Here is a 57,671-nt window from a genome sequence, read left to right on the forward strand (position 1 = left end):
TGTCCGAAGAAATGTGTATTTTTCATCTGCTGTATTTATTGGTTGTGGTAAACTGAAAATACAGAAAAGGGGAAGCTTCTCAAACGAAGCTTCCCCTAAATTTTAAACCGTTTCTCGGACAGTAGTGATTAAAAAGATGAAATCTAGAAAATATATAGAGTTTTTAATAGGCTCAGTTCAGTAGAGCATCCCGATATTAATCGGGAGGGTCCTGGGTTCGAGCCCCAGAGGGATCACAAGAAAGCAGTCCAATTGGGCTGCTTTTCTTATTTTAAGGCAATCTGTTTTTTTAAGCATGGCCACACATTCTCTTTTCCGACAAGCTAAATAAATCAGTCAGTTGTTTTGTATACACTATACTAACTCTTCGCTCTCTCTGGTTTTTCCTATTAGGATCGTTAGTTTTTCCGGCATAAACCTGCTCCACTTATAATAGGCAGACCCCTGATTTCTGCTTCCAGCTTGCCCATCTAGTTCCCTCTCACTAAGGTTTAATTCATCTTAAAGATCTGTTTTTAAATTATTCCGTTTTACTATCTTGCTCCCCAGCTACTCATTACAAGTCATTTAGAAGTTTATATTGACAAAACAAATTATTCAAATCATTATGAAAAATAACCCTGGGCAATTGATGGCTTTTCTGCAATCCAAAGGGGGTTGTGTATGGGAGGCTGATGTAGATATGCAGCAATTAAACTTCATCAGTGATCAAGGGATGCATATTTTGGGTTTTTCGAAGGAAAAGTGGATTGAGATCCCAGGTTTTTGGGAGAGTCGAATACATCCCGATGATATTGGGGTGGTGTCGCAATACCGTGATTTGTATAGCAGTCATGGAAGAATTTATTCTTTTGAATATCGGATGGTTAGTGTGGATGGTGATATTAAATGGATTAAGGATTCAGTCGCGCTGATTCATGAAAGTGGTTTTCAGCCTATTCTTTGTGGTGTTATGACTGAGACTACAGATTTCAGAAGGCTAATAGAGATGGAGAAGCTGGAAAAAAATGTTTTTCGGCTTGATATAAACAATTCTCTTAATGAGCTTCTTCTAAGTTATCTAACAGGATTGGAAGAATTGTTTCCCCGGATGCAATGTTCCATTATGAAAGTCAAAAATGGACATTTGTATGATGGTATTGCTCCATCTCTTCCCGCTGCCTATATGGCGGCTATTGAGAATCAGCAGATTGGTGAGAATGCGGGGTCATGTGGCACTGCGGCAGTTTTAAAACAACAGATCATTGTAACTGATATTTCCACTGATCCTAAGTGGGTAGATTACCGAGAGTTCACCCTTATTCATGGCTTAAGAGCTTGTTGGTCAAATCCTGTAATCAGTACCGAAGGAGAGGTGATGGCTACACTGGCAATGTATTATAGGGAGCCTAAAGCACCAACTGAAGATGAACTTCAGGTTATGGAACGGGTAACAGCATTGTTACAGATTGTCCTAGAAAACAGGCAAAAAACAGAGATTATCAGTGATACGAATTTGCTCATGGTTCAGAGCCAGGATCTGGCACATTTTGGTAATTGGAACTGGGATATCGGACACAACATTGTCACCTGGTCGCCAGCCCTATATAAAATCTACGGGTTGAACTCCAGTGAATTCAAAGCGACCTTTGAGGGATACCTTGAATTGCTGCATCCGGATGATCGGACAAGGGTAAGAGAGATAATTCAAAATGTGTTAAGTACCGGAAATGATACCGAGTTTGAAGAAAGGATAGTCCGGCCCAATGGTGAGGTGCGTTATTTGCGGTCTTGGGCCAAGATAAAATCGGATCAAAATGGGGAAGTCCTTGGGATGATTGGAGCATGCCTGGACAATACGGAGAAAGTCAGGAGTATGATATCCATTGAACAGCAGAACAAGCAATTTAGGGATATAGCTTGGTTGCAGTCTCACGTAATCCGAGCTCCTTTAGCGCGGATCATGGGGCTTATCAATCTGATCAAAAATACACCACCCGAAGAATTATCACAAAGTGAATTGCTGGACTACTTATCGACCTCCGCGCACGAATTAGATGATCAGATCAGGATCATTTCTCAAAAAACCGAGGTAAAAGACAGGGATGATATATAAAATATACTAATGCCGAAGGTTCATGCAGAATGTCAATAGTGGATACAAAAAATAAAATGCCAGCAATTTTAAATTCCTAAATACAATACCACGTAAGGATTCTTAATGCAAAGTCTGGTTTAAACAAAAAGAGTCCCGCAATTTGCCGGACTCTTTTTAGTTTTAATAGGTGAGAGATTAAAGTTTCTTAATCATTACATTTTTGAAGTACACTAAATCTCCATGATCTTGAAGTGTGATACTTCCTTTTTTGAACGTGCCGAAATTAGGCATGTCTTTGAATTTGCTATCAGCGATCAAAGCTGCCCACTCAGGAGTCCAAAGCGTAGTGCTCACCACTGTAGTTCCATTTAGGATAAGATCAAGTTGCCCGTTATTAGCGATGATCTCAGCTGAGTTCCATTCTCCAAAAGGCTTCACAGTCTCTTCACTGCTTACGATTAGATCATATAGATCTCCAGCTCTATGGCTGATGATTTTAGCGTCAGGATGACCTTCGTTGTCTAATACCTGCATTTCCAAGCCTGTATAGTAAGAGCGCTCATATTCTGGACCTTCGTGAGTATAGAAAATAATCCCACTGTTTCCGTTTTGAGAGATTTTCCAGTCATACTTCAAATGGAAGTTTTCGTACTCTTCATTGGTAGTGATATCGCCGCCGTCTCCGTCTTTCCAATTGTCTTTGTTAGTGGCATCAAGATAAGCTTCCCCATTCTCGATTTTCCAAGCGTTGCCTACTTCTCCTCCGCCGTATTTATGCCAGTTTGAGAAATCATTATTTGCAAATAGATCAACCCATTCTTCAGCAGGTGATTCAGATACAGTCACTTCTTCTACCTCAGATTCGACAGTTTTTTCACCAGAACAAGAAGCGAGTATTCCCGCTAATGCTGCAACGATGATATAGTTTTTTTTCATCTTATTTTTTCAAAAGAAGAACGTATGCTACCATGTCTTTTGCGTCCTCTAAGCTCAAAGCTGCGTGTGGAGGCATTGGAATTTCTCCCCATACACCAACGCCGCCAGCGATTACTTTCTCAGCAAGCATAGTGATATTCGCATCAGTAGTTTCATACTTTGCTGCAACGTCAGCATAAGATGGGCCTACAATCTTTCTTTCTACCATGTGACAGGAAGTACAATCAGAAGCCTTCAATTTTGCAAGACCTTTGATGTAGATAGGATCATCTTGGTATTTTTCTTCCAAGCTCATTTCTACTTCAGGAGCAGCTGGTGTGACAACTGTTTCAGTTTCTGTGGTTTCAGTAGTTTTTTCTCCGCCGCCGCAGGCAAATGCCAATCCTGCCATTGCTGCAATCGCAAAGTTTATTGGTTTTGTGATTTTCATAGGTGTTATAAATTGTTTAAGTAATTAGATTCCTAAGATTCGTTTGTTGAATTCCTCGTCTGCACCTCTTCCGGCGAAGTCATCAAATGCTTTTTCGGTTACATTGATGATGTGTGATGCAATAAATGGTGCGCCTTCTGCTGCTCCTTGTTCAGGATGCTTTATTGCACATTCCCACTCTAACACTGCCCAGCCGTCATAATCGTACTGCGAAAGTTTGCTAAAAATTCCGCTAAAATCAACTTGTCCATCACCCAAAGATCTGAATCGGCCTGCTCTCTCTACCCATCCTTGGTAGCCACCATAGACACCTTGCTTTCCTGTTGGGTTGAATTCAGCGTCTTTTACGTGAAACATTTTGATCCTTTCATGATAAAAATCAATGAACTGCAGGTAATCTAAGCACTGCAACACGAAGTGACTTGGGTCATAAAGGATATTCGCACGCTTGTGGTTATTGACTTTATCTAGAAACATTTCAAATGTCACTCCATCATGCAAATCTTCCCCTGGGTGAAGCTCATAACACACGTCTACACCGTAATTGTCAAATTCGTCAAGGATAGGAGTCCATCTTTTGGCTAATTCAGTGAAACCTGTTTCTACCAACCCAGCTGGTCTCTGTGGCCAAGGATATACAGTATGCCACATCAGCGCTCCCGAGAATGTAGCATGTGCAGTCAATCCCATATTATGGGAAGCTTTTGCCGCATATTTCAATTGCTGCACTGCCCAATCTGTTTTACCCTGAAGATTTCCTTTTAGGTTATCTGGTGCAAATCCGTCAAATAATTCATTGTATGCAGGATGCACCGCCACCAGTTGTCCTTGAAGGTGTGTGGAAAGTTCAGTGATTTGTAAACCTGCTTCTTCTACCGTGCCCTTGATCTCATCTGCGTAAGTTTTGCTTTCTGCAGCTTTTTGCAAATCAATCATTCGAGCATCCCAAGAAGGAATCTGCACTCCTGCATAGCCAAGATCAGCCATGTAGTTGCAAATGTTCTTCAGGTTATTGAAGGGGGCTGTGTCGTCAATAAATTGGGCGAGAAATATCGCCGGTCCTTTAATTGTCTTCATTTTAATTAGGTTAATTTATTAGGTTCAAGAATTTATTTTTCTACTTCGAATGGAGTCCATTTGATGTCGGACTCATTACTTTTTAATACATGGTCTATGAAAGCCATTCCTCGGATTCCATCTTCTATGCCAGGATAGTCTTCCCATTCTGGTTTGGGTGTTTCGCCAGCTCGATCTGCATATATACATCTTGCAAAATTTCTATACAAGTTCGCAAATGCTTCCACATATCCTTCAGGATGTCCAGCTGGAGTTCTAGTGTTTTCATTTGCCAGGGAACCTAAATATACTGAACCGGCTCTGAATATCTGATCTGGAGCCTCCGGCCAGCGAGCGATAAGCGTGTTGTTTAATTCTTGCTGCCATTCCAATCCTCCTTTTTCTCCATAAACCCGGATCCTCAGGTTGTTTTCGGCTCCAGTGTCCGTCTGCGAAGCAGTAAGCACTCCGGAAGCGCCATTCCCAAATCTCATCAAGACCACTCCATCGTCATCTATCCGTCTTCCGTCAATCTTTATATAGAGATCTGCACAGATAGCAACTACTTTTTCTCCAGAAACATACTCAGCCAAATGGAAGGCATGCGTACCAATATCTCCCATACATCCCGCCAAGCCGTTCCTCTTGGGGTCAGTTCTCCATTCTGCTTGCTTGTTGTTTTCTGATTCTAGCAACTTCCAAAGCCAGCCCTGAGGATACTCTACATAGACTTTTCTCACTTTTCCGATTTGGCCTTCAGCGATCATCTGCTTGGCTTGTTTGATCATCGGATAGCCAGAGTAAGTGTGGGTCAACAGAAATCTCTTTTCGGAAGCTTTTACGACATGATAAAGCTCTTTTGCCTCAGCGTAATTCAGCGTAAGAGGTTTGTCCAGTGCTACATGGAAACCAACGTTGAGTGCTTTTACTGTTGGGTCAAAATGCAAATTATTTGGAGTCACGATCACGACTACGTCCATTCGCTGAGATTCTGGAAGTTCCATCTCTTTGGCAAACATTTCATCGTAATTGTCATAGACTCGAGTGGGATCGAGCATGAGCTCTTTGCCGCGTAGTTTTGATTTTTCAGGATTTGAACTGAATGCGCCAGCGACTAGCTCAAACATCCCGTCCATCAATGCGCCATTTAGATGGATGGCTCCTATAAAAGACCCTGGACCGCCACCGATAAGTCCGATTTTTAGTTTTTGTGTTGCTGACATAGGTTAAAAGACTGTTTACTCAGATATTAATAGTCGAAATAATTGAATCCGAGCGGAAAATCCTTCGCTCATTGAATGAATAAGAAGAATAATTGATCAACAGCAACATCAAGGTATGAATGGCTAGGTCTATTCTAATTAGAATCCCTTACTTGGTATTCAATTGAACAGCCTAAAATACTTCAATTTGGCTAAACTTTAAACTTTGGCAACCTCTTAAAACCGAACACTGCCTTAATCTGATTTTAAACCTATGAATATCAATACCAAGCTCCGACTTTCCTTCATGATGTTTTTAGAGTTTTTTATTTGGAGCTCTTGGTTTGTGACCTTAGGTACTTTTTTGGGTTCTAATCTTATGGCCAATGGACAAGAGGTTGCCTTGGCATTTTCCACCCAATCATTTGGGGCAATCATTGCTCCTTTTGTCGTGGGATTAATAGCTGATCGCTATTTTCATGCTCAACGAATCTTGGGCTTTATTCATCTTCTAGGAGCGGGATTGATGTACTTATTATACACCGCGACTGATTTTGCAGGATTTTTTCCGATTCTCTTAGGCTACATGATTCTCTTTATGCCTACGCTGGCTTTGGTGAATTCTGTTTCTTTCAATCAAATGACAAATCCTGCTAAGGAGTTTTCTGTCATTCGTGTTTGGGGTACCATTGGTTGGATCACTGCTGGAGTTTTAATAAGTTACTTCGCTTGGGATAGTCAAGAGGGTATCAAAGAGGGTTTATTGGAAAACACCTGGATTTTGGCAGGAGTAAGTTCGTTGGTTTTGGGACTTTATAGTTTTACCCTTCCGGCTACACCTCCGCCAGCCAAATCGTCTGAGAAGATCAAGGTGTCAGAAATTCTTGGTCTGGATGCATTATCCCTTCTTAAGCATAAGAATTTTGCAATTTTCTTTGTCTCTTCTATTTTGATCTGTATTCCTCTGGCTTTTTACTACCAAAATGCAAGCCCTTTTCTGACTGAAATCGGATTGGAAAATTCCACTGGTAAAATGGCCTTAGGACAGGTTTCAGAAGTGGTTTTTATGCTTGCCCTGCCAGTTTTCTTTTCCAGATTTGGGATCAAAAAGACCTTAATTGTAGCCATGATAGCCTGGGCAGTTCGATATGTTTTCTTTGCTTTTGGAGATGCGAATGAAGGAGTATGGATGCTGCTGGTAGGTATAGCTCTTCATGGGATATGCTATGACTTTTTCTTTGTGAGTGGTCAGATCTACACAGATGCACATGCTGGCGCAAAATATAAATCTTCTGCACAGGGTTTAATTACCTTGGCTACTTATGGCGTAGGGATGCTAATAGGCTTCTGGGCGGCAGGATTAATCTCAGATTATTACACAAATGAAGCTGGAGCACATCTTTGGAAATCAATTTGGTTGATTCCTTCTGGTATTTCCGTTTTGGTTTTGCTATTTTTCATTTCTCTTTTCAAAAGAGAACAAATAAATTCACCTCAATAACCCCCTCATGACCAAACCTATTGACACTGGAAGAAGAAACTCTTTCAAAAAAGTTTTACTTGGCGGTGCTGCATTTAGCACCTTATCTTCCTTTAATTTGAAGGAAGAGAAACCTTACGAATTGAAAGGAAATATCAATCATGGCGTGTGCCACTGGTGTTTTCGTGATTATAGCCTTGATGATTTCTGTGTAGAAGCAAAAAAAATCGGCATCAAAGGCATTGACCTGATCGGCCCAAGCAATTGGCATATTCTGAAAAAGCATGGGCTAGATTCGTCCATGTGTAATGGAGCAGAAATCAGCCTTACAGAAGGTTTTGGTGAAGTCAAATACCATGAGCAGTTAATTAAGAATTATACTGAGATGATCCCAAAAGTAGCAGAAGCAGGATATAAAAACCTGATATGTTTCTCTGGAAACAGAAGAGGAATGGATGATGAGACTGGTTTGAAAAACTGTGTGATCGGTCTTGAAAAAATCATTCCTATAGCTGAAAAGCATGGTGTCATCATCCAGATGGAGCTTCTTAATAGTAGAATAAATCACAAGGATTATTTATGTGATATGTCTGCTTTTGGCATTGAGTTGTGTAAGCGAGTGGGAAGTGAGAATTTCAAATTGCTTTACGATATCTATCATATGCAGATCGACGAGGGAGATCTAATCAGAAGCGTGCAGGACAATCATCAATACTTTGGACATTATCACACTGCAGGCAATCCAGGAAGAAATGAGTTGGATGATACACAGGAGATTTATTACCCGGCCTTGATGAAAGCGATTGTCGCTACTGGGTACAAAGGTTATGTTTCACATGAATTCCTACCAAAGTCTGACGATAAAATGGCTGCATTGGCTCAGGGAGTTCAGATCTGTGATGTCTAACTAATTCAAAAACTTAAAAACCATATCTATGGCAAATGAATCATATGACGCAATTGTAGTTGGGTCAGGAATAAGCGGCGGTTGGGCTGCAAAAGAACTAACAGAGAAAGGCCTCAAAGTATTGATGCTAGAAAGAGGACCTGATGTGAAGCACATAGTAGATTACAAGTCAGCGACTTTGCCTCCATGGGAAATTCCTCATAGAGGAAGAGATACTCAGAAGTTGATAGAAGAGCATCCTAATTTAAAGAGGGATTATGTGCTTGATGAGCGTAACCTAGATTGGTGGGCACATGAGGACGAGTCTCCGTATGTTGAAGAGAAGCCATTTACATGGTTTAGAGGGTATCAGGTTGGTGGACGTTCTTTGCTTTGGGGAAGACAGTCTTACCGTTGGTCTGATATAGACTTCGAAGGAAACACAAAAGAGGGTGTGGCTGTAGATTGGCCAATCCGCTACAAGGATATTGCTCCTTGGTATTCTTATGTAGAGAAATTTATTGGGGTTTCGGGTTCCAAAGATGGCTTGGATGTACTTCCGGATGGCGAATTTATGCCTCCTATGCCAATGAACTGTGTGGAGGAAGATGGTGCCGCTAAAATCAAAGAGCATTATAAAGGTGCAAGAACCTGGACAATCGGTCGTCCTGCGAATATCACTGAGCCACTTCCGGGAAGACCTGGTTGTCAGTACAGAAGCAAATGTTCATTGGGTTGTCCATTCGGTGGATATTTCAGTACTCAAGCTTCTACTTTGCCGGCAGCTGAAGCTACAGGTAATTTGACTTTGAGACCTTGGTCTATTGTGAGAAGGTTGATTTATGATAAAGACACCAAAAAGGCTACTGGCGTAGAAGTAGTGGATGGGCAAACCAATGAAACGATTGAGTACAATGCGAAAATCGTATTCCTTTGCGCTTCAGCATTCAACTCTACCGCTATTCTGATGCGAACTGCTACAGATGTATGGCCGGGTGGATTAGGAAGTAGTTCAGGAGAGCTTGGACACAATGTGATGGATCACCATTTCCGTTTGGGAGCAAGAGGCTCTATGGAGGGTTATGAAGACAAATATTACTTTGGTCGAAGACCTACTGGACTTTATATCCCAAGATTCCGAAATGTACACGGAGATAAGAGAGATTACCTACGTGGCTTTGGATATCAAGGCGGAGCCAGTCGTAGTGGCTGGACTCGTGATGTAGCTGAATTGAATTTTGGAGCTCCGATGAAAGATGCACTTACACAGCCAGGACCATGGTCTATGGGGATTACTGCATTTGGCGAGATTCTACCATATCATGAAAATACGATCAAGTTCAGCGATACAGTGAAGGATAAGTGGGGAATGGAAGCACTGGTAATGAACGCTGAGATTAAAGACAATGAAATCAAGATGCGTAAGGATATGATGTCAGATGCAGCAGAGATGCTGGAAGTGGCAGGGTTTAAAAATATTCAGGAATACGATGCAGGATACACCTTCGGACAGGGTATACACGAAATGGGAACAGCAAGAATGGGTCGCGATCCAAAGACATCTGTTTTGAATGGTAATAACCAAGTTTGGGAAGCGAAAAACGTATTCGTAACTGATGGCGCATGTATGACATCTGCATCGGCGGTGAACCCATCACTTACTTACATGGCGTTGACGGCAAGAGCGGCAGCTTTTGCAGTAGATGAATTGAATAAGCAAAATCTCTAATCGTAAAAGACAAGACTATGACTATGAATAGAAGAGACGCTTTGAAAAGCGTCATGGTAATGATGGGAGGGACGATGATCGGCGCTACGGCGATCATGACAGGTTGTACTCCTGAAAACCAAATTGAAGGATTAGATTTTGATCCGGATGATATAGCTTTCTTAGACGAATTGGGAGACACGATCATTCCAGAAACAGACACGCCTGGTGCCAAAGCAGTAGGGATTGGGTCATTTATGGTAATGATGGTGAAAGATACCTATGACGGAGATAGCCAGAAGGAGTTTGTTGATGGCTTGAATAAATTGAGAAAAGACTTCAAGTCTGCTAATGGGAAAGATTTTGTAGGTGCACCTGCAGAAGAGAGACTGGCTTATTTGAATAAGATGAATGAGGAGTTTAAAGCAAGTGGAAAAGACAGAAGTCCTAAGGTGATCAATATGCTAAGAGACTTAACTGTTTTGGGCTACTTCTCTTCTGAAATTGGAGCTACTCAAGCGTTGAATTATGTGGAGACTCCCGGTAGATTTGATCCTTGTATTCCTTACAATAAAGGCGACAAAGAATACGCGATTTAATAATAACCAACCTATAAAAACAGCCTGCCCCTCATAGGGGCAGGCTTACCTATTTATGAACAATCAAAGAAGAAAATTTCTCCAGGTAGGAAGTATGCTTGGACTTGGAGCAGCATTGTTTCCTTATGAACTAGCTGCCCGATCTCTTGATAGAGCTAAGCTTTCCAAATTTGGACTCCAGCTTTACTCCGTAAAAGAGGAAATGGCAAAAGATGCAGCTGGCACAATGCGCAAGCTGGCCGGATTTGGGTACAAACAGTTTGAAGGGTTTGATGGAGGAAAAGGAATCCTTTGGGGAATGCAGCCAGCAGAATGCAAGAGTTTATTGAGTGACATCGGAGTTGATTTCATTTCATCTCATGCAAATGTGTTTAAAGATCTAGACGCACAGGCAGAGCAAGCTGCGGCAGTGGGTATGAAATACTTAATCTGTCCTTACATCGGAGCTCAGAAATCTGTGGATGAATGGAAAAAAGTAGCGGATAGATTTAATGCTGCTGGAGAAACATTGAAGTCACACGGAGTAAAGTTTGCATACCATAATCACGATTACACCTTCAAAATGCTGGAGGGCCAATTACCTCAGGATATATTGATGGAAAATACGGATGCTGATTTAGTGGATTTTGAATTGGATATGTATTGGGCATTTGTGGCTGGATACGACCCACTGGAATATGTCGCCAGATTCCCAGGTAGATTCAAGCTTTGCCATGTGAAGGATGCTGAAGCTGCTGGAGCGAATGCGCATGACCGTGGCGTCTTATTGGGATCAGGTGAAATGGCTTATGCTGATATCATCAAGAAGTCCAAGAAATACGGAATGAAGTATTTCGTGGTAGAGCAAGAGCGATTTGTAGGAACCAATCCAATGGAAGCCGCTGAAAAAAATGCAGCTTACCTAGCTAAATTAAAGGTCTGATTTAAGAATAAGATTTCTTATTTCTGAATAGTATAAAGTATAATGCAAGTGCTAGAATAATCAACAAGGCCACTTCAAATTGAGACCAGATCTGGGAGCGATTGATGATGATGTTGGCTTTGTTGATTAATTTTTCTCCTTCTTCCAACTGTATTTTGCTCAAGTTGTCAAGGTCTTTCTGAGCAATACTGATTTTTTGATCATAGAGCATGACTTGGCTATTATTAATGCCTGAGGAGTCAGAGTAAAGCAATCCATAGTTTTTTATCTGAAGGTCATTTTCTATGATTGCTCTGAAATCTGATAAAAATTCAGCCTCTTGATCTGTAAGGTTTGTTTTTTCAAAATCACTTACAATTCCAGCGATATTTTTTTCATGTTCGGCGATTTCTTCAATCACTCTAGAATAATCGTAGTTGATATTACAGTGATCGACTAGCTTTTGAATCCTAAATAAATTCTCTGAAATCCTGAATATATAGCCCTCTACCACCAAACGGTCATTGTACACTTCTGTGAAAGTGCTGCTTATGTTTTTGAAAGCTTGACGTTCCGTCAGGTTCTTGCCATAAAATAGAAGTAGTAATAGACCTATAATTACAAGTGCAGTTATTTTCTTTCGTCTCGCATTGTTATCATTCATGGAAGTAATATTAGGGTCTATGTATTTTTATCATTTTAATAATATCTTTTCTACTTCCCAAGAAAATCTCAAACTAAACATGGAAGTTCATTGCGAAATGCAATGTCAGCAGGGAAATGTTATCTGTTTCTAATTTTGATTGGGCTTTTTGTCATAAACCCTAATGTAATCTACCTCCATACGCTGAGGCCAAATATCAGTGGCCACGCCTTGTAGGCCACCCCATCCTCCTCCTACAGCAATGTTTAGAATCAAATGAAATGGTTGATCAAATGGCCATTCCTTGTAGTCAGCTCCTGTGTTTTCAAAAGTGAAATAGATGTTTCCATCAATCAAAAAATCAATTTTTTCTGCAGTCCAGTCAATTGCATAAGTATGGAATGCTGTATTGAAATCAGAAACTTGTTGAAACCCTCCTTTTTGTGTTCCGATGTTGTGATTGAAGGCTTCGGTGTGGACTGTCCCATGTACTTTTCCAGGGTCATATCCCACGTGTTCCATGATGTCTATTTCCCCGTTTTTTGGCCAACCGCCATGGCGGTTTTCCTCTGCAAGCATCCAGATGGCTGGCCAGGTTCCTCGACCTTGAGGTAATTTCGCTTTGACTTCTATGTAGCCATATTGCCAAGCTGCTTTTTCCCTTGTGAGTAATCGTGCTGAAGTATAGCCTTTGGGATGTGATATATCAGCATGTGCTTCAATGATCAGTCTGCCATTTTCAATTCGGGCATTTTTTAGGTCATTTTGTGAATAATATTCCAATTCATCATTGCCCCAGCCATGATCTCCTACATCGTATGTCCATTTTTCTGGATCAGGTAAGCCATCAATTGAGAACTCGTCAGACCATACTAATCGGGCTTCCTGAGCTTTTGAGCATGGATTTAGGCAAAAGATGAGTAAAGAAAGGGCAAGGATTGTCTTCATTTTGGGCGTGTCTTGGTATATGCTTTGCAAAATACTAGATAGTTAATGTTTAAACTTAAACCACTATTTATTATGGCTAGTAATTTAAAATTAAAAGGAAACTGGAATATCTTGAAAGGTAAGATAAAAGAGAAATATGGAAACCTTACCGATGATGATTTAACTTATGTAGAAGGTCAAGAAGATCAATTGCTCGGCAGAATCCAAAAACGAACAGGTGAAGCTGAAGATACGATCAAGAAGGAATTCTTCGAGGAGAATTAATTCAGGATATCATAATAATCATAAAAACGGCGTAGGCCGTTTTTTTTTATGTCTCATTTTTATCATATGGACTAACTCCTTTTGATAGATTGTTTAAATTTAAGCAAAGAAATAAACCCAATACTAATGGCATACTATCACAGAATGGGAGCTATCCCGCCTAAAAGGCACACACAATTCCGACAGCCAGATGGCAGTCTTTACAAGGAAGAAGTTGTGAGTTCCAAAGGCTTTTCAGGGATTTACTCTACACTTTATCATATATACAATCCAAACGAAGTAACTGCTATAGGCAAACCAGAACCATTTTCCTGGAAGCCAGCTCCTGAGCATGGATTACATCAGACGCATTTGAAGACTTCCAATGTGGAATTCACTGGGGAAGATTATCTATCCGCAAGAAGAAATCTTATGATGAATTCTGATGTGATGATGGGGATTTGCTCTCCGAAACAGCGAAAGATGGATTATTACTTCAAAAATGCTGATGGTGATGAATTGATCTATGTGCACGATGGAGAAGGTGTGATGTATTCTCAGTTTGGTAAGCTTGAAGTTCACAAGGGTGACTATATCGTGATCCCTCGTACGACGATTTATAGATTTGAATTTGAGGAGGAGGGTCCATTGAGATTATTGATTATAGAGTCTGTAGGAGCTATAGAGACAGTCAAGCGCTATAGAAATGAAGTGGGACAATTGCTGGAGCACTCGCCGTATTGTGAGCGGGATATCCGTCCACCACATGAACTTCATGTAGAAAAGGAGAAACGTGATTACCTCGTACAGATTAAAAAGCAGGGAATGCTTCATCAGTATTCCTATGGACACAGCCCTTTGGATATCGTAGGATGGGATGGGTATTTGTATCCTTATGCGCTTTCTATTTATGACTTTGAGCCGATTACCGGTAGGATTCATCAGCCACCACCAGTTCATCAGACTTTCCAAGCGTGGGGCTTTGTGATTTGCTCCTTTGTGCCTAGGCTTTTTGATTACCATCCACTTTCCATTCCTGCTCCTTACAATCATTCCAATATTGATTCGGATGAGGTATTGTATTATGCAGAAGGGGAATTTATGAGTAGAAAAGGAATAGATCGAGGCTCATTCACACTCCACATGGGAGGCTTGCCGCATGGTCCGCATCCTGGAACGGTAGAAAAGTCTATTGGTGCCAAAGCAACGGATGAATATGCAGTAATGCTGGATACATTCAAATCACTTCAGATTACGACTGACGCGCTTGAGTTTGTAGATGAGAATTACCCCATGAGCTGGACGGAGTAGGGTGTCTAATTACGATTTTTGATTTATGGCTTTACCCTGGGTGTGGAGTGATTTACCACCTAATGGTAGGAAATAAATTTGCTAATAATGAGGTAAATGGGTGTGTTAGACTTAGCGAAGTCAAGGCTTTGTAATGTGGCTAGTTGACTTCGATCCCGATAGCTATACGGGACGCTCAGTCTGACAGTAAAAAGAGTCATGTGAGTTGGTGCAAACACAAAAGCCTCAATCAGTAAAAGATTGAGGCTTTTGTGTTTTAGCTGTAGTAAATTATAAGGGAAAACTGAATTTGAACTCACAGGAACTTGGCGATGAGGCTGCTTCCGCCTTCGGTCCTCCAGCCTAAACTTTTACTTCTTGTCAGTGATTTCCAAGATCGGTTGGCCAGTAGACCCACTTGGCAATTTGATGTCCAACATCATAGAAAGTGTAGGTGCTATGTCAGTGATCGTAGCATATCTAGAGCTAGAACCTTGAGGTACATTCCATCCGAAGAATACAATTGGGACATTGGTGTCATACGTGAACCCGGTACCGTGAGAAGTGCCACGAGATCCGCCACTTAGCCAGTTTGGCTCCAGGATAATTAAGACATTTCCAGAAGCTTTTTGATTGTAGCCCATCTGTAATAAGTGAGCACTGCCTTGGGTGAAGGCGGTGTTTCGCATGGAAGTTGCAGTATAGGCTTCTTTTATTCCATTGAATTTTAGTAAGAAATGTGCAAGATCATTTTCTAGTGAAACTAGATCTACACCTTTTTCAGTAACTAGTTTTTCATTGATAAAGACTTGGCCATTTGATACATTTTCTATCCAGTCGCCTTCGCCATATTTCTGAGAAGTATAGCCTTTCATTTGGCCAGTGATATAGCCCATGTTCACATTTCCAGCAGGAACATTTTGGCTCTCCATATAAGTCGCAATATCTGCTACAGCGTGATCAGCTGTTAAAAACACCAGGTATTCATCTTTACCATATTTGTTGTCAAGGAAATCAAGCAATCTTTTGAAATCCTGATCTAGTCTTAAGTAAGTGTCTTCAAGTTCTTTTGAAGTCGGGCCAAATCTATGACCAACATAATCAGTGGAGGAGAAGCTAAGTGCAAGAAAATCTGTTTCTCCATTCTCACCTAAGTGCTCACCTTCTATAGCTGCTAGCGCAAAATCCAAGGTCAAAGTATTGCCAAAAGGAGTGGATGAAATCATTCCCAATCCTCCGTTAGTCTCTTGCAATTTGGCAAGGTCATAAGGGAAAGTTGGTGTGTCTTTTCCGGAGAAAGGAGCTTCAAAGTCATTGTTGTCATCGATACTTTGAATGTAAGTATCAATTGGATAAAGCGTCTCCCAGGTCTGATTTAGGTAGGTAGCAGGCAGTTTTTTAGCATTGAATTCCTTTGCCCAATCAGGTAGAGATTCGTAATAATAGGTCGAAGTCATGAACTCTCCATTATCTCCATCATACCAATACGCATCTCCAAGGTGACCAGCAGGTAAAGCAGCGCCTCTGTCTTTAATAGCTACTCCAACTACTTTAGATCTCTGATTGTTGGACATTCTGAGCTCATCTGTTATCGTTGTGGTAAGAAGATTTCTTGGGCTGATTTGACCGGAGTTAACTGTTCCTCCTACGTTGGTCACTGTACTGTCTTCCGCGCAGTATACAGAGCCATTCAGTTTGCGTACATACCAATCATTTCCAATAATCCCATGAGTGGCTGGCGTGGTACCTGTGTAAACCGACGCATGACCTGGTCCAGTGTAAGTAGGGATATAATTGTAATGTCCGTTTTTCATCACGAAACCCTCATTCATCAAGCGCTTCAGGCCACCATCAGAATAGCGGTCATAAAATTTGTTCAGGTACTCATGTCGCATTTGATCGACTACGATTCCGACTATTAATTTTGGCTTGTCTTCGTTATTTTGAGCAAAAAGGCTCCCGAATGTCAGCAAAAAAAGTATGGTCAATATTCCTGTTCTCTTCATTATTCTGATAGGTTTTTCAGCCCAAATATAAGGATATGCCGCTACCTATGGATTAAGACTTTGTTAAATGGTCAAAAGAATAGACATTAGATTTCCTGACCTACAGTTAATTTTATGAAAAAGACAATCTGGACTTTGTTATTGGTGATATCATCAATGAGCTCTTTTGCTCAATCATCTTTTGAAGATGGGCTTTCTTCGGAATGGCATAGCCAGAGACGAGAAGAATTTAGAAAGCTGATGCCGGCTAAATCGGTGGCAGTATTTTTCAATAATCCGGTGAAAAACAGAACCAATGACGTCGATTTCATCTATCATCCGAACACAGATTTTTTCTACCTCACAGGATTCCGTGAGCCTAATGCTGTGCTGGTCATCTTTAGTGAAAGGAGAGAAGTTAATGGCGGATTAGCGGATGAATTGATTTTTGTCCAAAACAGAGATCCACGTGCAGAAATGTGGAATGGTAAAAGACTCGGCATAGAAGGGATGAAGAGTGATTTGGGCTTTGAAGAGGCATTATTAAATTCTGATTTTGGCGCCAAATCAGGGATCAATCTCCAAGATTTCGATAAGATATTGACTTTTAGCCTTTCAGAAGAAATAGAGGGAAGTAGTTCAAATCAGCCTTTAATTCAGATGGTGGAGGAATTTAAGACCGCTACTGCTTATCCTGAAAAGCTAAACGAAGTGAGTGCGAATGTTTATAGAATGATAAAAAATTCAGATCTAAAGACTTCAGATCGAGTGGTTCAACTGCTTAAACGATATATTAATCAATATCCAGATATGTTGAAAGATCCATTGATTAGTTCTTTTATGAATGCTGAATCTCCGGAAAAGCGTATGATCGTGAAGGATGGAATTCCCGAGCAAAAGCTGGACATCACCTCATTGGCGAGTATGATGGATGCACTTCGCGAGGTGAAAACAGCAGAGGAAATCACCTTGCTGAAAAAAGCAGTTAAGATATCGGCAGTTGGGCAGATTGAAGTAATGAAAGCAGCAAAAGCTGGGATGACTGAACGGGAAATTCAAGGCGTGCATGAGTTTATCTACAAGCGGTATGGAGCGGAGGAATTGGGTTATCCATCCATAGTAGGTGGAGGCAATAATGGCTGTATTCTTCATTACATAGAGAATGATAAGCGTGACTTGAATGATAGATTATTGCTAATGGACTTGGGTGCCGAATGGAGAGGATACACGGCAGATGTGACTCGTACTATACCAATTAGTGGCAAATTCAATGAAGAAGAAAAGGCAATCTATGAGCTAGTTTATCAGGCGCAGGAAGCAGGAATAGCCATCTCAAAGCCAGGAGCCACTTTTCAGGAGATAGATGCTGCAGGTCGTCAAATCATCGATGAGGGATTGGCGAAGCTTGGGATTATCAAAAAAGGGGAGAGCCATCAATATTTCCCACATGGCACAAGCCATCATATAGGGCTGGATGTACATGATCGCGGAACCAGTGATCCATTAAAAGAAGGAGTTGTTTTTACAATAGAGCCAGGGATATACATTCCAATTGGATCAAATTGTGATAAGAAATGGTGGGGAATAGCCGTTCGAATCGAAGATGATATTTTGATCACTGCAGATGGGAATGTGAACCTTTCAGGTGATGCACCTAGATCTATCGCTGCTATCGAAGAAATGATGCGACTCCCAAGTGTATTGGAGGAGTGGGTGCTGCCAGAGATTGATTAAAAGCGACATGAATTATTCTCGCGGCGACACGGCGGCGCAGCGTGTTTTTGTTTTGAATATGGAAAAGATTGAGAATGATATTGCTACTTTAATTCTGGATAAAGCATTTCTAATTCATCGGGAATTGGGGCCAGGCTTGCTGGAATCTATTTATGAGCGAGTGTTATTCCATGAATTGAAAAAGTCTGGACTTAATGTTGCAAGTCAAGTATTCATCCCTTTCAAGTGGGATGATATCACTTTTGAAAATGGATTTAGAGCTGATTTAATAGTTGATGATAAGGTGATTGTAGAAATTAAATCAGTTCAAATCATAGCTCCTGTCCATTCTAAGCAATTAATGACCTACTTGCGCCTAACCAAGTTAAAATTAGGTCTCTTGTTGAATTTCAATGAGGCCTTATTAAAAGATGGGATTAAAAGAGTAGCGAACAACTTATAGCATATTCGCAATTATTCGTTGCGCCGCCGCGCCGCCGCGAGATAAAAAAAACATAAAGCTAAGTCTAATCCTTCCTCTTCAAATCCCCCCGTTTAATAGACCGAATAAACTGTCCCCATGCGAATGGATCGAGGAGTCTAAGCGTTCTTGGGCCATACAGATCCTGGTTTTGGATGGCTTGCCCTTGTTGGAAATATCTGAAATTCTCATTGCCAGAGGCTGGCATGGATTCAGCCCAGCGAAGGAGCATTTCAGGGCTCATGTTTGCACTTGAGACTGACATTGGATCGGTTACATTCAGCGCAATTACTGCCCGCTTGAATTCCTCTTCAGTTGGGTAAGGCATTACTTCAATTTCTGCCAAGGCAATTTCATCTATTTGCATCGTGAGAATTAAGCTAATTCTATCACTGGTAACTTGATCAGGTATTTTAAAGGTTTGTCTTTTCAAGCCGATAAAGCTGAAAACAACGGAATCTCCTTCAAGTACTGGCATGGAGAAATATCCAAATCGTCCAGAACTGGTGCCTCGACCTTTCTTCGGGACGTAAATATTTACACCAGCTACAGCATCTGTGCTATCTGCATTAAGGATAATTCCAGAAAGTTGGATTACTTTTTTTTCTTGCACATCTTGAGCTTTCACTTCAAGAGAGTTAAAAAATAATCCAATTATAAAAAGGAATGTGGCGCTAAGGAGTAATGAATTCTTCACAAATTAAAAGTCTTTACAGAACGACGGATATGATTATTTCTGATGCGATATTACCCTAATTTCGGATGATTTTTTATTTTACCCTCATAAACTCCGTTAAAACTTACTAATGCGGCTAAAAAATATCAGTTTAAACTACGGACTTAGAATCTTCAAAGCGTTATCGGAGGAACCTCGTGTGCGTATTTTTCACTTGCTCATGCTGAATAAAGAGTTGTCCATTTCCGACTTTGAATTGATTCTGGATTTCACCCAGACAAAAACAAGCAGACACTTGATTTACCTTAAAAATGCGGGTTTACTTGGCAGTAGACGTGTAGATCAGTGGGTGTTTTATTACATCCTTGAGGAGTATCTTGAAATCATTCAGCAGATTTTTAAGTTTATACAAAAAGATCCTAGTCTTCTTAAAGATCAGGTCACTTTCGAGATTCTAAAATCCAATCGCGAACTTGCGATCAATAAAATTCAGAATAATCAGTACCGACGTTAATTTCCCTTGAAAACCTACCAACACCTTTTTTTCGATCTTGATCACACACTTTGGGATTATGATCGAAATGTCCAAGAATCTCTTTCCGAGCTCTTTCATCATTATAAGCTTGAAGAACTTGGAGTTTTATCCTCTCAGCACTTTATAGACTCATTTTACGCAGTGAATTTCAAGCTTTGGTCTGCTTATGACAAGGGTGAAATGCATAAAGATGAGCTTCGAACAACTCGATTTCCACGGATATTTGCCCATGCAGGAGTGATTGATCCAGCAATTCCTGAAGAGTTCGAAGGAGATTTTATGCATCGAACTTCTAGCAAACCTCATCTTTTTCCACACACCATCGAGATTCTCCAATACCTCAAACCAAAGTACAAGCTCTATGTGATTACGAATGGATTCGATGAGAGTCAGGCGAAGAAAATGACTTCATCCGGCCTAAATGAATATTTTGAATTAGTCGTGACCTCAGAGACTACAGGCCATAAAAAACCTGATCCGAGGATTTTTCAGTATGCAATGGAGCAAGCAGGTGCAAGCAAGGAAAATAGTTTGATGATAGGAGATAATCCCATCTCTGACATTCAGGGTGCACACGGAGCTGGTATCGATCAGGTCTTTTTTAATCCGCTTGAAAAAGCAATTGAAATGACGCCAACTTATACTATTTCACATTTGAGAGAACTAGAAGACATACTTTAGGGTTCTTTTACTTCATATTCAACAGCCAATAAAACCTTCTGGTTATCTTTGGCCAATCAGAAAATTATAACCCCAGATATTATGCTCAAAGGTTTTTTTAATGTTCCAGCTCCGGTAAATGAGCCGGTAAAAGCTTATGCTCCCGGAAGTCCCGAGAGAAAAGAATTGCAAGCAGCGCTCAAAGAAGCTAGATCTCAGCAAGTTGATGTACCAATGTACATTGGTTCAGATGAGGTCAGAACTGGCAATACACACATAATGTCTCCTCCGCACGATCATCAGCATGTGTTGGGTCATTTCCATGAAGGAGATGCTTCTCATGTAGAGCAAGCGATCGATGCTGCCATGGGAGCGAAAGAAGCTTGGGAAAACATAGCGTGGGAACAAAGAGCAGCGATTTTCTTGAAAGCAGCTGATCTTTTGGCAGGGCCATATCGTGCCAAAATCAATGCTGCTACTATGCTTGGTCAGTCTAAGAATGCCATGCAAGCTGAGATCGATGCGGCATGTGAGTTTATAGACTTCTTGCGCTTCAATGTGCAATACATGACCGAAATCTATGCCCAACAGCCTCCGGTTTCTGGAAATGGTGTTTGGAATAGATTGGAGCAGAGACCACTTGAAGGATTTGTGTTTGCATTGACTCCATTCAACTTTACAGCGATTGCCGGTAATCTTCCTACTTCGGCTGCCATGATGGGAAATACCATCGTGTGGAAGCCTGCTTATACGCAGATTTATTCTGCAAATGTGCTGATGCAAGTCTTCAAAGAAGCTGGCGTTCCAGCTGGTGTGATCAACTTGATTTACGTAGATGGTCCAACGGCAGGAGAAGTGATTTTCAAGCATAGAGATTTCGCTGGAATTCACTTTACAGGTTCTACTGGAGTTTTTCAGCACATCTGGAAAACTATCGGAACGAACATTCATCAGTATAAATCTTATCCAAGAATCGTCGGTGAGACTGGTGGGAAAGACTTCGTGATCGCTCACAAATCTGCAATTCCAAAAGCCGTAGCTGTAGGACTTGCCCGTGGTGCTTTCGAATTCCAAGGTCAAAAATGCTCTGCTGCTTCCCGTGCTTATATTCCTTCCAATATTTGGGATGAAGTAAAAGAAGGCTTAGTCGCTGATCTTGCTGACATGAAAATGGGCGGAACGGAAGATTTTACCAATTTCATTAATGCAGTGATTGACGAGAAGTCTTTTGATAAAATCGCCAAGTACATCGACAATGCGAAAGCAAATCCTGCGGTGGAAATTATCGCTGGAGGTAATTATGACAAATCGAAAGGCTACTTCATCGAGCCGACCGTAATCGTGACTCAAGATCCAATGTACACTACGATGTGTGAAGAGATCTTCGGTCCGGTGCTGACAATATATGTGTATGATTCGGAGCGATTCGAAGAAGCATTGGAATTGGTCGATCAGACTTCTCCGTATGCTTTGACTGGAGCAATATTCTCCCAGGATCGTTATGCGGTAGAATTAGCTACGACAAAGCTGAGAAATGCAGCGGGTAATTTCTATGTCAATGATAAGCCGACAGGTGCAGTAGTAGGTCAGCAGCCATTCGGTGGAGCGAGAGCTTCAGGAACCAATGACAAAGCTGGTTCTATGATCAACTTGCTACGTTGGGTTTCTCCACGTACAATCAAAGAAACCTTCGTGTCTCCAGTAGATTACAAATATCCTTTCCTGGAAAGCGACAAGTAATACTAGCGATCTCCTCGAAGGTATTAAGTACATATCTTTAAATTGAATAAAAGCTTCGAGGAGGCCCTTCGACTTCGCTCAGGGTGACACCTCAAAGGTTTTAAGAGCCTCGGATTTAGATTCGAGGCTTTTTTTTTAGCTGCTTACGTTGGGGAGTTAACAACATTACTACAGACTTTTTCAAAATCTACTCTTACGTATTCACAAAAAAAAATGCCCCTAATAAGCGTTAAGCTATTGGGGGCATTTTGGTTATTACTGCTTTTTTACGATGTAAGTATGTGTAATTAATATTCTATCCTACCTTGTATCGTGCTCATTCCTTGACCATTTGTAGGATTGAAATATCCTATAACTGTTCCCGCACCGGATGCGTTCTCGAACTTTCCAGTTCCACCTACAATTTCCACTTCAGCTTCAAAATCAATTTTTTCTTCACTTGATGCTGTAATAGTGTTTTGGATGTTTTTGAACCATACCGAATTTCCTTTTCCATCTGTTGTAACCGAACTGACTTCGGGGTTATCGACTACTATGCCTAATGCTTCTAATTGTTCTGAATAAAATTGAGTCACTGGAGCACCTACAGTCCCTAAGCCATTCTCTCCGGGCGATGCAAACTGGTTTATGAAAGTAGAAGCTTTACCCATATGACTAGAATTACCGGTTCCCGTACCCGGGAGATAAGCTGGAAAATCAAAAGTCGGATATCCGTTTTCATCTACTTGAGCCAATTGATTTGCAAACCGTTCGAAATAATTTTTTTCTACTGATTTTCTAGCATTTAGGTCTGTAGAAGAAGTGGGGTTAGCCAGTACTTCGGACTCTGTAACTTGTTGAAGTTGTGTCGGCTCTTCCATAGTAGGTACGCAAGAAGCCATTAAAACTGATCCAGCTAGAGTCATCATGCCTAGCTTTGAGCGCATTGATTTTTTCATATTTTTTTGGGGTTGGGTGTTGGTAAAAACATATTGATTTTTAGAATTTACAATCTTTGATGTGGGTGATTTCAAAACTTATAAATAGTAATTTGCATTTAACACCAATAAAAATGCCAAAAATCAATTAAATGTAATAAAAAATTTGCCTTAGGATCTTTGCTTAATAATTACCTATCTTACTTGGTATTCTCAGAATAGTACTATTTTTCTTCGAAGTTGATCTTTCAGTCATTTCCAATATGAAAAAACTAACTCTTTTCCATCTTTTTCCAACACATGTTTTGCATTGGCCTGAAAAATAAGATTGCCAATCTTGACAGCGATATATTCTGGATAAGGTTATCTGTAGCAAGAGAAAGTTGAGTTTTTTCTTTAGTTTTAGTTATCCTTCTAAAATCTCGTAAATGAAAAACCTGTGCTTACTTTTTTTGGCCGTATTATTTTTTGCATGCTCCAAAGAGAAAGAATCCATTCAGGGGAAGCTGGTAGACTTTGTCTCAGGAGAGATGAGTTTTGAGCGGGATGCTGAAACAGGGTACATGGCTTTCCTTGGAACGGTGAACTATGAATCGAAGGAAGCTGCATATACCCAATGGAATGGGGTTTTTAAGTTTTATGACCCAAAGTCGGGTAGGAAATTGGGGTCATTTGAGATTCCACCAGAGGGACCTATGTCATTGAAAGGCCGAGTTCATATCGCAAAATCTTTCGATGAATCCACTATTGTTGCAACAAATACCCTTGGGTATTTTAATGTATATAAAGATGACACAGTTTTTAGTAGTTTTCAGCTTGACATGGGTGATTTCGAGTCCAATACATTTTTTTCATTTCCCTTGGGCGGTAATGCCTTGCATCAAGTAGCTCCCGATCAATATGAAGTCACTTATGATCCTTTTGATTTTATGGCACAACGGATGGGTAAACATGGATTTGACCTAGCTTTTTCTTCTTGGATAGTCAAATTTGATGAGCAGGGAAATTGGCTTTGCAAAACAGACTTCTTAGCCCCGTACGATGAGTCTTATGCTAATTCAGCAGTGGCTTCAGAAATGATAAGAATGGTGGAAAATGGGAACTCTTGGGGGATGTTTTCTTATTCGGATTCTCTTTATCAGATTAAAGACTGCGAGGTAGTAAAAAGAATTAAGCTGCAGTCTTTAAGCCCGCTTTCGTATTTCCCAGATAAATTTGAAGGTGATAAGAATAAGGGGTCTTGGGAAATACCTGAAGATGGTGCTTTAAATTATCGGTTAGTTCACGATGAAGCTTCAGGTATGAATGTAAGAATGACTTTATTGAAGCAACGAAAGTCTGATCCTGACATTAAAGATGCTCATAAGAGAATGTATTTGAATGAGAGTACCTATCTGCTATTGCTTTATGATTATGAGTGGAAGTTGCGTGCTGAACTTGAAATATTTTACCCTACAGGAACGCGCTTTGAAAATATTTTTTGCACCTCCGAAGGACTGATGATCAATAAACCCGAGCAAAAGTCGGAGGATGAATACGAGTTTTATAAGATTGATTTATCCCAATTTGCAGACTGATGAAGAAACTATTTTTACGATTGATATTTATTGGGTTAATCTTTTCATGTGACGAAAAAGGGTCTGAAGAAATTTACCAAGGGAAGTTGCAGGAGTTGATAGTGGGTGATTTCAGCCTTGAAAAAGACTCGTTGACAAAGTATATATTTAATATTCGAGTGGTAGAGGATAATTCTCAAGAATACATTTCATTCACCAAGCCAGCAAACATACGTAAGGAGTGGGTTTTTGCTCTTATTAGCACAATTTCCGGAAAAGAAGCGGGCCGAATAGAGATTCCTACCGAAGGGCCAGAGTCTATGAGAGGTGGTATCCATGCGAATATTGTTGTCTCAGAAAATCAGGTTTTTCAAATAAATCATCTCGGGGAGATTGGTGAGTATAATGGAGAAGGAAAGAAAATAGCCCTTTACAATTTCTTTAGCGACTATAAGGCTAAGCTAAATGGCAAAGGTGGCGAGTTTCCCTTAAACTTTGAGATCACTCAATTTAATCCCTCTATTATCCAGCTGGGTAACAATCCAAGCAAATTTTTAAACACTAAAAAACCAGTGGCTGCAGGTGAAATGATGACAGAGTTTCCACTAGATTTTAAAAATTGGATAACACATGTGGACTTGGAAACGGGAGAAGTTGAAAACAGTGATTTTTCTATGCCTGAAGGCTATGAAGTATTTAAAAACGACAACACAGCATCAGTTCTTTTTGGTGCTTATGATTCCAAAAGGGATTTGTATTACCTCGCATGGCCATACTCAGATGAGGTGTATGTGTTGAATGGGGTGAAAATGGAAAGTGTGGTAAAGCCATTTTCATCCGTTGAATTCAATTATTTCCCAAGTGAGCGCAAGGCTATGGATTTAAATACAGTTCTACTGCAACCGAAAAATGCATCGAAACAATTGTTTCTACTTTATGATGAACAAAGAGATCTAATCATTCGATGTTCTAAAATAGAGGAATCAGGAGCAAGTGAATCTACATTCGAAAGAACCAAGCACTATGTTTTGAGTATTAACTCAGGAGAGTGGGAGTCTAAAGGAGAGTACTTTTTTGACTTCGAAACAGAGATCGAAGTTGAAAACTGGTTCCTTACCTCGGAAGGACTTTTTATCAATAAACCCGAGCAAGAATCAGAAGATGAATACGAGTTTTATAAGATTGATTTGAGTGGGTTTGAGAAATGAGGTTTTGGAAATTTTTATTTTTCTTGAATTTCCAATTTATATATGGTGAAGTAATCCTCCTCAATGTCAGGATCATATTTTGATCCCCATAAATAACCGTCTCTAGCCATCAGACTTGAAATATTTAAAAATTGGGGATTAGGAAAATCGTCTAAAAACTCTAGGTCTTCATTTAATAGCAGGAATCTATTGGGGCTCTCCTTCTCAAATCTAGTGATCAATTCTCTCCTCTCTTCTGGTGTGGAGGCAGTTTCCCAAATTCTCAACTGATCATCGGTGAACCCGCGTTTATATCCAATCAAAACATATTCCCCTAATTTTTTGATGCTTTCAATTTTTCCCAAGGTTATCCTCGCTTCCATAAAATCTATTCCTTCTTCACCTTCTGTATGTCCCTCATATCCGCGGAATTCACCAAGGTTTAAATCAATTTTTTGATGGAAAGAAAATGGTTCTTTTCCATCAAAAACGTAAAGTGCTGGTTCCCCTTCGAAAGCAACAAGCAATTGATTTTGGGAAAAAATAAAATGAGATACCCAGGAGGAATGAGGGAAGATTAAACCGTTTTGGTAGATGCTTTCTTCTGGGAAGGATAGAAAAGTTGTGGTTTCTTTCTTATCTAAATCCAAATACCCAATCAACTTCAGATTTTTTAAGTACTCTTTTTGGTAACGGTTATAATTCCCGTCCTCCGATCGACTGTTATAGAATATTTTATTGTCTCTTACGATTATCTCATTGGTAGGTGATGGAAAACTGGAATAGTAAGGAGGAATACCTGTCAAAATGATTTCCACTGTTTTGCCATCTAGAGACACTCTTTTAATTTGTGGTGAGCCAAAAGATAGAAATGAATTTCCATCTTCATCAAAATGTAAAGGAGCGATGCGCCTAAGCGTTCCGACAATTGTGTTGCCATTTGTTACGAAGGAATGTAGGATTTCCCCTTTGAAATTCGAGATGAATATTTCTTCATCATTTTGAACACTTTCTATAAAAAGGATTTTTTGAGTTGAAGGTGAAATGTCCTGTAAAATGGGATTGCCTAAAAAGGGTATTCGAATCGAATCAATAGGGGTGAGGTTAAAGTGATTAAGCTGAGATTCATTTTCTGATTTTTGGTCATTTCTTTGAGAACAAGCGCTCAGTATTAGTATTGAAAAAAAAACTGAACATAGAATCTGTTTCATGGCTTTGAAAAAAAGTGTTTAATAATTTAGTTCCTTCAGTAAGGATATAAAAATTAAAGACTATGGTTTAAGGAATATTAACCATTTAAAAAAAAAACGGCTGAATCTCTCCAGCCGCATCAATTTCAAATCTTAAATTATTAATCTCAAATTATCAGGTATACATCGCACCATTCACATGAAGCACCTGGCCTGAAATATAAGTGCTCATCTCAGATCCTAGGAACACACATGCGTCAGCCACTTCTTCTGGTCGGCCACCACGCTTCATAGGAATTCCGTCTCTCCAGCTTTGTACAGTTTTTTCGTCCAGCACTGCAGTCATCTCAGTTTCGATGAATCCCGGAGCTACAGCATTACATCTGATGTTTCTAGAGCCTAGCTCCAGTGCGATAGATTTAGTAAATCCGATGATACCAGCTTTGGAAGCCGCGTAGTTTGCTTGGCCGGCATTTCCTTTCACCCCAACTACAGAGGTGATATTGATGATAGAGCCTGACTTAGCTTTCATCATAGTTCTGTTCACTGCTTTTACGGTATTGAAGCAGGATTTCAAGTTGATTCCGATCACTTCGTCCCAAGCTTCCTCGGTCATTCTCATCAATAGGTTGTCGCGGGTGATGCCGGCATTATTGATCAGAACATCCAATCCGCCAAATTCCGCTACGACGGCAGCGATTAATTCTTCGGCAGCTTTGAAATCCGAAGCGTCAGATCTATAGCCCTTTGCTTTGATGCCAAATTCTGCCAATTCAGCCTCTAGCGCTTGGCCTTTTTCCACACTTGACAAAAAAGTAAAAGCGACATTTGCGCCTTCTTGTGCATATCTGATAGCAATTGCTCTTCCGATGCCTTTAGATGCGCCGGTGATCAATGCCGTTTTTCCTGAAAGTAATCCCATGGAGTTTAAAATTTTGTTTGGCCAAAATTAGAAAAAAACCTAAAACTTTTGATTCTAAAATTGATTTCACTTGTCTTTAGATTCTGTACTTATTTAATCATTGGTTAAATATCGTTTATCTAAAATATAATTTGATTTTTCTGTAAACTGGTAAAATATTGATTGGAAATCATCTGCTCTGATCGCCGAAATCAGGTTTTTAACCTGAAATAGTGATTGAAACCAAATTTTTTTCTGAAGTCAAAAGGCCTATTTTTGCGTTAATCAATTCGTTCTAAAAAACAAGTAATAGATATGTCTTCGACCAAATTTGACGTGATCGTGGTGGGCAGTGGACCAGGTGGCTATGTAGCTGCTATTCGCGCTTCCCAACTCGGCCTAAAGACTGCCGTAGTAGAAGCTGCGGAATTGGGTGGTATTTGTCTTAACTGGGGTTGTATTCCCACCAAAGCTTTATTGAAAAGTGCACAAGTTTTTGAGTACATCAATCATGCTGCGGACTACGGCATTACCGTAAAGGATGCAAGCGCTGATTTCACAGGCATTGTCAAAAGAAGCCGTGGGGTAGCTGACGGAATGAGCAAGGGAGTGACCTTCCTGATGAAGAAAAATAAGATCGAAGTAATCAAAGGTTGGGGTAAAATCCAGCCAGGTAAAAAAGTAGAAGTTGAAGATGCTGACGGAAAGAAGACCGTTTATGCTGCTGACAACATAATCATCGCGACTGGTGCTAGATCTCGTGAGCTTCCTTCTATGAAGATCGATAAGAAGAAAATCATCGGTTACCGTGATGCGATGACTTTGGATAAGATGCCTAAGAAAATGGTGGTTGTAGGTTCTGGAGCAATCGGAATCGAGTTCGCCTATTTCTATGCTACCATGGGTACAGAAATAACTATCGTAGAATATTTGGATAGAATCGTACCAGTGGAAGACGTGGAAGTTTCCAAGACTTTGGAGAAACTCTACAAAAAAGCAGGTATGACCATCATGACTTCTTCGGAAGTGACTGCGGTAGATACCAAAGGAGCAGGTTGCAAAGTCACCGTGAAAACTGCCAAAGGCGAAGAGACTTTAACATGTGATATCGTGCTTTCTGCTGCCGGTGTTGTTTCGAACCTAGAGAATTGTGGTTTGGAAGATGTTGGAATCTTAGTAGATAAAGGCAAAATCAAAGTTGACGAGTTTTATAAAACAAACATGCCAGGCTATTATGCTATTGGTGATGTAATTCCTGGTCCAGCTTTGGCTCACGTAGCTTCTGCTGAAGGAATTATCTGTGTAGAGAAAATCGCTGGTAAGAATCCAGATCCTTTGGATTACGGGAATATCCCAGGCTGTACCTATTGCTCTCCTGAAATTGCCTCTGTAGGTATGACGGAAGCAAAAGCTAAGGAAGCAGGCTATGAGTTGAGAATCGGTAAGTTTCCATTCTCAGCATCAGGAAAAGCATCTGCTGCTGGCGCAAAAGACGGTTTTGTGAAGCTGGTATTTGACAAGAAATACGGGGAATTGCTAGGTGCGCACATGATAGGAGCCAATGTGACGGAGATGATCGCTGAGATAGTGGCGATCCGCAAACTTGAAACTACTGGTCACGAAATAATCAAAACCGTGCATCCTCACCCAACTATGTCAGAAGCAATTATGGAGGCTGCGGCAGCAGCTTATGACGAGGTAATTCACCTTTGATATAAATATTTTGAAAATAAAAGATACAAGACCTAAAACAATTGGTCTTGTGTTTTACTTTTAAGGAAGAATTTTTCAAACCACCGATTTTTGGAAGAAGTACAACTCATCGCCGGACTAAGGGCAAAAGACAGAAAGACCACAGAGTATTTGTATGACAAATACTCAAGAGCTCTCTTTGCGGTGATCTCCAGAATAGTCTTTGACAAGGACATCGCAGAGGAAGTTTTTCATGACGCATTTGTCAAAATCACTAAAAAAATAGATCATTACGAGGAATCCAAAGGCCGTTTATATACATGGATGGCCAATATTTGTCGTAATTCAGCCATTGATAAACTTCGCTCCAAAGAAATTTCACAATCCGGTAAGACCAACACAATAGATGACTTCGTATATGGAATGGAGAGCCAATCAGGCACCCAAGAACATATAGACGGTATCGGAGTGAAGGAACTGCTGATCGAACTTAACGAAGATCAAAAGTTCATTGTAGAGTATATCTATTTCAAAGGATATACGCATTCTGAGGTATCGGAGGAATTCGATATTCCTCTTGGTACCGTCAAGTCTAGGGTGAGAGCGGCCATACAAGTGTTGAAAAAAAATGTAGCAAGAATCTAGTGGATATTCAATCATACATATCGTCAGGTAAACTGGAGCTTTTCCTTCTCGGAGAGCTGACAGAGAGGGAGCGAGAGGAAGTCATAGACTTTGCGAAGCGTTATCCTGAAATCCAACAGGAGTTGGATGATCTGCAGGAGACTATGTTCGCCTTTGATAATATGACTGGTGTAGCGCCATCTCAGGAAGTGAAGGAGAAGATTTTCTCTACCTTAGAAAGTGACTTCATTCTAAAAGAGGTTCCTAAACCAACAGCTGTTCCGGCTGATGCTAAGGTGGTGCCTATCGGCAGCCCTTGGAAACCTTTTGCAATCGCAGCGTCTATCGCTGCAATAGTTGCCTCTGGAGCAGCATTTTATTATGCTGGGAAGTATGAGGAAAGAAATGATCAGTTTACGGCCTTACTTCAGGATCAATCTGTAATGGCCGATAACCTAAATCAGGTGAAGCAGGAATATGATCAAAAGGACTCGCAGCTTGACAAGATGATAGCTGGGGATTTCAAGCGAGTGGTGATGAAGGGTGAAGGTTTTGATATGCAAAAGGACGCGAGAGTCGATGTGCTTTGGGATCAAAATGCACAGGAAGTCTTTATCGCTGTGAATAACCTGAATGATCTAAGTGATGAGTTTGACTACCAACTATGGGCTATCGGAGACGATGGGCCAGTGGGAATAGGATTGGTGAATTCAGGTGAAAAGTTGACTTTACAGCAAATGGAAGCTGTAGCGCAAGCTGGCGCATTTGCCATCACTATAGAGCCTAAAGGTGGTTCCAAAGCACCCACACTGGAGAAGTTGGTTGTGCTGGGAGAAGTGGCGTAGAAATTTAAAATTAAAAATGATATAATTTAAAATTGCCTGTTCTGAAAAGAGCAGGCTTTTTTCATTTTCAGGAATTAGAAGCATCTTTAGCTCATGGAACTTGAACTCTCAACGCCAGCCTTACTTTTTTCGGCAATTACCCTTTTGATGCTTGCTTTTACCAATCGCTTTCTGGCGATTGCGAGCTTAATTCGAGGGTTGCATAAGAACTATATGGAGGCTTCTAATCAGGAAATTATAGTAGAGCAGATCCATAATTTGCGCCGCCGACTTACACTCATCAAAAACATGCAACTCTTCGGAGTTTTCAGCTTTTTATTATGCATCATTTGTATGTATTTGCTTTTCCGAGGCTATACCATAGTAGCGAATTGGATTTTTGTTGGAAGCATGGCTTCTCTCTTGATTTCCTTAGGAATATCACTAATCGAGATTCAGATTTCTACGAAAGCTTTGAATCTAGAGCTTAAGGATATGGAGGATATTTTCGAAAAACATAGTAGCGGACTCGATTTTATATTCAAAAAAGATTCAAAGAAAGATGAAGAATAAGTTTTTATGGATTCCGTTTCTACTCTTATTTTTTGGTTCCTGTAGCCAAAAGCCAGCAGAGCAGCAGGAATTAATAGCGGTTGAATCAGGAGTTGAAACGACTGGAAATTACATTCAGTTAAGCAATGTAGAAGAGGCTCGGGATTTTTATACCTGGACTTCGGATCGCATTCCGTTGGTTTCTGCTCATCGGGGCGGGCCATATCCAGGATTTCCCGAAAATGCTATCGAGACTTTTGCGAACGTGTCGAAATACACTCCGACGATAATTGAGTTGGACGTGGCTATGACCAAAGATGGAGTATTGGTGCTGATGCACGATGATAAATTGGATCGTACGACGACCGGCAGAGGGCTAGTAAGCAATGCGACTTACGCTGAGATTCAGGCCCTTTTTCTGAAAGATGAAGACGGAAATGTTACCGATTTCAGAGTTCCAACCTTGGAAGAAGCTTTGATTTGGTCAAAGGGAAAAGCGCTTTTGACAGTTGATATCAAGCAGTCGGTACCTTATGAAAAAATCATAGACGTGGTACGGGAAACGGAATCAGAAGCTCATGCAGCTTTGATCACCTATTCTTTTGCCGCAGCAAAAAAATTGCATTACATGGCTCCTGAGCTGATGCTTTCAGTTACTATCCGGAATATGGAAGAAATCCAGAGAATGGAAGAATCTGGCATTCCCTGGACTCGGGTGATTGCATTTACGGGAGTAGCGGAGCGCCCGCAAGAATTTAATAAAGCTTTACACGAAAAAGGAGTGTTTACTATCCTAGGAGTTTTGGGTAACCTAGATGGAAGAGCCGTTGCCCGTGGAGATCAGTTGTATGCGAGTTTTGTACAGAAAGGTGCAGATATTCTAGCGACAGATAGACCCATCGAAGCAGCCGCAGCCATCAAAACTTTGGCCCCATCAAAAAGTTCTAAATCTAAGTATTTCAAGAAATGATAATTGACTTAAGAAGTGATACAGTTACTCGCCCAACGGCGGGAATGAAGGAAGCGATGTTTTCTGCGCCTGTAGGTGATGATGTTTTTGGCGAAGACCCAACGGTGAATGCGCTGGAAGAGAAAGTTGCTAAACTTTTTGGGATGGAAGCAGCTATGTTTTGTCCTTCTGGAACAATGACCAATCAGATAGCAATCCGACTTCATACAAGAATTCAGACAGAAGTTATCTGTCATAAATATTCCCATATCTACCTCTACGAGGGCGGCGGGATCATGTCAAATTCTTTGGCATCGGTGAAGTTACTTGAGGGAGATTTGGGGAAAATCACTGCGGATCAGGTCAAAGCAGCAATCAATCCAGACGATGTGCATGCGCCTGAGACTACCTTGGTTTCTTTGGAAAACACGATGAACAAGGGTGGAGGAAGTATTTATACACTAGATGAGATCATCCCAATTCGTAAGATTTGTGATGAAAATGGCTTGAAGTTGCACTTAGATGGTGCAAGGCTTTTCAATGCCTTGGCAGAATCTGGCGAAAGTCCAGCCGCTTGGGGCGCTCAGTTTGATACAATTTCCATTTGCCTAAGCAAAGGACTGGGTTGTCCAGTCGGATCCTTACTTCTGGGTTCAAAAGCTGATATTAAACGAGCTAGAAAAGTTAGAAAATCCTGGGGTGGCGGAATGAGACAAGCTGGTTTCCTAGCTGCAGCAGGGATTTATGCATTGGACAATCATGTGCTGCGATTGACTGAAGATCATGCACGGGCTAGAGCTTTAGGAGAGATGTTGTTGAAGTTGTCTTTCGTTTCTGAGGTTTTTCCAGTAGCTACGAATATTGTGATCGCCAGATTAGAAGGGATTTCTCCGGAAGAGTTCTTAAAGATTCTTGCGGAAAAGGAGATAAAAGCCGTCAAATTTGGTCCAGACTTGGTGAGGTTTGTTACTCATTTAGATTTTGGGGATGGGGAATTGGAAGAGTTTGGGAAGAGGGTTGGAAAAATTTAGACAAAAGATTCAAGCCACTAGATGTTAGATTTGTCTCAGCACATTGATTTTCAATTCTCTTGTCTTGAGTCTTGTGTCTAATATCTTGATACTAAAGAAAATGAATAACACCCCTCTTGCAGAACGCATGCGCCCAACCCGATTGGAAGATCTGATCGGACAGGAGCATTTATCTTCTCCCAAGTCATTTTTATTTAAAGCCATCAAAACTGGCAATGTGCCTTCTTTGATCCTTTGGGGCCCTCCGGGCGTGGGAAAAACGACCATCGCCAATATAATCGCGAATGAAATCAAAGCTCCGTTTTATACCTTAAGTGCGATCAGTTCTGGTGTGAAAGACATACGGGAGGTAATCGAAAAAGCGAAGTTTCAGCAAGGAGTGGTACTTTTCATAGATGAGATTCACCGCTTTAATAAATCCCAGCAGGATGCACTTTTGGGTGCGGTGGAAAAGGGAGTTATCCGTTTGATTGGTGCTACTACGGAGAATCCTTCCTTTGAAGTCAATGCAGCATTGCTCTCCAGGTGTCAGGTTTTTACGCTCAATTCTCTTGGGAAATCTGAGCTTGAAGCTATGGTTCATCAGGCTTTGGAGCAGGATATGGATTTGAAGAAAATCAAAGTGGAACTCAAAGAGACGGATGCACTCCTGCGGATTTCAGGAGGAGATGGTAGGAAGTTGTTGAATTTGCTTGAGATTGTAATCGACGGGATCAATGAAAATCCCTGTGTGATTACCGATGAAAAAGTGATGCAGATTGCTCAACAAAAAGTGGCGCTTTACGATAAATCCGGTGAGCAGCACTACGATATTATTTCAGCTTTTATCAAATCAATCCGCGGTTCTGATCCAAATGCAGCCGTTTATTGGCTTGCTCGGATGATCGAAGGGGGAGAGGACGTGAAGTTTATTGCAAGGCGCTTAGTGATTTTGGCTTCAGAGGATATTGGGAATGCCAATCCAAATGCGTTGCTTTTAGCCACCAATTGTTTTGAGGCTGTAAAGATCATAGGCTATCCGGAGTCGAGAATTATTCTTTCTCAATGTGTAACCTATCTGGCTAGTTCTCAGAAAAGCAATGCGGCTTACATGGCTATCAACCAAGCTCAGGCTTTGGTGAGAGAGAAGGGAGATCTTTCCGTTCCACTTCATCTTCGCAACGCACCTACGAAATTGATGAAGGATTTGAATTATGGAAAAGCGTACAAGTATTCCCATGATTTCCCCGGAAATTTTGTTGCTCAGGAGTTTTTACCTGACGAAATCAAAGGATTGAAGCTGTACGATCCAGGAGAAAATGCACGGGAAAATGAGTTGAGAAGATACCTGAGTGCGAAGTGGCAGGGGAAATATGGATACTAAGAAATTGCCCAATTTGAGATTTGAAATTTCAAATTTGAAATCCATAAACCTATATACCCTATAAAAATAATAGAGAATTGTATTCCTGAGTCAGATTTTTTATATATTTGTCACACTAACTATTGGTATGACACAGGAGCAATATTCTAAGTATTCATTTTTATTGGACCGCACGGCCCGAAAGGTGAAGCAATATGCTCAACAGCAGTTCAAATCAGGAGATTTTGATGTGACTGTTGATCAGTGGTTGGTGCTGAAAAACCTGTCTGAAAATGATGTGTTGAGTCAGACTGAACTGGCGAATTTGGTTTTTAAAGACCATCCTACCCTTACGCGTATTATCGATTTGCTTTGCAAAAAAGGATATGTGGAGCGAGTGCCACACCCTCAGGACAGACGTAGTTTTCAGTTGCATTTGACGGAAACAGGAGTTTCCAAAGTGACTTCACTGCGTCCTGAGATTCTTCAGATAAGAGAGAAAGCTTGGGAAAATTTGAGTACCCATGATTTCGAAGAGTTTAAGCGGATTCTCAATACGATTTACCAAAATCTCAATGGAGAGTCACTTGATCAATAAGTAATTAACAATATTGAAATTTTAACTCGGGGAAGCACCCCAAATTTTCATACATCATGATCCATACAGACCTTTGTATTATCGGAGCCGGCCCTGTAGGCCTATTTGCAGTATTCGAAGCTGGTTTGCTGAAAATGCGCTGTCACCTCATAGATGCCTTGCCTCAGGTAGGTGGTCAGCTTTCGGAGATTTATCCGCAAAAGCCTATTTATGATATTCCGGGTTATCCGGAAGTGAATGCGCAGGATTTGGTGGACAATCTGATGGAGCAGGCGAAGCCGTTTTCTCCGACGTTCACTTTGGGTGAGCGCGTAGATCACTTGGACAAGCAGGAAGATGGATCGTTCATCGTTACGACTAGCGACAAAACAAAAGTTCATGCTCAGGTGATTGTGATCGCGGGTGGTTTGGGTTGTTTTGAACCTAGAAAGCCTGTGGTTGAGAATTTGGAGCTATTCGAAGGAAAGGGAATTACTTATATGGTGAAGAATCCTGAGACCTTCCGCGATAAGAATGTGATTCTTGCGGGTGGTGGAGATTCCGCTTTGGACTGGACTATATTCCTTTCTAAAGTTGCCAAAAGAGTAACCTTGGTACATAGAAATGAGACGTTCCGTGGAGCTCCTGATTCAGCTTCTAAAGTATTTGACCTAGCTAATCAAGGTAAAATTGATTTGATACTTTCTGCCAATTTGAAGGGAGTATCAGGAAACGGTGTGTTGGATACGGTGACTTTTATAGATAAAAGCAAAGCAGAGATCAAGATTGAAGCGGATTATTTGATTCCTTTATTCGGTTTGAGTCCAAAGCTTGGGCCGATTGCGGATTGGGGATTGAGCATTGATAAAAATGCGATTGAAGTCGATACCCGTGATTACTCTACTGGAGTAGACAGAATTTATGCGATCGGAGATATCAATACCTATCCTGGTAAGTTGAAATTGATCCTTTGTGGATTCCACGAAGCGGCGATCATGATGCATTCTGCTTTCAAATATGTGTATCCGGATCAAAAATTGAGCTTCAAATACACAACCGTTAATGGTGTAAATTCATTTTAATACTATTTTTGCAGCATGGTTAATTTCACTGTAGAAGATCAAGAAGGAAATCGTCAAGATTGCGAAGCGCCAGATGACATGGGCTTCAACCTGATGGAAATCCTCAAAGCATACGAATATCCTATATTGGCTACCTGCGGAGGTATGGCTCTATGTGGTACTTGCCACATCGAAATACTGGAAGGCAAGGACGAACTTGGATTAGCCACAGATCCAGAATTGGATCAGTTGGAGAATCTTCCAGAGTACTTTCCTACTTCACGTTTGGCTTGCCAGATCCGGATTGGTGATGTGCTAGATGGTTCAGTAATCAAACTCCGAGGAGAAGATCAGTAAACGATACAACTTCACAGTTGTCCTGCTTCTCCAGAAGCTGGACTTTCGAATCATCTTACTTACTGTAAATATTCTTAAAGCCACTCAGGAATGGGTGGCTTTTACATTTTTGGTTCTACCCTTAAGTTAGTGGAAAACATGGTTCTTGTTAGGCTTAAATATCAATGGAGAAAAGGTCAGGAGCATTTTAAGACTGAATATCAGGCTCCTTTAAGCATTATTCAGCTAAGAGGTAGATTTTCATTACCGGACTTCCATTAAATTCGTGGTAGTACCTCATTTTTATTAATTTTCACCTATATTGACAGTTAAATTAATTCAATGAACCCTTTTTTATATGAAAAAATCAAAAGTAGAGAAAATCTATAAGCTTAGATCAAAATTTTCAATAATTGGACTAACAGGAAGAACTGGAGCAGGAGTAACTAAAGTCGCTGAATTTTTATCAAGTGATTTCTCAACTATTCAGAATATACAACCTTTGAAATTAGAGCCATTAATTAATAAAACTAGACGTTATAATATCTCCTATACTTATGCCAAGGAAAATTGGAAAAAATATACGGTTATAAAATATAAAAACGTAATTCTATTGCATCTCCTTAGGAGTGATTCTTCAAACATGAATGTATCATTACTTGAATTGAAATTTCCAGTAGTATGTGTAGAAGAAATATTTGATCTTATTAAGGGGTGTACTGAGTTGATTACAAGGATTAAAGAAATTTCATCTATTAATGAAACTCTAAAAGATAAAGATGAATTAAAACAACTTTCGGAAATTTTCTTCTCAAAAGAATTTAATGATTTTTCCAATCGATTTGATGAAATACTTAATGGATATAATTTATTAAATAGGATTAAATTTTTTCATAACCTTGCTAATAATCTAAGAAAATCCGGAGATTGTTTTAATCATAAAGATGAAGATGAAATTTCAATATTTACCATTGCTGAAACTATTAACAGAATTATTAAAGGCTATAAGATCTCTCATGATGAAACACATATTACAATAGATTCATTAAGGAACTCAATTGAAATAATGTTTTTTAAGGAAAGGTATTCTGCATTTTATATGATTTCAATAAATTCCGAGCATCGAAGAGAATTTCTATTAAACAAGTATCAGGATGATATTAATTTTGTAGATAGGTTGATGGTTTTTGAAAAGGATGAGTATGAAGGTGAAGAAGTAAGTAAAGGTAATTTTTATGTACAAGATGTAAGAAATTGTATCCAAAAGAGTGACATCTATTTTAATTATAACCCTCCATTTGAAGAAAGGGAAGCAGAATTACCTGTTAATGAATTAATAGATAGGTCGGATTATTATCTCGTAGGTCAAATAATAAAATACACTAGTTTGATTCTTCATCCTGGTCTGATAACTCCATCTGCCCAAGAAAGATGTATGCAGATTGCTTATGTTGCAAAAGCAAATTCTGGGTGCATATCAAGGCAGGTTGGTGCTGCAATTACGGATGTTCATTTTTCTATAAAATCTATAGGTTGGAATGATGTTCCGACAAATTCAACACCATGTTTACTTCGAAGTACAACAAATTTGGTTAATAAAAAAGATCCTGAATCATTTAGTCCATTTGAAAAAGAAGATAAGTATGGATTTAATCAAGAATTGGTTTCCTACTATAAGGATGTTGATGTTTCTGCTTTAGGTGGTCAGAATTGTAGTTTTTGTTTCAAAGATTTCTACAATACCGTTAAAGGTAAGGATAATCAAGTCCATACTAGATCCTTACATGCTGAAGAAAATGCAATGCTTCAAATCTCTAAAAATGGGGGAGTGTCATTGAAAAATGGAATATTATTTACAACAGCGAGTCCCTGTGAGCTTTGTGCTAAGAAAGCTAGGCAGCTGGAAATATGCCAGATATATTATATAGATCCATATCCAGGTATTTCAAGATGGCATATTCTTAGAGATGGTAGCTCTTTACCAGATTTAATTTTATTTTCTGGGGCAGTAGGGAGGGCCTATCATAAATTATACGATCCGGTAATGTCCTATAAAGATGAATTGGCTCTAATAACTAATAAACGACCTAAGTCAGACTTGGTATTAAGTGGTATGTAGTTATGTAATATGCTCTATATTAAAGTGATGTAAAAATAAGAGTCTTTCTTGAATGCAAATTTGGTTTTAAATACCTTTACTATAGTCAAAATTCTTATTACCCAAATGAAAACTCTCCCCATCTTTTTCTTCTTCCTTCTAATCACCTCCTTAGCTTTTTGCCAAAACACTTCGGAAACAAAAAATGCTTCTCAGGATATCATAAATCTGATCAGCTCATATTCTACTTCACGGGATACAAAAGACACGGTATTGTTGAAAAAGATTTTGACGAAGGATATTGATCAGTTGGTTTCTTCTGGAGTTTGGAGGAAAGGTATCGCTCAGGCGGTACAAGGAATGATGGAGAGTTCCACCTCAAATCCTGGTGACCGAACATTGAAAGTAGAGTCAATCCGATTTTTGAATCCTACGGTTGCGCTTGTGGATGCTCGCTACGAGATAAAGAATGAAGATGGGACTGTTCGTAAAATGTGGAGTACGTTTGCGGTAGTTTCTGAGAAAGAGCAATGGAAAATTTCTGCTATTCGAAATATGCTTCCTGCGGGAAACTGATTGTTGCCTTTGTCACTAGGAGTGACTGATTTTTACATGAATAGCCATTATGATCCTGATTTTTGGTTTAATTTCATCCTGAAATTTATTTTTAGACAAAAATTCATTGAAATAGCACCAATACCTAACCCTAATATTTATGAAGAGAAAATTATTAATCCTGCCGGCGCTGCTTTTAGCCGGGATGACTTTTGCCCAGGAAGTAGAGCTTGAGGCAATTGAGAAAATCAAAAAAGAAGGTTTAGAGAACTCTAAGGTCGAAGAGATCGCATTTCAATTGGTGGACAAAGCTGGACCGAGGTTGAGTAATTCGGAAGGCTATGAGCGTGCTACAAAATATGCGGTGAAGCAACTTTCAGATTGGGGTTTGGCGAATTCTAAAACCGAAGCTTGGGGTGAATTTGGTCGTGGCTGGGAAATGGAAAAAAGCTACATCGCGATGACCAAGCCATATTACATGCCTTTCATTGCGATCCCAAAAGCTTGGACAGAAAGCACAAAAGGAGAGGTTAGTGGTAAGGTTGTTTTCGTTGATATCAAAACTGAAGAAGATTTTGCTAAGTACAAAGGCAAATTGAAAGGTGCTATCGTCGCAATAAAACCATCCGGCACCCAAGAACCTACTTTTGAAGCGGATGCTGAGCGATATACAGCTGAGCAATTGCACGGTATGGAGCACCCAGCTCCACGTGGCTCTAGTGGTATCACTCCTGATAGAATGGCTGAATTAAGAGCGGCAAGAGCTTTGTCTCAAAAAATTAACGAATTTATTATTGCAGAAGGTCCTGCTTTGATAGTAAAAGGTGTGAATGGTCGTCACGGTACACTTTTCACAAGTAGCCCTAGAGACTATGTCAAGGGTACTCCAGTTGGGATTCCAGAATTGGAAACTGCACCGGAAAATGTGAACCTGATGGCTAGATTAAGTGAAAATGGAGTTGAAGTGGAATTGGAAGCTGAGGTTAAAACCCGCTATAGAAATGATGATTTGCAAGGTTACAATGTGATTGCAGAGATTCCTGGTTCTGATCCTATGTTGAAATCAGAAATTGTAATGCTAGGTGGTCACTTGGATTCTTGGCATGGAGCAAACGGCGCGACAGATAATGCTGCTGGCTGTATTGTGATGATGGAAGCTGTAAGGATTTTGAAGGCTACAGGCCTTCAGCCAAAGAGAACAGTACGAATCGCTCTTTGGGGTGGAGAGGAGCAAGGTCTTCACGGTTCTAGAGGGTATGTGCTAAACCATTTTGGTGATCGTGCAACAATGGAATTGAAACCTGAGCACGAAAAGATCTCAGCTTATTACAATATTGATAATGGTACTGGCAAAGTTCGTGGAATCTATCTTCAGGGAAATGCAGCCGTTGAGCCGATTTTCAACGAGTGGTTTATGCCTTTGGATGATATCGTAAATGATCGCACCATCACTATCAGTAATACTGGTGGAACAGATCATCAGAGTTTTGATGCCTTAAGCATCCCAGGTTTCCAGTTTATCCAGGATCCAATCGAATACCGTACACGTACGCATCATACGAATATGGATACATTCGAGAGATTGGAGCTTGATGACTTGAAGCAAATGGCGGTAGTCATCGCTTCTTTTGTATACAATACAGCACAAAGAGACGAGATGCTTCCTCGAAAAGAGTTGCCGAAAAAGCAATAAGTATAACCAACAATCAACCAATTTAAACCGGATACAAAGCGATTTGTATCCGGTTTTTATTTTTATAAATAGCTCGTTGTTAGTGTTTTTGAGCTTGTATTCGCCTCGGGATCTAGTTAAGTTAGATTCAAATTTGTTATCAATAACCATTAATCTAACAACATATGAATTTCAAGAAAATAGCAATGCTTTGCTTTGTGCTTTTGATGGCAGGAATGACTGCTTATGCTCAAAGTGATATTACTGGGAAATGGGCTGCTACGCTAGCAGGGCCTCAGGGTGAGATGGAGTTAATATTTAATTATAAAGTTGACAAGGGAGTTGTCACTGGAACAATCGGAAGCCAAATGGGTGAGATTGCGTTGAAAAACGGTAAGGTTGAAGGTGAGAAATTCAGCTATGACTTTGCTTTTCAGGACAGGACTTTCACACATAATGGAGAGCAAATCTCAGAGGATGAAATAGTTGTTAAGTCGGAGAGAGGGGAGATGAAGCTTACTCGTGTTAAAGAATAGTAACTCGTAAATTTTAAATGCCCTATTTTAGCAAGCTAATTGCCGGAATAGGGCATTTTTTTGACCATTAATTAATAGTTGTTTTGATTACACCAGCACATAAAGCAGTGATGAATTGGAGTGGAGGCAAAGATTCTGCACTTACTTTACATAAATTACAGCAATCTCAGGAATTTGAAATTGCCTGTTTGCTTACGAGCATCAGTCAGAAATACCAGCGGATTTCTATGCATGGAGTGAGGTCTGACTTGCTTGATTTGCAGGCAAGAAGTATAGGCATTCCGGTGGTGAAAATGGAGGTTCCTGATATGCCATCGATGGAAGTCTATGAAAATACCATGCGGGATACACTTTCCAACTTGAAGAAGGAAGGGATTACTGCCTCGATCTTTGGTGATATTTTCTTGGAAGATCTACGACAGTATCGTGAGAATAAATTAACTGAATTAGATCTGAAAGCTGTTTTTCCGCTTTGGAAACAATCCACCGATAAACTTATCCATGAGTTTTTGGATTTGGGTTTCAAGACGATCACCACTTGCGTGAATGAGAAATATCTAGATAAAAGCTTTGTAGGGCGAGTGATTGATGCGGATTTTTTAAAAGATCTTCCTGCCAATGTCGACCCTTGTGGAGAAAATGGTGAGTTTCATACGTTCGTGTATGATGGCCCGATTTTCAGCAAACCCATAGAATTTGAAAAAGGAGAAATTGTCCTAAGAAAGTATGAAGCCCCAAAAACTGAAGATGACAGCGATCAGTGTTTTTCTAAGGAAAAAGAAGATCCAGCTACCTATGGATTTTGGTTTTGTGATCTGATTCCTGCCTAGAAAAGCTATTTTTCAATATCGCCTAGCCTCACGCCTAGAGTCAGTTCCAGTGCGATATCTCTTCCGATTTTCTCTTCGATCTCCGCTCTGATTTCTTTGAAATCTTGCTCTGTCAGTGCCTCCTCAGAGAGAATGGTGACTGAAAGTTTCAGCGGCTGCATTTGAATCACTTTGACTTCCCGAAGCAAACCATGAGGGATTTCCTGTCCGCTAAGATCTTGGATGATGATGTTCTCTTCTACCATTTTGTTAAAGCTCAACCCAAGTGGCAAGGCGATAACGATCAGAATTCCAAGACTGATTAGCAAGCCTCTTTTGGCAAGGCGAAATGGCGAAAATCCAAGGAGTAGAAATGTCAATGAAGCAGCCATTACTATACCTGCCAAGTTGGTTCCTAGCAGGAGCATCGCGCCCCCAAAAACACCCCAATCCATCCAGCCAATTCCAATGCCGGCTACTGCTAATGGCGGTACCAAGGCTACAGAAATAGCCACTCCTGCCAGAGTTTTGTTGATTTCTTCCTTGGAGTATGCATAGGCGCCTGCGATTCCCGATGCCACAGCTATTCCTAGGTCTAGCAAGTTTGGACGTATTCTAGCTATTATTTGATCATTCAAAACTTTCAATGGAGTGATCAAAGAAATCAGAATTGAGAAGAATAAACCGATAATAATCCCCCAAAATATGGTGATCAAACTGTTTTTGATCAATAAGCTATCCTGACGAAGGGCGCCCATGGCCAAGGAAATAATTGGTCCCATCAAGGGAGCTAAAATCATCGCACCAATTACCACAGGAGCCGAATCCCCAAATAGACCAAAAGTAGCAATCATGGTGGACAAGGCCATCAAAACCAAATAGGTCGAACTGGTCTGTGCGTTTTTTCTCAAGAGAGAAAATAAGTCCTTAAATTCATCTGAAGTGGCGTGACGTACCCAAGGCAGGTAGGAGTGAAGCAGTTCCTCCTTTAATCTTCCAGTGGGAAGTGATCTGGCGTTGATTTCTGCTGGCCCATCTTTTTCTTCTACTTCGATTATTGATGCGCCAGGAAGCAGCTTGATCTTCTCCTCGACTAGATTAATGGTTAGCTCTTGTTCTTCACCTTCTTTTCCATCTAGTGCAAACTGTATGGTTTCAGAAGAAGATATCACAGCTTCGCTAGTAGAGATATAACCAACAAAACGTGGTAGTGTACCTCCTTTTATAGGGAAAAATAAATTCTGAAGTCCAAATTGAATCAGTGCAAACAAACTTTTGGGTGCTAAAATCAATAAGTGAATTCGGCCATCATCTAGCCCGGATTCCTGGATTACCCTTCGAAAAATCAGGTTACTTTCGCAGTGTGCAACAGCCAGAATGCCCATCGCTGCAGTTTCGATGGTTTGTTCTTCATCGCTGCTATTTTTGTATTTGATGGTGTAAGGCTTGAGTTTTACCCTTCGGAAAAGCTTCAGAAGTTGTGTGAATCTAATCTTAACACCCTCGAAGAAGTTGCTGGCAGAATTTGAATAAAGGATACTTAGCGAGGTGCCGACGACCAAGGAATTGAAGGTTACTTGCTCATTCACCTGCATTAGATCGATTTCCGGAGTTTTCTCTGCTTGCTGTATTTCCTCCCAAGCTTTCTCAAAATTTGTGTTGATGCCAAAGCCTTTTTTTCCTTGCTCCATTTCTGGGTGAGGAAGGAGTCCGATGTTGATATCGCTGTTTTTAAGCTTTTCAAAAAGTTCTTTAAGCTGAGAATCTGAGAGCGAGCAGGCTAGCCAATCATCTGAAGAATACTCACTTAAATTGAGTTCAGCTAAAGAAAGGTGGTTTTCGGGCTTTGGGTCAAGTCTTCCCAACAGTTCGTCTAGCTTTTCCTGTTCCGTTTCCGGATCATATACAAAAGTGATTTTCTTCATTTTGGGCTTTTAATACAGCAAAGGTTGACATTATATAGTCAATATGACTTGGTAGGACTTTAGAGCTGTCGGACTGAGCGAAGTCGAAGTCCTGTGTAATTAAACTTGATCTCGACTTCGCTCGAACAGACACAGAGTTGACTTATTATTTCTCTTTTGAATCCTTACAGACTACTCAGATTGCTCACTCATTTCCCTCAATCGAACTACGCAGTGATCCAAAGATCTATAATGATGATAGATTCCTTTCCAGATATTGCCTTTGCCAACAGTCTTTAAATTTGGTTGTTTATCCAACCCGCCAGAATACCAGTCTCCATTTTCATGATCGATTAAGTAAGTATCCGTGTAATTCCAAAGCTTTTCAAATTTCCCATAATAGTCATGAGGATCGCTTGGGTAAAGCTCTGCCATCAATAGCAATGCATTCATTCCCTCGGCTTGTGCCCACCAGTTTTTGGTGTCATGTGTGATTCGAAAACCATCTTGGAAATAATAGCCTTCATCATAAAATCCACCCACACTTCCATCCCAGCCATTATCCAGCGCATGATCGATCATCTTTTTGGCGATTCGGTGCGTAGTCGTATCGTTTTCCCAGCCTAAAACTTCTGATGCTTCTATCATCAGAAAACCAGTCTCAACATCATGCCCAAAAGAAACGTGATCGAGATTATGATGTGCCAAAATAACCTCTTCTGTAGAATCTACGAAAGTCACTGGGCTCCAATCTGGATAGAGAAATAGTGTCAAGTTGCCCTTTGGAGTCACGATTTTATCACGGATCAGAAGTAGCATTTCTTCCAGTCGATCCTTAACCAAGGGGTCAGGCCAAACATGGTAGAGTTCTGTAAAAGCTTCCAGAATGTGGATGGAGCTGTTTTGATCTTTATAGCCTAGGTCGGAGGTGGATGGAGTAGAAGTAGGACGGGAAATAGTAGTGCCTTCAGGATCCAAGTGCTGATAATAGCCTCCATTTATGGAATCATGTGCATGCTCGTCGAGCCAGTAAAATGCCTTTTTGGCAAATTCCAAGACTGACTTATCTCCAGAGGCGTCATAATATGCAGCAAGTGCAAAAATCCCGAAAGCATTTCCGTAGGCTGTTTTCATAGGGTCACCTGTCTGATTCCCTTGCTTGTCTACCAACCAATAAAATCCACCGTTTTCAGAATCCCACATTTTGTCTCGCAGGAATTCATAGCCATGTTTTGCTCCGGTTTTGTAATAATCGATTTCTGGATATTTGAGCGAAGCTTTTGAATTTGTCCAAACTTGACGCGATTGAGTCACGATCATTTTCTCCTGCTTTTCTCCAGGTTTGAAATCGAAAGAAAAATTGCTCAGGAAGCCGCCATCTACCGTGTCCATAGACATAGGATACCATTTGTCAAGCACTTCAGTCTTGAGATGGGTTTCCATTTGATCGGCTAGAATTTCCTTTTGACTTTCATGTTTTTCTTCAGTGGTGGAATTGCATGAAATAGCTGTTGAAAGCAATGCAAAGAAAAGCAGATGAGGAAATTTCATAGGTTGGTGTTTCGGGCAGATAGGTAGGCTTCAAAAAAACAATTTAGACAATTGTGGCTATAATCTAGGCATAGAAGTGAGAGCACAGGAAGTCACACGCCCTTTACTATACCGTCTAAATTATTTCTTCGAAAAATTGAAGATTGTTCGGACTGAAAGTTCGGTTGATTTGTCAAAATATAGGACTGTGAATTAAGCGCTGATCAGCTCATCTACTGCATTTGTGACAGCTTCTTCCAGTCCATTGTGTTGAGACAGATCTTCACCCCAGAATGACGATTCTTTTAATAAGGTATTGACGGTTTCTCGAGAAGAAGCCAATTTCCAAGCTTCTTGAAACTGCTTCATAACAGCAGGATCATCATTAACAGGTATTTTTTCTCCATTAAATTCACCTTTGTAGAATACTAAAAGCGCAGCAAAAGCAGTAATCAGGTTGGCTGGCCAAACTCCTTTTTTCTCATGATAAGCCAGTAGAGATGGGAGTACACGCACTTTGAATTTGGAAATGCAGTTCAGGGCTATCGACTTCAGTTCATGCACAATGAATGGATTTGCGAAGCGCTCCAACACATCATTTGCGAAAGCTTTCAATTCGTCTTCCTGCATATCCAGTGTAGGAATGATTTCTTCGAATATTGCTGTTCTTAAGAAACTACCGGTTTCAGGGTTTTCAACAGATTCTCTCACCGTGCGAAGTCCTTTTAAATAAGCATAAGGAACCATAGCGGTATGGCCACCATTTAGAATTCGTACTTTTTGGGTGCGGAATCTCGTCAGGTCATCCACGTATTTCACATTCAATCCGGCTATGTCTAAAGCGAACTCATTTCGGATAGAGTCCCCACCTTCTATCGCCCAAAAGTGATAAGGCTCTACCATTACAGCCAGCTTGTCCTCATAGCCCAGCTTTTCTTGGATCTTATCAATGTTATCCTTTGGGAAACCAGGGACGATGCGATCAACCAATGTATTGCAGAATGTGCATGATGAATCTATCCATTCGGAGAAAGCCATAGGCAACTTCCAAAGTGTTGCATACTTGTTTATGCAGCTTTTGAGCGCCTCGCCATTGTGCTCAATCAATTCACAGGGAAGGAAAACAAAACCCTTTGATTCGTCTCCTTTAAAAGCCTGAAAGCGATGGTAAAGTAAGGCGGTCAGCTTGCCGGGGAAGGTCTGAGAAATAGCTTCCGCATCAGTATCGTTTGGATTAAACACAATTCCTGCCTCTGTAGTATTGGAAACTATAAATCTCAAATCTGGATTTTCGCCCAATTTGAGATAGTTCTGATAGTCTTCAAAAACGTTTGTGATTCCATCGATGCAAGAGATCAGTTGGTATTCCTGTACCAATTCTCCATTTTTCAAGCCTTGCTCAATGACGTGAAACAGGTTGTCCTGATCTTTCATTGTGTCATTTCCAGACTTACTATGAACCTGCACTACGTGAATTTCACCGTTAAAAACCCCCGCTTCATTTGCTTTCTCTACCATCCAATCGGTAAATCCTCGTAAGAAGTTACCGTTTCCAAATTGAAGGATTTTAACAGGCTTTGGCTGGATGTTGAAGTCATATTTTGAAAGAGTTTTCATAGTAAGTAGGTTTCGGGAATACTGGTTAAGAGTTATTAATAGATGATTTCCGAATGATAAGTTCTGGTTTTAAAATTGTTTTCTTGGCTACTGGCGAAGACGATCCGGCATTTAATAATTCGAAAAATGACTCCGCTGTTATTTTCCCCATGGGAATACTTTTCTGATCTACTGTGGTGATAGGAGGCTCGGTGAAAGAAGTGAAAGGTTCATTTCCAAACCCTGCGATTTTCACCTGCTCGGGTACTTTGTAGCCATTTTCTTTCAGCACTTGCAAAGCTCCCATGATAGAATAGTCTGAGGAAGAAAAAACCCCATCAAAATCAATTTTGCTATCTATGATTTCCTGCATGATCCTTCTGCCATCCTCTAGTTGAAGATTACTGAAGGTAATCAGTTTCGGGTCTACTTCAATTCCATTGTCCTTGAGTGCATCTTCGTAGCCTCTTTTTCTTTCATGGTAGATGTTGATCCGAGGATTGCTCGAGAAATGTACTATTCGTTTGCATCCGTTTTTGATCAAATGATCGACCGTCTGGTATGCGCCGTAGTGGTCGTCAATAACTACCTGACTTACTTCTAGCAAATTAGTGATTCGGTCAAAAAGCACTAATGGTATCCCTTTTTCAATGATTTTTTGGAAGTGATCCACATTCTCCGTGGTTTTGGCTATAGAGGCAATGATGCCATCCACGCGGGCATTGAGCAGTGCTTCTACGGTCTGTACTTCCTTATCGAAATCGTCATAGGATTGAGAAATTATGACTTTGTAGTTGAGGCTGTTCGCTAATTCTTCAATCCCCCTGATTACAGAAGAGAAGAAGTTCCTGTTTGCAGTCGGAACAATCACTCCAATGAGTTTGCTTTTTCCACTTCGTAAAGCTGAAGCGATATGATTAGGCTGATAATTGATTTGTTTGGCAACTTTCAGAACCTTTTTTTTGGTGGCGTCTGAAATCCTGGGATTATCATTTAATGCCCGCGAAACAGTTGATGCGGTGATATTTAGCTTTAAAGCAATATCATGAATAGTTGCTCTATTTTTTTTCATTGCCTAGAGGTTAGATTGGGTTTTTGGGTTAGTCTTGCATTTAGCTATCATTTCTCACCCGCAGGCTTGCCAATAGTGGCTAATATACCTCCGTCGACATATATTATCTGGCCATTGACAAAATTACTCGCTTCGCTTGCCAGGAAAACTACTGTGCCTCCTAGATCGTCAGGATCTCCCCATCTTCCTGCAGGTGTTCTGTTCACGATAAAATCGTTGAAAGGATGACCATCCACGCGGATTGGCGCTGTCTGTTCTGTGGCAAAATAGCCAGGGCCAATTCCATTTACTTGAATGTTGTATTTAGCCCATTCCGTAGCCAGGTTACGCGTCAGCATCTTTAGTCCACCCTTTGCTGCAGCGTAAGCACTGACAGTATTTCTACCTAATTCGCTCATCATTGAGCAAATATTGATGATTTTACCCTGCTGATTTTTTACCATTGTTTTGGCTACCCGCTGTGCCACAATAAATGGGGAGACCAAATCCAGATCTACCACCTGGCGAAATTCTTCAGGATCCATTTCCAGTGCCGGAACGCGTTTGATCATCCCAGCATTGTTCACTAGAATGTCGATGTCGCCTACTTCCTTTTCTATCTTACTGATAAATTCATTGACTGCTTTAGCGTCACTCACGTCAAACAAATATCCATGAGCAGTGATGCCTTCGGAGGCATAAGATTCAAGAGCGGCAGTCATCTTCTCAGGAGTATGACCATTGACCACTAATGTTGCTCCTTGATGTGCAAGAGCTTTAGCCATTGCCATTCCCAGTCCGTGAGTAGCGCCTGTGACCAGCGCTATTTTTCCAGCTAGTTCAAAATTTGGTTTCATGTTCAGATATCTACTTTTTTATATCCATGTCGAATTCATTTTATCTCAATTCAGAAGGCTTGACGGAGTCCATGTCTCCATAATCCATGTTTTCACCAGCCATTCCCCAGATAAAAGTGTAATTGGAAGTACCGGCCCCACTGTGAATGGACCATGCAGGAGAGATGACTGCCTGATGGTTTTTTAGGAAAATATGTCGTGTTTCATCTGGTTGTCCCATAAAATGAGAGACGACATTGCCTTCTTGAAGATCGAAATAGAAATATGCCTCCATTCTGCGATCATGTGTGTGGGCAGGCATGGTATTCCAGACTGATCCAGGTTTCAATTCGGTCATTCCCATTTGAAGTTGACAGGTGTCTACTACCGAATTGACCAAAAGTTTATAAATAGTTCTATGATTAGAATTCTCCAAAGATCCAAGAGTGACCACTTCGGCATCTGCTTGAGTGATCTTGCGAGTAGGGTAAGATGTGTGAGCTGGTGCAGAGTTGAAATACAAATAAGTTTCTCCTTCTGCTGACGGATGAAACATTACTTCCTTAACTCCTTTGCCGATATAAAGCGCTTCTTTATGTCCCAAAGTGATAGATTCTCCCTCCACATCAATTTTGGTACAAGCTCCTACATTGATTATTCCGATTTCTCTTCGGTCCAGAAAGTTCTCAGCTTTCAGTTGATCAATAGTTTCCAGCCTAAGTGGTTGGTTGACTGGATGAATTCCCCCGATGATCAACCGATCTTCCATGGTATAGGTACCAGTGATCTGATTAGGGACGAAAATCTCGTTTAGTAAAAATTTATCTCTGATTTCTTCCGTCGCATAACTTTTGAAGTCTTCAGGGTGTGACGAATAGCGCGTTTCTATTTTTATACTCATAATTATCCATGTAATCGTTTGCGCAATATAGTGCTATTTTGCAAAACATATCTTCAGCTTATAATCCTGAATATGGTAGATTTACTGTGATTTAATTTGACTTAATGTCGAGATTGTTTTACAATTCATCTGAATTACAATTTTTATAAGAGAATGTTTTTTTATTTCTTATGAACTTTTTAATATGCAATCGATTGCTCATACTATTTGTATTTAGGCTCTTCAAATGTCTACCGAGTTTTTGGCGCAAATGTTTATTTAGGCTTTTTAATAAGCTGTTGTTTATTGACAAACATCCAAAATATGAAACCTATACAACTCAAAACTATTTATTCGCTCCTATTATTTTCTTTTGTTTTGCCATCTTTTGCTCAGTAAACACTGGAAAGCATGTACGAGGGAATAGAATTTGACATGCCAAAAGTGAAGGAAACAAGCTTTCCTGATTTTGAGAAAAAAATCACAGAATATGGCGGAGTTGGCGACGGAATTTTCAAAAACTCCGAGGCTTTCAAAGCTACAATCGAAGCTGTGAATGCAAAAGGTGGAGGAATGTCCATCCACATATGAGCGAAGATGTCATCATCCGGAATCTGAATGTGCGCAATCCTTGGTATTCACAGAATGGCGATGGATTGGATCTGGAGTCATGCAAAAATGTTCTGATTTACAATAATACCTTTGAAGTGGGCGATGATGCGATGTGTTTCAAATCTGGTAAGGATATGAAAAAAATTATTATTTCAATTTGGATGATGCTTGGCTTGGTTTACAAAAAGGTTGGTTCCAGAACATTAAAACTAGAAGTGTTTTCTCCCATTCAATCCAAATCACCGTGTCTAGGAATTGTAATGATTTATGGTTCGAACCTTATGTGAATATTATATTTGACTTTTTAGAGAAAGTATTTTGAAAATGACTCTGTTCCCACTTATTGAATTTATAAAACAATAAAATATGAAATTTGAACATTTTGCGCTCAATGTGAGCAATGCACCGGCAGCTTCAAAGTGGTACGAGGAGCACCTCGGGTTGAAAGTTGTTAAGAAAATGGTAGAATCTCCGTTCATGACTTTTCTGGCAGATGATAGCGGGACGGTGATGATTGAGATTTACTCAAACCCAAAGGGAGAAACATTGGATTTTGCGACCTTACATCCTCTGGCGGTACACTTAGCGCTGGTGTCAGATGATCCAAATGCCGATAGAGATCGATTGGTAGAAGCTGGAGCAAAAGTGATTTCTGATGATATTTTGCCTGATGGTTCTCATTTAGTAATGGTGAAAGACCCATGGGGACTGGCTTTGCAATTATGCAAGCGAGCTGTACCGATGATCTGATTTTGTAAATAAGGAGAGGTGTCTAAGTTATTTCAATAGTTGTTCAGTCTGTTTAGCTAAATAGTTTTTTTGCAAATCAGGCAAAAGTTGATCATTGATTTTATCTTAGAGGATATCTCGCTTTAGAACCCTGTTTTTCAATGATAGATCTTCACATTCCTTTCGAGCAAATCAGTACCACGCTGAAGGAAATATTACTTAAGTATGGATTTTCAGAAGAGCGGGCGCAGCGATGTGCTCTTCTTTTTGCAAAGGCTGACTTGGATGGCGTGCGCTCACATGGCGCAAATCGTTTCTTCCTTTTCCTAGACTTTATCAAAAAAGGCTTGGTTAATCCAGACAAGGAACCTGCCGCTTTGAGCCAACTTGCCATGTTTGAACGCTGGGATGGTCAGGAGGGAGTGGGGAATCTAAATGCAGATTTTGCCATGAATCGCGCTATTCAGCTTTCCAAAGAATTCGGAATTAGCTGTGTCACCTTGCAAAACACCAATCACTGGATGCGCGGTGGGAACTTTGGTTGGCAAGCTGTGGAGGAGGGATGCATAGGTATTTGTTTCACAAATACGATTCCCAATATGCCAGCATGGGGTGGCAGCGAACCTAAAATTGGAAATAATCCGCTTGTGATAGCGATTCCCCGAGCAAAAGGTCCAGTGGTTTTGGATATGGCTTTCACGCAGTTTGCCTACGGGAAGCTAAGTATAGCCCAAGCAAAAGGTGAGCAAATGGATTATGAGGCAGGCTTTGACGATGAAGGAAATCTGACCAAAGACCCTGGAACTGTCATCAATAACCATCTTGGATTACCGATCGGCTTGTGGAAAGGCTCAGGGCTTAGCATGGTTTTGGATTTGCTCGCAGCCGTGCTGTCTGGCGGAAATGCTTCTTTCGAAGTAGGGAAATCAGGTCATGAAAGCGCTGTTTCGCAAGTTTTCCTTTGCTTTGACCCAACCAAACTCGAACTCACAGAATGGATAGAAACTAAATCGGATGCATTAATTGAAGACCTGAAAAGCTCCTCAACTTTTGGAGAGAAATCGGTTCGCTACCCAGGAGAGAATACATTAGAAACCCGAAATAAAAATCTAAAAAATGGAGTGCCGATCTCAGAGAAGCTTTGGTCCGAACTTCAAAATGAATTGAACTCATGAGGAAATTAAAAATTGGAATCGTAGGGACTGGTGCAATCACTGGAAAGCATGCAGATGCAATCAGTGAAATTGAAAATGCTGAATTGGTGGCACTTTGCAGCAGTTCGTCCGAGAGGGCTAAGGCTGCTAAGGAGAAATTTGGCATTGATACTTATTCCGATATCTCCGCTTTTTTGACTCACCCTGAGCTCGATATTGTCTGTATTTGCACCGCAAGTGGACATCATATGGAAGCGGGCTTACTAGCAGCCAAAGCTGGTAAACACTTGTTGATAGAGAAGCCAATTGAAATAAATCTAAACAGAGCAGATCAGTTAATTGATGCCTGTGAGGAAAATGGTGTGAAGCTCGGAGTTATTTTTCAGAATCGATTTTCGGCTGATTATCTCAAACTCAAAGCGGCTGTACGAGAAGGTAAATTCGGAAAGCTTCTGATGGGTAATGCGCATGTGAACTGGTACAGAGCTCCAGAATATTACAGCGGAAGTCCCTGGAAGGGCACGCTAGAAGGCGATGGTGGCGGAGCATTCATGAATCAGGGCATTCATACGATTGATCTTTTGCTTGATATCATGGGTGATGTGCAGTCAGTTTTTGCAAAAGTAAAAACAGCGCTTCATCCTATAGAAGGGGAAGATCTAGGCGCTGCACTTGTGACTTTTGAAAATAAAGCTTTGGGGAATATTACTGCTTCTACAGCTTTATATCCAGGCTTGCCAGAGCGTTTAGAGATTTTCGGAAAAAATGGGTCAGCTGTATTGGAAGCAGGAAAGCTCATCCAATGGAGTATTCAAGGTGAACAAAGCGAGCCAATTATAGCTGATACTATTACGGGCTCAGGTGCTGCAGATCCGATGGCTATCGGCCATGCACTTCATAAAGCCCAATGGGAACATTACTTGAATGCGATCGAGAAAAATGAGCCAGTTTTGGTAGAAGGAAAAATGGCTCGAAAATCAGTCGAGCTGATCCGAGCCATTTATAGATCTTCAGAACTAGAGAAGGAAGTCGAACTTCCCTTTTTAGATCATATTTAAAGCGAAACGCCTCGTTTCCAAGGAATAAAGTCATCTTGGCCAAGAATCATCGCTTTGGATTTCTCTTCGCCGCTAGCCACTCGGATTACTTTCTCCAAGATTTCTTCGCCCATCTGCTGGATGTTTTTCTCACCTGAGATCACAAAACCTGTGTTGATATCGATGATATCAGGCATACGCTCGGATAGTTTGTGATTGGAGGAAACTTTGATCACAGGTGTCACCGGGTTTCCTGTAGGAGTGCCTAGACCAGTCGTGAAAAGAATCATATTTGCCCCCGCTCCAGCCATTGCCGTAGTGCTTTCCACATCATTTCCAGGAGTGCAAAGCAAATTCAGACCTGGGGTGTTTACATATTCTCCATAGTCAAGCACATCAGTTACCGGTGAAGTACCACCTTTTTTGGCGGCTCCAGAAGACTTCATAGCATCTGTGATGAGACCATCCTTAATATTTCCAGGGCTTGGATTCATGTCAAAACCAGATCCTGACGCTTCTGCTGCTGCGGCATATAGACGCATCAAAGAAGAGAAGCGCTCAGCTTTTTCATCCGAAACGCAGCGGTTGATCAATTCTTGCTCTACCCCGCAAAGCTCAGGGAACTCAGATAATATTGCGATTCCGCCCAAGGCAACCACCAAATCAGCAGCATAGCCTACAGCTGGATTAGCAGAAATTCCCGAGAAACCGTCCGAGCCACCACATTCTAGACCTACTACCAATTTGCTCAGAGGAGCAGGCTGACGGGTTTGTGTATTGGCTTCAGCCATGCCTACAAAGGTTTCTTTGATAGCCCTAGTAAGTAATTGCTGCTCGGTTCCTTCTACTTGCTGCTCAAGAATGATCAAAGTTTTCTTGAAATCAGGATTGATTAGGCGTAGTTTTTCTTCCATGTAGGAAGACTGAGCATTTTGACAGCCCAAGCTCAAAATGGTCGCTCCGGCTACATTCGGATTGTTGATATAGCCAGCGATAAGTGCGCAAAGTGCCTGAGAATCCGTTCTCGTGCCACCGCAGCCCACTTGGTGATTTAGGAATTTGATTCCGTCTATATTTTCAAAAAGTCTTTCTTCAGTCTTCTCTACGAGCGTTTCTACAGAAACCGTATCGAAAGAATTGCTTTGACCAGACTTATAGAGGCTAGCCATTTCTCTTACCATTTTCTTAAATGGATTTGGTTTGCCAAAACCAAGTTCTTCTATAAAGGCATCTTTGATAATGTCCACGTTCCTGTTTTCGCAGAAAACCATAGGAATTACCAACCAGTAATTTCCAGTTCCCACTTGACCATCAGGTCGGTGAAAACCCATAAAAGTTTTGCCTTTGAATTTGCTGATATCTGGAGCATCCCACTGGTAATCGCCTGTTTTTTGACCAAAATCCTCCGCTTCATGCGTTACATTTTGAGTACTAAGCACGCCGCCAGAGGGGATAGTTGAAAGAGCTTTGCCTACGATTCCTCCATACATATAGACCTGATCGCCCTTGTTTAAGTCATGGATTGCGAACTTATGCTTAGCTGGGATGTCGTCTTTTAGGATTATGGAATTTCCGGAAAAACTTATGTTTTCTCCTGATTTTAGATCTTGTAAGGCTACTAAAACATTGTCTTTTGGATGAATCTGTAATGTTTTATGGTTCATAGGGATTAATTATTAAATTATGCAACCGATTGCGCAAAGTACGGTTTTCTGTTTAGTATTGCGAAGGAGAGTTTTAGATTTAAAAATCCCCATTGAATTCGTCAATATGAGTTTTTGAAAGATGATATGAAGATTTGCTTTCATGATAGGAATATGAAAGGTATTTTAAGATTTGCTTATGCTCAAATAAATCAAAGATAAGTTTCTAAAAATTGAATTTCCCTTAATAAAACATCCTTTAGCTGAGGGAATAGTATGAACTCATAAATCGATTCCGTAATTCTTCGAAAAACACAGTGTAGAAAGGGCTATTATTGCTATTAGCTTTCAATTTTCATTAAACCCATGAATAAAAACAAACTCTTTTTTCTCTCCATCCTAGTTCTCGTCTTCTCGGTTTCTTCCTGTAAGGGGCCTTCCTCTAAGCGGATCATTAAGCTTGGTCACGGTCTTGGGGTGACCCATCCTGTGCATGAGGCCATGCTTTATTTAGCCAAAAAAGTAGAGGAAAAGTCTGGTGGCGAAATGGTCGTAAAAATTTATCCCAATCAACAACTTGGTTCCGAGCGTGAGCTTGTAGAACTTCTTCAAATAGGAAGTTTGGGCATGACAAAAGTATCTTCTGCTGCATTAGAAGGTTTTGCTCCTACTATGCAGGTTTTTGGAATGCCGTACCTTTTTCGTGATGATGCACATCAACTTTCCGTTTTGCAAGGTGAAATAGGCAAGAAGCTTTTGCTAGATCCCCAGAAATACCTTCTTCGAGGTCTTTGCTATTACGATTCCGGCAAAAGAAGTTTTTATACTAAAGATAAGCCAGTAGAGTCACCTGCAGATCTGGCAGGTTTGAAGATCCGAGTGATGGAAAGTAATACGGCTTCCAATATGGTAAAAAGCCTTGGAGGTTCTCCTACACCCGTTTCTTATGGAGAACTTTACACTGCGCTGCAGCAAGGTATCGTCGATGGAGCTGAGAATAATGCGCCGAGTCTTTATACTTCCAAGCACTACGAAGTTTGTAAATTTTATAGCATTGACGAGCATACAGCATTGCCTGATGTAATGATCGTGAGTACCAAAGTGTGGGAAAGCCTCAGTGAGCAACAGCAAAAATGGCTACAAGAGGCAGCAGATGAATCAGCTACCTACGAATATAAAATCTGGGCTGAGGCTACGGCGGAATCTTTACGGGAATTGGAGAAAGCGGGTGTGACGATCAGCTATCCAGACAAGGAGCCATTTCGTGCGGCAGTGGAGTCTATGTACACTGACTTGAAAGTTCAGCAGCCAGAAATCTATAAAATAGTGGAGCAAATCCGCGCAGTAAAATAATCAACAACCCAATAATATTAACCTATGTTTTCACCCCATACCAAGCTAAATCTGGATAAATGGATTGGCAATTTTCTGGTCGTATTGATGGCACTCATGGTGGTCAATGTGACTTGGCAGGTGGTCTCTCGCTATGTATTTCAAAGTCCAAGTTCATTCACAGATGAACTCTCACGCTATATGTTGATCTGGGTAGGAATGCTGGGAGCTGCCTATGTTGCAGGGAAAAATGAGCATTTAGCCATTGATATTCTCCTTACTAAACTGAAGGATAAAGCACAGGATAAATTAATGATTTTGATTAATTGCTGTGTTTTGACCTTTGCTTTGGTGGTAATGGTTATTGGAGGCTCAAATCTTGTTTACCTGACTTTTGTCCTAGAGCAGAGATCAGCGGTACTGCAGATTCCTCTAGCGTATATCTACGCTATTATCCCTTTTAGCGGGCTATTGGTGATTTACTACCAACTAGTGGCTATTAAATTTTTGACAAGTATAAAAGCTACCGTGTAATGGAGATTTTAAGCGTATTAATATTAGTGATTTCCTTTCTTTTCTTTTTAGGGATTGGTGTGCCGGTAGCATGGAGTCTTGGTCTTTCCAGTATGCTAACGTTGATGGTGACAGTTCAAACTATGCCGGCAATCACAACCATCGCACAGCGTATGGGTACGGGATTAGATAGTTTTTCCTTGCTGGCAATTCCGTTTTTTATTCTCGCAGGAGAACTAATGAATCGAGGAGGAAT

The 57,671-nt window shown here is 40.6% G+C and carries 55 protein-coding genes and 1 pseudogene (1 of these 56 running past the window's edge); 38 read left to right on the forward strand and 18 right to left on the reverse strand.

What is annotated here, in order from left to right:
• Window positions 1-607: 607 nt before the first annotated feature.
• A complete protein-coding gene (locus tag ESV85_RS08695; protein WP_146916672.1) occupies window positions 608-2,095 on the forward strand; it encodes a PAS domain-containing protein in 1,488 nt (495 codons plus the stop codon).
• 177 nt (window positions 2,096-2,272) lie between these two features.
• Here the strand turns inward: ESV85_RS08695 and ESV85_RS08700 are convergent, their stop codons facing one another.
• From ESV85_RS08700 to ESV85_RS08715, 4 genes are read right to left on the reverse strand one after another with little or no spacing between them, the layout of a single operon-like run.
• Window positions 2,273-3,013, reverse strand: a complete 741-nt coding sequence (locus ESV85_RS08700; RefSeq protein WP_146916674.1) for a DUF1080 domain-containing protein — start codon at window positions 3,011-3,013, stop codon at window positions 2,273-2,275.
• A gap of 1 nt (window position 3,014) precedes the next feature.
• A complete protein-coding gene (locus ESV85_RS08705; RefSeq protein WP_146916676.1) occupies window positions 3,015-3,443 on the reverse strand; it encodes a c-type cytochrome in 429 nt (142 codons plus the stop codon).
• A 24-nt stretch (window positions 3,444-3,467) separates the two neighbouring features.
• Window positions 3,468-4,520, reverse strand: coding sequence for a sugar phosphate isomerase/epimerase family protein (locus tag ESV85_RS08710; RefSeq protein ID WP_146916678.1), 1,053 nt, complete (start codon window positions 4,518-4,520; stop codon window positions 3,468-3,470).
• 32 nt (window positions 4,521-4,552) lie between these two features.
• Window positions 4,553-5,722, reverse strand: a complete 1,170-nt coding sequence (locus tag ESV85_RS08715) for a Gfo/Idh/MocA family protein (protein ID WP_146916680.1) — start codon at window positions 5,720-5,722, stop codon at window positions 4,553-4,555.
• A 253-nt stretch (window positions 5,723-5,975) separates the two neighbouring features.
• Between ESV85_RS08715 and ESV85_RS08720 the strand changes: the two genes are divergently transcribed.
• From ESV85_RS08720 to ESV85_RS08740, 5 genes are read left to right on the forward strand one after another with little or no spacing between them, the layout of a single operon-like run.
• Window positions 5,976-7,202, forward strand: a complete 1,227-nt coding sequence (locus ESV85_RS08720; RefSeq protein WP_146916682.1) for a nucleoside permease — start codon at window positions 5,976-5,978, stop codon at window positions 7,200-7,202.
• A gap of 7 nt (window positions 7,203-7,209) precedes the next feature.
• Complete coding sequence (locus tag ESV85_RS08725; RefSeq protein ID WP_146916684.1) at window positions 7,210-8,088, forward strand: hydroxypyruvate isomerase family protein; 879 nt, start codon at window positions 7,210-7,212, stop codon at window positions 8,086-8,088.
• Window positions 8,089-8,116: 28 nt separating this feature from the next.
• A complete protein-coding gene (locus tag ESV85_RS08730; protein WP_146916686.1) occupies window positions 8,117-9,796 on the forward strand; it encodes a GMC oxidoreductase in 1,680 nt (559 codons plus the stop codon).
• Between the two features lie 17 nt (window positions 9,797-9,813).
• Window positions 9,814-10,374 carry a gluconate 2-dehydrogenase subunit 3 family protein gene (locus tag ESV85_RS08735; RefSeq protein ID WP_146916688.1) on the forward strand — a complete coding sequence of 187 codons (561 nt, stop codon included), beginning with the start codon at window positions 9,814-9,816 and terminating at the stop codon, window positions 10,372-10,374.
• Window positions 10,375-10,429: 55 nt separating this feature from the next.
• Complete coding sequence (locus tag ESV85_RS08740; RefSeq protein WP_146916689.1) at window positions 10,430-11,296, forward strand: sugar phosphate isomerase/epimerase family protein; 867 nt, start codon at window positions 10,430-10,432, stop codon at window positions 11,294-11,296.
• A gap of 1 nt (window position 11,297) precedes the next feature.
• Here the strand turns inward: ESV85_RS08740 and ESV85_RS08745 are convergent, their stop codons facing one another.
• The gene (locus ESV85_RS08745; RefSeq protein ID WP_146916691.1) at window positions 11,298-11,939 is read right to left on the reverse strand and encodes an MCP four helix bundle domain-containing protein; all 642 of its coding nucleotides are present in this window, start codon (window positions 11,937-11,939) and stop codon (window positions 11,298-11,300) included.
• Window positions 11,940-12,068: 129 nt separating this feature from the next.
• The gene (locus tag ESV85_RS08750) at window positions 12,069-12,866 is read right to left on the reverse strand and encodes a family 16 glycosylhydrolase (RefSeq protein ID WP_146916693.1); all 798 of its coding nucleotides are present in this window, start codon (window positions 12,864-12,866) and stop codon (window positions 12,069-12,071) included.
• Between the two features lie 72 nt (window positions 12,867-12,938).
• Between ESV85_RS08750 and ESV85_RS08755 the strand changes: the two genes are divergently transcribed.
• Window positions 12,939-13,130: a CsbD family protein gene (locus ESV85_RS08755; protein WP_146916694.1), complete on the forward strand. Its 192-nt coding sequence runs from the start codon at window positions 12,939-12,941 to the stop codon at window positions 13,128-13,130.
• A 126-nt stretch (window positions 13,131-13,256) separates the two neighbouring features.
• The gene (locus ESV85_RS08760; RefSeq protein ID WP_146916696.1) at window positions 13,257-14,420 is read left to right on the forward strand and encodes a homogentisate 1,2-dioxygenase; all 1,164 of its coding nucleotides are present in this window, start codon (window positions 13,257-13,259) and stop codon (window positions 14,418-14,420) included.
• A 350-nt stretch (window positions 14,421-14,770) separates the two neighbouring features.
• Here the strand turns inward: ESV85_RS08760 and pafA are convergent, their stop codons facing one another.
• Window positions 14,771-16,405: an alkaline phosphatase PafA gene (gene pafA / locus ESV85_RS08765; protein WP_146916698.1), complete on the reverse strand. Its 1,635-nt coding sequence runs from the start codon at window positions 16,403-16,405 to the stop codon at window positions 14,771-14,773.
• A 114-nt stretch (window positions 16,406-16,519) separates the two neighbouring features.
• Here pafA and ESV85_RS08770 point away from each other — a divergent pair, with 114 nt between their 5' ends.
• On the forward strand, window positions 16,520-18,118 hold the full coding sequence (locus tag ESV85_RS08770) for an aminopeptidase P family protein (protein WP_146916699.1): 1,599 nt from the start codon (window positions 16,520-16,522) through the stop codon (window positions 18,116-18,118).
• Window positions 18,119-18,125: 7 nt separating this feature from the next.
• Window positions 18,126-18,560, forward strand: coding sequence for a GxxExxY protein (locus tag ESV85_RS08775; RefSeq protein WP_223275950.1), 435 nt, complete (start codon window positions 18,126-18,128; stop codon window positions 18,558-18,560).
• A 64-nt stretch (window positions 18,561-18,624) separates the two neighbouring features.
• Here ESV85_RS08775 and ESV85_RS08780 read toward each other — a convergent pair whose 3' ends face one another.
• Window positions 18,625-19,236 carry a carboxypeptidase-like regulatory domain-containing protein gene (locus ESV85_RS08780; RefSeq protein WP_223275968.1) on the reverse strand — a complete coding sequence of 204 codons (612 nt, stop codon included), beginning with the start codon at window positions 19,234-19,236 and terminating at the stop codon, window positions 18,625-18,627.
• 148 nt (window positions 19,237-19,384) lie between these two features.
• Here ESV85_RS08780 and ESV85_RS08785 point away from each other — a divergent pair, with 148 nt between their 5' ends.
• The 3 genes from ESV85_RS08785 to pruA all read left to right on the forward strand — a co-directional run bounded on the left by ESV85_RS08785 (window position 19,385) and on the right by pruA (window position 22,189).
• Window positions 19,385-19,768: an ArsR/SmtB family transcription factor gene (locus ESV85_RS08785; RefSeq protein WP_146916703.1), complete on the forward strand. Its 384-nt coding sequence runs from the start codon at window positions 19,385-19,387 to the stop codon at window positions 19,766-19,768.
• Between the two features lie 6 nt (window positions 19,769-19,774).
• Complete coding sequence (locus ESV85_RS08790) at window positions 19,775-20,470, forward strand: YjjG family noncanonical pyrimidine nucleotidase (protein WP_146916704.1); 696 nt, start codon at window positions 19,775-19,777, stop codon at window positions 20,468-20,470.
• An 81-nt stretch (window positions 20,471-20,551) separates the two neighbouring features.
• A complete protein-coding gene (gene pruA, locus ESV85_RS08795; RefSeq protein WP_146916706.1) occupies window positions 20,552-22,189 on the forward strand; it encodes an L-glutamate gamma-semialdehyde dehydrogenase in 1,638 nt (545 codons plus the stop codon).
• Window positions 22,190-22,476: 287 nt separating this feature from the next.
• Here the strand turns inward: pruA and ESV85_RS08800 are convergent, their stop codons facing one another.
• Window positions 22,477-23,127: a hypothetical protein gene (locus tag ESV85_RS08800; RefSeq protein ID WP_146916708.1), complete on the reverse strand. Its 651-nt coding sequence runs from the start codon at window positions 23,125-23,127 to the stop codon at window positions 22,477-22,479.
• Window positions 23,128-23,534: 407 nt separating this feature from the next.
• On the opposite strand from ESV85_RS08800, the gene ESV85_RS08805 reads away from it, so the two are divergent.
• Together ESV85_RS08805 and ESV85_RS08810 are read left to right on the forward strand one after the other, a co-directional pair.
• Window positions 23,535-24,683 carry a hypothetical protein gene (locus ESV85_RS08805; RefSeq protein WP_146916710.1) on the forward strand — a complete coding sequence of 383 codons (1,149 nt, stop codon included), beginning with the start codon at window positions 23,535-23,537 and terminating at the stop codon, window positions 24,681-24,683.
• On the forward strand, window positions 24,683-25,870 hold the full coding sequence (locus tag ESV85_RS08810; RefSeq protein WP_146916712.1) for a hypothetical protein: 1,188 nt from the start codon (window positions 24,683-24,685) through the stop codon (window positions 25,868-25,870). Before ESV85_RS08805 ends, ESV85_RS08810 begins: the two co-directional genes overlap by 1 nt.
• A gap of 14 nt (window positions 25,871-25,884) precedes the next feature.
• Here ESV85_RS08810 and ESV85_RS08815 read toward each other — a convergent pair whose 3' ends face one another.
• Together ESV85_RS08815 and fabG are read right to left on the reverse strand one after the other, a co-directional pair.
• Window positions 25,885-26,499 (reverse strand): hypothetical protein, encoded by a 615-nt coding sequence (locus ESV85_RS08815; RefSeq protein WP_146916713.1) that lies wholly within the window; start codon window positions 26,497-26,499, stop codon window positions 25,885-25,887.
• A 715-nt stretch (window positions 26,500-27,214) separates the two neighbouring features.
• Window positions 27,215-27,961, reverse strand: a complete 747-nt coding sequence (gene fabG / locus ESV85_RS08820) for a 3-oxoacyl-[acyl-carrier-protein] reductase (protein WP_146916715.1) — start codon at window positions 27,959-27,961, stop codon at window positions 27,215-27,217.
• 294 nt (window positions 27,962-28,255) lie between these two features.
• Here fabG and lpdA point away from each other — a divergent pair, with 294 nt between their 5' ends.
• From lpdA to ESV85_RS08895, 15 genes are all read left to right on the forward strand, one after another.
• Window positions 28,256-29,653, forward strand: a complete 1,398-nt coding sequence (gene lpdA / locus ESV85_RS08825) for a dihydrolipoyl dehydrogenase (RefSeq protein WP_146916717.1) — start codon at window positions 28,256-28,258, stop codon at window positions 29,651-29,653.
• Window positions 29,654-29,743: 90 nt separating this feature from the next.
• Entirely contained in the window at window positions 29,744-30,277 is a 534-nt protein-coding gene (locus ESV85_RS08830; protein ID WP_146916718.1) for an RNA polymerase sigma factor, read from the forward strand.
• The gene (locus ESV85_RS08835; protein ID WP_146916720.1) at window positions 30,277-31,101 is read left to right on the forward strand and encodes an anti-sigma factor domain-containing protein; all 825 of its coding nucleotides are present in this window, start codon (window positions 30,277-30,279) and stop codon (window positions 31,099-31,101) included. The genes ESV85_RS08830 and ESV85_RS08835 overlap by 1 nt, the downstream gene beginning before the upstream one ends.
• A gap of 93 nt (window positions 31,102-31,194) precedes the next feature.
• A complete protein-coding gene (locus tag ESV85_RS08840) occupies window positions 31,195-31,653 on the forward strand; it encodes a DUF2721 domain-containing protein (protein ID WP_146916722.1) in 459 nt (152 codons plus the stop codon).
• Complete coding sequence (locus ESV85_RS08845; protein ID WP_146916724.1) at window positions 31,643-32,602, forward strand: glycerophosphodiester phosphodiesterase family protein; 960 nt, start codon at window positions 31,643-31,645, stop codon at window positions 32,600-32,602. Before ESV85_RS08840 ends, ESV85_RS08845 begins: the two co-directional genes overlap by 11 nt.
• Window positions 32,599-33,612 (forward strand): threonine aldolase family protein, encoded by a 1,014-nt coding sequence (locus ESV85_RS08850; protein WP_146916725.1) that lies wholly within the window; start codon window positions 32,599-32,601, stop codon window positions 33,610-33,612. Before ESV85_RS08845 ends, ESV85_RS08850 begins: the two co-directional genes overlap by 4 nt.
• 100 nt (window positions 33,613-33,712) lie before the next feature.
• Complete coding sequence (locus ESV85_RS08855; protein WP_146916727.1) at window positions 33,713-34,975, forward strand: replication-associated recombination protein A; 1,263 nt, start codon at window positions 33,713-33,715, stop codon at window positions 34,973-34,975.
• 127 nt (window positions 34,976-35,102) lie between these two features.
• Window positions 35,103-35,552, forward strand: a complete 450-nt coding sequence (locus ESV85_RS08860) for a MarR family winged helix-turn-helix transcriptional regulator (protein ID WP_146916729.1) — start codon at window positions 35,103-35,105, stop codon at window positions 35,550-35,552.
• A gap of 56 nt (window positions 35,553-35,608) precedes the next feature.
• Window positions 35,609-36,613, forward strand: a complete 1,005-nt coding sequence (locus tag ESV85_RS08865) for an NAD(P)/FAD-dependent oxidoreductase (RefSeq protein WP_146916730.1) — start codon at window positions 35,609-35,611, stop codon at window positions 36,611-36,613.
• 15 nt (window positions 36,614-36,628) lie between these two features.
• Window positions 36,629-36,949 (forward strand): 2Fe-2S iron-sulfur cluster-binding protein, encoded by a 321-nt coding sequence (locus ESV85_RS08870; RefSeq protein WP_146916732.1) that lies wholly within the window; start codon window positions 36,629-36,631, stop codon window positions 36,947-36,949.
• 337 nt (window positions 36,950-37,286) lie between these two features.
• On the forward strand, window positions 37,287-39,047 hold the full coding sequence (locus ESV85_RS08875; protein WP_146916734.1) for a hypothetical protein: 1,761 nt from the start codon (window positions 37,287-37,289) through the stop codon (window positions 39,045-39,047).
• A 105-nt stretch (window positions 39,048-39,152) separates the two neighbouring features.
• A complete protein-coding gene (locus ESV85_RS08880; RefSeq protein ID WP_146916735.1) occupies window positions 39,153-39,602 on the forward strand; it encodes a DUF4440 domain-containing protein in 450 nt (149 codons plus the stop codon).
• A gap of 139 nt (window positions 39,603-39,741) precedes the next feature.
• The gene (locus tag ESV85_RS08885) at window positions 39,742-41,274 is read left to right on the forward strand and encodes a M20/M25/M40 family metallo-hydrolase (RefSeq protein WP_146916737.1); all 1,533 of its coding nucleotides are present in this window, start codon (window positions 39,742-39,744) and stop codon (window positions 41,272-41,274) included.
• Between the two features lie 164 nt (window positions 41,275-41,438).
• Window positions 41,439-41,789: a hypothetical protein gene (locus ESV85_RS08890; protein ID WP_146916739.1), complete on the forward strand. Its 351-nt coding sequence runs from the start codon at window positions 41,439-41,441 to the stop codon at window positions 41,787-41,789.
• Between the two features lie 83 nt (window positions 41,790-41,872).
• On the forward strand, window positions 41,873-42,619 hold the full coding sequence (locus ESV85_RS08895) for a diphthine--ammonia ligase (protein WP_223275951.1): 747 nt from the start codon (window positions 41,873-41,875) through the stop codon (window positions 42,617-42,619).
• Window positions 42,620-42,624: 5 nt separating this feature from the next.
• On the opposite strand, the gene ESV85_RS08900 is transcribed toward ESV85_RS08895, so the two are convergent.
• The 6 genes from ESV85_RS08900 to kduI form a co-directional block, all read right to left on the reverse strand.
• Entirely contained in the window at window positions 42,625-44,523 is a 1,899-nt protein-coding gene (locus ESV85_RS08900; protein WP_146916741.1) for a TIGR00341 family protein, read from the reverse strand.
• Window positions 44,524-44,694: 171 nt separating this feature from the next.
• Window positions 44,695-46,053 (reverse strand): AGE family epimerase/isomerase, encoded by a 1,359-nt coding sequence (locus ESV85_RS08905; RefSeq protein ID WP_146916743.1) that lies wholly within the window; start codon window positions 46,051-46,053, stop codon window positions 44,695-44,697.
• A gap of 192 nt (window positions 46,054-46,245) precedes the next feature.
• Window positions 46,246-47,649: a tagaturonate reductase gene (locus tag ESV85_RS08910; protein WP_146916745.1), complete on the reverse strand. Its 1,404-nt coding sequence runs from the start codon at window positions 47,647-47,649 to the stop codon at window positions 46,246-46,248.
• Between the two features lie 25 nt (window positions 47,650-47,674).
• Complete coding sequence (locus tag ESV85_RS08915) at window positions 47,675-48,700, reverse strand: LacI family DNA-binding transcriptional regulator (RefSeq protein ID WP_146916747.1); 1,026 nt, start codon at window positions 48,698-48,700, stop codon at window positions 47,675-47,677.
• Between the two features lie 47 nt (window positions 48,701-48,747).
• Window positions 48,748-49,536 carry a gluconate 5-dehydrogenase gene (locus ESV85_RS08920; RefSeq protein ID WP_146916749.1) on the reverse strand — a complete coding sequence of 263 codons (789 nt, stop codon included), beginning with the start codon at window positions 49,534-49,536 and terminating at the stop codon, window positions 48,748-48,750.
• Between the two features lie 40 nt (window positions 49,537-49,576).
• Complete coding sequence (kduI, locus tag ESV85_RS08925) at window positions 49,577-50,416, reverse strand: 5-dehydro-4-deoxy-D-glucuronate isomerase (RefSeq protein ID WP_146916751.1); 840 nt, start codon at window positions 50,414-50,416, stop codon at window positions 49,577-49,579.
• 390 nt (window positions 50,417-50,806) lie between these two features.
• Between kduI and ESV85_RS22510 the strand changes: the two genes are divergently transcribed.
• The 5 genes and pseudogenes from ESV85_RS22510 to ESV85_RS08945 all read left to right on the forward strand — a co-directional run bounded on the left by ESV85_RS22510 (window position 50,807) and on the right by ESV85_RS08945 (window position 53,948).
• Complete coding sequence (locus ESV85_RS22510; RefSeq protein ID WP_223275952.1) at window positions 50,807-50,986, forward strand: hypothetical protein; 180 nt, start codon at window positions 50,807-50,809, stop codon at window positions 50,984-50,986.
• Window positions 50,968-51,141, forward strand: a pseudogene (locus tag ESV85_RS22750) (glycosyl hydrolase family 28 protein); the annotation flags it as partial. The gene ESV85_RS22510 and the pseudogene ESV85_RS22750, both read left to right, overlap by 19 nt.
• Window positions 51,142-51,373: 232 nt before the next feature.
• Window positions 51,374-51,757, forward strand: a complete 384-nt coding sequence (locus ESV85_RS08935; protein ID WP_146916753.1) for a VOC family protein — start codon at window positions 51,374-51,376, stop codon at window positions 51,755-51,757.
• A 140-nt stretch (window positions 51,758-51,897) separates the two neighbouring features.
• Window positions 51,898-52,911: a 3-dehydro-L-gulonate 2-dehydrogenase gene (gene yiaK, locus ESV85_RS08940; RefSeq protein WP_146916756.1), complete on the forward strand. Its 1,014-nt coding sequence runs from the start codon at window positions 51,898-51,900 to the stop codon at window positions 52,909-52,911.
• Window positions 52,908-53,948, forward strand: coding sequence for a Gfo/Idh/MocA family protein (locus ESV85_RS08945; RefSeq protein ID WP_146916758.1), 1,041 nt, complete (start codon window positions 52,908-52,910; stop codon window positions 53,946-53,948). Before yiaK ends, ESV85_RS08945 begins: the two co-directional genes overlap by 4 nt.
• On the opposite strand, the gene ESV85_RS08950 is transcribed toward ESV85_RS08945, so the two are convergent.
• Window positions 53,945-55,591 (reverse strand): UxaA family hydrolase, encoded by a 1,647-nt coding sequence (locus ESV85_RS08950; protein WP_146916760.1) that lies wholly within the window; start codon window positions 55,589-55,591, stop codon window positions 53,945-53,947. The genes ESV85_RS08945 and ESV85_RS08950 overlap by 4 nt on opposite strands.
• Window positions 55,592-55,936: 345 nt before the next feature.
• On the opposite strand from ESV85_RS08950, the gene ESV85_RS08955 reads away from it, so the two are divergent.
• The 3 genes in view from ESV85_RS08955 to ESV85_RS08965 are tightly spaced (at most 24 nt apart) and all read left to right on the forward strand, a layout consistent with a single transcriptional unit that may run on beyond the window.
• A complete protein-coding gene (locus ESV85_RS08955; RefSeq protein ID WP_146916762.1) occupies window positions 55,937-56,923 on the forward strand; it encodes a TRAP transporter substrate-binding protein in 987 nt (328 codons plus the stop codon).
• Window positions 56,924-56,947: 24 nt separating this feature from the next.
• A complete protein-coding gene (locus tag ESV85_RS08960; RefSeq protein WP_146916763.1) occupies window positions 56,948-57,436 on the forward strand; it encodes a TRAP transporter small permease in 489 nt (162 codons plus the stop codon).
• Window positions 57,436-57,671, forward strand: partial view of a TRAP transporter large permease gene (locus ESV85_RS08965; protein WP_146916765.1) — the beginning only. Its footprint extends 1,060 nt past the window's final position; 236 of the gene's 1,296 nt are visible here — the first part of the coding sequence; its start codon is at window positions 57,436-57,438; the stop codon falls past the right edge of the window. Before ESV85_RS08960 ends, ESV85_RS08965 begins: the two co-directional genes overlap by 1 nt.

The sequence above is a fragment of the Algoriphagus aquimarinus genome (assembly GCF_007997215.1).
Taxonomy (GTDB): Bacteria; Bacteroidota; Bacteroidia; order Cytophagales; family Cyclobacteriaceae; genus Algoriphagus; species Algoriphagus aquimarinus_A.

Bases quoted from the DNA above. Each gene is read 5' to 3' on its own strand.
- ESV85_RS08735 (WP_146916688.1), top strand. From the start codon at position 9,814: ATGACTATGAATAGAAGAGACGCTTTGAAAAGCGTCATGGTAATGATG.
- ESV85_RS08695 (WP_146916672.1), top strand. From the start codon at position 608: ATGAAAAATAACCCTGGGCAATTGATGGCTTTTCTGCAATCCAAAGGG.
- ESV85_RS08840 (WP_146916722.1), top strand. From the start codon at position 31,195: ATGGAACTTGAACTCTCAACGCCAGCCTTACTTTTTTCGGCAATTACC.
- ESV85_RS08860 (WP_146916729.1), top strand. From the start codon at position 35,103: ATGACACAGGAGCAATATTCTAAGTATTCATTTTTATTGGACCGCACG.
- pruA (WP_146916706.1), top strand. From the start codon at position 20,552: ATGCTCAAAGGTTTTTTTAATGTTCCAGCTCCGGTAAATGAGCCGGTA.
- ESV85_RS08775 (WP_223275950.1), top strand. From the start codon at position 18,126: ATGAATTATTCTCGCGGCGACACGGCGGCGCAGCGTGTTTTTGTTTTG.
- ESV85_RS08905 (WP_146916743.1), bottom strand. From the start codon at position 46,053: ATGAAATTTCCTCATCTGCTTTTCTTTGCATTGCTTTCAACAGCTATT.
- ESV85_RS08870 (WP_146916732.1), top strand. From the start codon at position 36,629: ATGGTTAATTTCACTGTAGAAGATCAAGAAGGAAATCGTCAAGATTGC.
- ESV85_RS08755 (WP_146916694.1), top strand. From the start codon at position 12,939: ATGGCTAGTAATTTAAAATTAAAAGGAAACTGGAATATCTTGAAAGGT.
- ESV85_RS08770 (WP_146916699.1), top strand. From the start codon at position 16,520: ATGAAAAAGACAATCTGGACTTTGTTATTGGTGATATCATCAATGAGC.
- ESV85_RS08800 (WP_146916708.1), bottom strand. From the start codon at position 23,127: ATGAAAAAATCAATGCGCTCAAAGCTAGGCATGATGACTCTAGCTGGA.
- ESV85_RS08875 (WP_146916734.1), top strand. From the start codon at position 37,287: ATGAAAAAATCAAAAGTAGAGAAAATCTATAAGCTTAGATCAAAATTT.
- ESV85_RS08910 (WP_146916745.1), bottom strand. From the start codon at position 47,649: ATGAAAACTCTTTCAAAATATGACTTCAACATCCAGCCAAAGCCTGTT.
- ESV85_RS08720 (WP_146916682.1), top strand. From the start codon at position 5,976: ATGAATATCAATACCAAGCTCCGACTTTCCTTCATGATGTTTTTAGAG.
- lpdA (WP_146916717.1), top strand. From the start codon at position 28,256: ATGTCTTCGACCAAATTTGACGTGATCGTGGTGGGCAGTGGACCAGGT.
- ESV85_RS08950 (WP_146916760.1), bottom strand. From the start codon at position 55,591: ATGAACCATAAAACATTACAGATTCATCCAAAAGACAATGTTTTAGTA.
- yiaK (WP_146916756.1), top strand. From the start codon at position 51,898: ATGATAGATCTTCACATTCCTTTCGAGCAAATCAGTACCACGCTGAAG.
- ESV85_RS08855 (WP_146916727.1), top strand. From the start codon at position 33,713: ATGAATAACACCCCTCTTGCAGAACGCATGCGCCCAACCCGATTGGAA.
- ESV85_RS08865 (WP_146916730.1), top strand. From the start codon at position 35,609: ATGATCCATACAGACCTTTGTATTATCGGAGCCGGCCCTGTAGGCCTA.
- ESV85_RS08915 (WP_146916747.1), bottom strand. From the start codon at position 48,700: ATGAAAAAAAATAGAGCAACTATTCATGATATTGCTTTAAAGCTAAAT.
- ESV85_RS08730 (WP_146916686.1), top strand. From the start codon at position 8,117: ATGGCAAATGAATCATATGACGCAATTGTAGTTGGGTCAGGAATAAGC.
- ESV85_RS08885 (WP_146916737.1), top strand. From the start codon at position 39,742: ATGAAGAGAAAATTATTAATCCTGCCGGCGCTGCTTTTAGCCGGGATG.
- ESV85_RS08945 (WP_146916758.1), top strand. From the start codon at position 52,908: ATGAGGAAATTAAAAATTGGAATCGTAGGGACTGGTGCAATCACTGGA.
- ESV85_RS08880 (WP_146916735.1), top strand. From the start codon at position 39,153: ATGAAAACTCTCCCCATCTTTTTCTTCTTCCTTCTAATCACCTCCTTA.
- ESV85_RS08740 (WP_146916689.1), top strand. From the start codon at position 10,430: ATGAACAATCAAAGAAGAAAATTTCTCCAGGTAGGAAGTATGCTTGGA.
- ESV85_RS08715 (WP_146916680.1), bottom strand. From the start codon at position 5,722: ATGTCAGCAACACAAAAACTAAAAATCGGACTTATCGGTGGCGGTCCA.
- ESV85_RS22510 (WP_223275952.1), top strand. From the start codon at position 50,807: ATGTACGAGGGAATAGAATTTGACATGCCAAAAGTGAAGGAAACAAGC.
- fabG (WP_146916715.1), bottom strand. From the start codon at position 27,961: ATGGGATTACTTTCAGGAAAAACGGCATTGATCACCGGCGCATCTAAA.
- ESV85_RS08955 (WP_146916762.1), top strand. From the start codon at position 55,937: ATGAATAAAAACAAACTCTTTTTTCTCTCCATCCTAGTTCTCGTCTTC.
- ESV85_RS08845 (WP_146916724.1), top strand. From the start codon at position 31,643: ATGAAGAATAAGTTTTTATGGATTCCGTTTCTACTCTTATTTTTTGGT.
- ESV85_RS08700 (WP_146916674.1), bottom strand. From the start codon at position 3,013: ATGAAAAAAAACTATATCATCGTTGCAGCATTAGCGGGAATACTCGCT.
- ESV85_RS08850 (WP_146916725.1), top strand. From the start codon at position 32,599: ATGATAATTGACTTAAGAAGTGATACAGTTACTCGCCCAACGGCGGGA.
- ESV85_RS08810 (WP_146916712.1), top strand. From the start codon at position 24,683: ATGAAGAAACTATTTTTACGATTGATATTTATTGGGTTAATCTTTTCA.
- ESV85_RS08900 (WP_146916741.1), bottom strand. From the start codon at position 44,523: ATGAAGAAAATCACTTTTGTATATGATCCGGAAACGGAACAGGAAAAG.
- ESV85_RS08890 (WP_146916739.1), top strand. From the start codon at position 41,439: ATGAATTTCAAGAAAATAGCAATGCTTTGCTTTGTGCTTTTGATGGCA.
- ESV85_RS08785 (WP_146916703.1), top strand. From the start codon at position 19,385: ATGCGGCTAAAAAATATCAGTTTAAACTACGGACTTAGAATCTTCAAA.
- pafA (WP_146916698.1), bottom strand. From the start codon at position 16,405: ATGAAGAGAACAGGAATATTGACCATACTTTTTTTGCTGACATTCGGG.
- ESV85_RS08760 (WP_146916696.1), top strand. From the start codon at position 13,257: ATGGCATACTATCACAGAATGGGAGCTATCCCGCCTAAAAGGCACACA.
- ESV85_RS08725 (WP_146916684.1), top strand. From the start codon at position 7,210: ATGACCAAACCTATTGACACTGGAAGAAGAAACTCTTTCAAAAAAGTT.
- ESV85_RS08935 (WP_146916753.1), top strand. From the start codon at position 51,374: ATGAAATTTGAACATTTTGCGCTCAATGTGAGCAATGCACCGGCAGCT.
- ESV85_RS08705 (WP_146916676.1), bottom strand. From the start codon at position 3,443: ATGAAAATCACAAAACCAATAAACTTTGCGATTGCAGCAATGGCAGGA.
- ESV85_RS08920 (WP_146916749.1), bottom strand. From the start codon at position 49,536: ATGAAACCAAATTTTGAACTAGCTGGAAAAATAGCGCTGGTCACAGGC.
- ESV85_RS08805 (WP_146916710.1), top strand. From the start codon at position 23,535: ATGAAAAACCTGTGCTTACTTTTTTTGGCCGTATTATTTTTTGCATGC.
- ESV85_RS08710 (WP_146916678.1), bottom strand. From the start codon at position 4,520: ATGAAGACAATTAAAGGACCGGCGATATTTCTCGCCCAATTTATTGAC.
- kduI (WP_146916751.1), bottom strand. From the start codon at position 50,416: ATGAGTATAAAAATAGAAACGCGCTATTCGTCACACCCTGAAGACTTC.
- ESV85_RS08750 (WP_146916693.1), bottom strand. From the start codon at position 12,866: ATGAAGACAATCCTTGCCCTTTCTTTACTCATCTTTTGCCTAAATCCA.
- ESV85_RS08745 (WP_146916691.1), bottom strand. From the start codon at position 11,939: ATGAATGATAACAATGCGAGACGAAAGAAAATAACTGCACTTGTAATT.
- ESV85_RS08960 (WP_146916763.1), top strand. From the start codon at position 56,948: ATGTTTTCACCCCATACCAAGCTAAATCTGGATAAATGGATTGGCAAT.